This window comes from Deinococcus sedimenti (assembly GCF_014648135.1).
In the GTDB taxonomy this organism is placed as follows: Bacteria; Deinococcota; Deinococci; order Deinococcales; family Deinococcaceae; genus Deinococcus; species Deinococcus sedimenti.
In genome coordinates, this window is the sequence record NZ_BMQN01000001.1 from 672,482 (window position 1) to 727,811 (window position 55,330).

Genomic DNA, 55,330 nt, shown 5'->3' on the forward strand with positions numbered 1-55,330 from the left:
TTCGAGGGGCTGGACGTCACGAAACCCTTCGTGGACGTCAGCGTCACCAGCCGCCCCGTCACGCGCACCGACCTCCCGGCGCTGGCGGACGCGGCCCGCGTGTACGCCGCGTTCCACCCGCCGCGCCTGCGCTTCTGGAGTGCCGCGCCCCAGGTCGACTGGGCGGACCTCGACCCGGACCGGCGCGTGCTGGCCGCGCCCGTAGGGGACTTGCGCGGGCACCCTGTCCCGGACCACCTGACCCTGATCCCCACCCGCGACACCGGCCGGTACGCCGACGCGCAGGCCGCGTACGACGCCGTGGACGCCGCCCACCCCCACCACCCCCAGGAGGCCCGCCTGCTGAGCGCCGAGGACCTTCAGGAGTGCATCGATGCCGGGACCATGTTCGACGTCCACTGGCGCGGCGAGTGGGCCGGATACGCCGGAACCCTCGCGTACCCGCAGCTGGGCCTGGACGCGCAGGTCGTCCAGGAACTCCTGCTCGCCCCACACGCCCGGGGGCGCGGGCTGGGCGCGGCGCTGAGCACCCTGCTCGCCCGGCACCTCCCGGACGCTGAGCAGCTCCTCAGCGGCACCATCCACGGGCGCAACCGGGGCGCGCTGCACGCCGCCACGCGCGCCGGACGGCAGGACGTTGGCGGCTGGTGGTGGGCGCCGCTGCGCTGACCCCCTGACCTAGAGCCGCTGCGGGTCGTCCGTGGCGGCCTCGTCCTTGCGGGACAGCAGCGCCTCCTGCACGGCGCGGTCCACGGCCTGGGTGCGCACCGTGCGGGCGGCGCGGACCGTGAACAGCATGACCACCCCGGCAAACAGCATCGTGAAGTACAGGTACGCGCTGGGCACACCCACCCCGAAGGCCTCCGCGACCAGATTCGTGCCGACGAGCAGCAGGAACGCCGCCGCGAGGAGTTTCAGGGGCGGGTGGGTGTCCAGGTAGCGGCTGATCGGGCCGCTGGCGGCCACCATGATGACCATGGCGATCACGACGGCCGTGATCATGACCGGCACGTCGCCGCTGACACCGATGGCGGTGATCACGCTGTCCAGGCTGAACACGAGGTCGATCAGCGGAATCTGGAGGATCACGCCCAGCAGCGACACCTGACCCACGCTGGCCCCGTCCGTGCCGAGCGGGTCGGCCGCCATGCGCGAGAGTTCCCGCACGCTCTTGACCATCAGGAACAGCCCGCCGCCGATCAGGATCAGGTCGCGGACGCTGAAGTTCCTGTCCAGGACGCTGAACAGCGGTGCTTCCAGTCGCGTCAGCCACGCGATGCCCGACAGGAGCGCCACGCGCGTCACGACTGCCAGACCCAGGCCGACGGTGCGGGCCAGCGCCTGCTGCGCCTGTGGAAGGCGCGAGGCCAGCAGCGTGATGAACACGATGTTGTCGATCCCCAGCACCAGTTCCAGCAGCGTGAGACTCAGGATGCCGACCCAGCCCTGTGGGGTGCTCAGGACGTGCAGGAACTCGTTCACACCCGCCACCCTACGCATCCGGCGCCGCTTCCGCCGGTGACAATAAAGGGACGCTCAAGCGACCGCGTCAGCAGCGGCTTACAGAGGCACGGAACGGCCTCCTACACTGCACTTCTCATGCCACGCTCAGCCGACCGCCGGGGATGCCCGTGACCACCCCGGATCCCCGACCACCCACCAGCATCTTCGTCCTGAACCTCCTGCCCGTCGCGTTCGCCGTCATCCTGATCCTGCTGGGCCTGTCGTTCTTCAGCAAGGTCGCTCCCAGCCTGCTCGCCATCACCCTGGCGATCATCGTTGCCACCGCCCTGAACCCCGTTGCCCGGCGGCTGGAACGCCACATGCCCCGAGCCGCCGCCGGCGCCCTGACGGTCCTGCTGGTCGTCGCCGTGATCGCCGCGGCGCTGTTCCTGGCCGTGCCCCCCATCGCCGCGCAGCTGGGCAGCATCGGTGGCAGCAGCTTCAACCTCAGCCGCATCGAGCCACAGCTGAACGCCTGGCTGCGCGCCCACCCGCAGATGGACGCCATGCTGCCCGACGACATCTTCGACAGGGCCCAGACCCAGCTGAGCAAACTGGGCAGCCGCGCCGCCGAACAGCTCCCCAGCCTCCTGAGCCTGATTCTGGGCGGCGTGTTTACCGGACTGGTGACGCTGGTCATGGTCGTGTACGTCCTCGGCAATCCGGTGCCACTCGTGAACGGCGTGCTGGGCGCCGTGCCACCCAAACACCGTCTCGCAGCCACCTACGCGCTGGCGCAGATCCTCAAGCAGACCGGCGCGTGGGGCCGCGCCACGCTGCTCGTCATGCTCGTCACCGGCAGCTGCACCGCGCTGGGCTTCTACCTGCTGGGCGTGCAGAACTGGCTGGTGTTCGGCCTGCTGGCCGCGCTGGGCGAACTGGTCCCCACCATCGGCCCCATCGTCGCGACCATCCCACCCATCCTGTTCACCCTCGCGGACGACCCGCAGAAGGCTGTGTGGGTCGCCGTGTTCGTGCTGGTGTTCCAGCAGGTCAGCGGCTTCGCCCTCAGCCCCCTGCTCGTCGGCGGCGCCGGGAACCTGCACCCCCTGAGCGTCATCGTGGGCGTCATCCTGTTCGGCGGGGTGTTCGGCCTGGTCGGCGCGTTCCTGACCGTCCCGTTCCTGATCGTCATCAAGGCCATCTACCAGCACTTCTACCTGCGCGAAGCCCCGGACATCCCCGACGCGGTCGCCATGGCCCTGATCAGCGGCGTCGTCGAGGACCAGCTCGACCGGGAAGAGGAGGCCCGCGAGGCCGTGCGCAAGGCCCGCGCCGAGGTGCAGGAAGCCGAACTGGAACGCCAGCTGGAAGACGGCGAACTGGACCTGGAGGCCGCGCTGGCCACCGAGGTCACCCCCGAGGACACCGGCCCCGGCGAGTCACCTGACACGCCCACCACCCGGCGCGCCCCCTGATCTGCTAGAATCTGCGTTTGGGTGTCCCGCCCACGCGACGTGCGGCGGGCTTTTTCATGCCTACGAGAGCAGAAGGCCGCCGGCGCGCGCTCAGCGCAGAGGGCCAACCGCTCCGACAACAAGGGAGCTGAACTACATGGAATACCGCAACATCGCCATCATCGCCCACGTCGACCACGGCAAGACCACGCTCGTCGACGGACTGCTCAAGCAGACCCTGAAACTCGGCCACGGTGAGGAAATCGCCGAACGCGCCATGGACAGCAACGACCTCGAACGCGAACGTGGCATCACCATCCTCGCGAAGAACACCGCCGTCGAGTACAACGGCGTGAAGATCAACATCGTCGACACCCCCGGCCACGCCGACTTCGGCGGGGAAGTCGAACGCGTCCTCGGCATGGTCGACGGCGCCCTCGTGCTCGTGGACGCCGCCGAAGGCCCCATGCCCCAGACCCGCTTCGTGCTGCGCAAGGCCATCGAACTGGGCCTCAAGCCCATCGTGGTCATCAACAAGATCGACCGCAACGACGCCCGCCCCGAAGAGGTCGTGAACCTCACCTTCGACCTGATGGCCGAACTCGGCGCGAACGACGACCAGCTGGACTTCCCGATCCTGTACGCCATCGCCCGCGAAGGCAAGGCCTACAAGGACCTGAACGACCCCAAAGAGGACATGCACGAACTGTTCGACATGGTCCTCGAGCACATCCCCGCGCCCAAGGTCGACCTGGAAGCCCCCTTCCAGATGCTCGTCACGAACCTCGACTACAACGAGTACCTGGGCCGCATCGTGCTGGGCCGCGTCAACCGCGGCGTCGTCAAGAAGGGCGAATTCGTCCAGCTGATGCACAAAGACGGCACCATGACCAAGACGAGGGTCGTGCAGCCCTTCACGCACATGGGCCTGCGCCGCATCGAGATCGACCAGGTCGGCGCCGGTGACATCGTCGCCCTGGCAGGCATCGAGGACGCGCAGATCGGCGAGACCGTCGCCGACCTCGCCGACCCCGAGGCGCTGCCCATCATCACCGTGGACGAACCCACCGTGAGCATGATCTTCCAGCCGAACACCAGCCCGTTTGCCGGCAAGGAAGGCAAGTACGTCACCAGCCGCCACATCAACGACCGCCTCAAGCGCGAAGTGATGACCAACGTGTCCCTGAAGGTCGAGGAAATCCGCCCCGACGAGTTCAAGGTCAGCGGCCGCGGCGAACTGCACCTCTCGATCCTCCTGGAAACCATGCGCCGCGAAGGCTACGAAGTGCAGGTCGGCGCGCCCCAGGTCATCATCCGCGAGATCGACGGCGAGAAGCACGAACCCATCGAGCACCTCGTGATCGACGTGCCCGAGAACCACTCCAGCACCGTCATCGGCGTCCTCGGTGCCCGCAAGGGCCAGATGGTCAACATGGAACCCCAGGGCACCCGCACCCGCGTGGAATTCAAGATCCCCAGCCGCGCCCTGTTCGGCTTCCGCACCCAGTTCCTGAGCATGACGCAGGGCGAAGGCATCATGAGCCACATCTTCGACGGGTACGCCCCGTGGGCCGGTGAACTCAAGACCCGCCAGAACGGCTCCCTGGTCAGCATGGAAGACGGCGTCGCGTTCGCGTACTCCATCTGGAAACTCCAGGACCGCGGCAGCTTCTTCATCGACGCCGGTCAGGACGTCTACGTCGGCATGATCGTCGGCGAGAACGCCCGCGAGCAGGACATGAACGTGAACGTCTGCAAGAACAAGAAGCTCACGAACGTCCGCTCCAGCGGCGCCGACGAGGCCCTGACCCTGATCCCCCCCAAGCGCATGAGCCTGGAAGACGCCCTGGAGTACATCAGCGAGGACGAACTCGTCGAACTGACCCCCCAGAGCATCCGCCTGCGCAAGAAGATCCTCAACCCCAGCTTCCGCAAGTAAAGTCCGGAACGCACCGCGCCCCCTCCCTTCCCGGAGGGGGTGTTGCCTTTGGCCTTGTCCCGGCGCTCACCGCCCTCACGACCTGCACGCCATACACTCGACTCATCCCGTGTGCCCAGGAGGTGCTCCCCGTGAACTTCACCACCGTCCCCCGATTCCGCCCGTTCCCCCTGGCTGCCCTGACGCTCGCCGCCCTGACCCTCGCCACGCTGCTGAGCGCCTGCTCGCTGGGCCGCGACGACCGCTCGGCCGAGGCCACCCAGGCGGCGGCCGACGCGACGCTCCGCGACGCCATGACCGCCAGCGCCCGCGCCGTTCAGGGCACTGAACTAAAAGCCGACGCCCGCTGGTTCACCTGCCCGGGCGGGATCGGGTCGCGCTACAGCGGCGGCGGCATCATGAAAACCCCACAAGGTGACCGGGCGGACCAGCTGGCCGCCATCCGCAGCGCCGTCCTGGCCGCCGGATTCCAGGACGCCACGCAGGTTGATGGTCACGTCACTGCCCAGCGGGACGACGTGAGCGTGGATGTCCGATTCCGTCTGCCAGACCAGTCCTGGACGTTCAGTGTTCTGACCCGCTGCCACACCTACGGCGGGAAGGACCGGGCGCGCGTGCAGTCCGGTGACCGCCACATCATCCTGCCCTGACGCCGCCCGCCCTGACCGAGTGCGGCGCCCGCGATCACGGCCCGTGAGGCCGGTGGTCGCGGGCGTCACGGGTGAGTGTCAGTCGCCCAGCACCGTCAGGCCTAGCAGGGCAGGGTTGGCATTGCCGCCCGCGCTGACCAGGGTCACCGAGCGGATGACCTGATCAGGCTTGGGATTCACCCATTCGAGGACAGGCACGGCGACGCTCAGGCCCTCGCCGGTCACGCCGTTCCAGCCGGGGGCGGGGATCATGCTGGTGGGCGCGGTGTCCGTCCAGGCGCGGATGTGCCGCCCGTACTCCAGCGGCTGCGTGACCTTTGACCCGTCGGCGTATTCGATCTCGTACTGGCCGACCTTCTCGCGGTTGGTGGCGGCGGGCCAGCCGGTGGCGTGCAGGAACGCGATGGCGCGGGCCTTGCGGTTCAGGTCCACCGTGGCGCGGTCAGGGAGGGATTTGACGCTGGCGCGGCTGCCGCGCAGCATCACCGCGCCCCTGATGTCGAACAGGTACGCGCCCAGCCGCTGCACACCGGGCCGCAGGTTGCGCAGGTCGATGTCCTTGCCCTTGCCGATCCAGCCGCTGCCGTCGTCGTCCGCCAGGGCGCGCGTCACGACGGGGGAGAGGTCCACCGTCGCGCCCGCCTCGGCGCGGTATGGGGTGGGCTGGTACAGGTCGCGGTAGCGGAGTTCGGCGTCCTTCACGGCGGGCGCGGCCGGATTCCAGAACGCGTTGGCCGCCCGGATGAACGGCGTGCCCTGATCGGCGTTCCCGTCCCAGATGCTGGGGTTGCCGAAGTACCCGGTCCAGCGGGTCTGGATCATGCCCAGCGCGCCCGCGGTCGCGGCGGCCTGCGCGTGCCCTTCGGCGTTGCCCGGGTCGGACCAGCTGGCCCCGAAGGTCGGGAAGCCCAGCTTCTTGATGGTGCCCAGCATGCCGAAACTGTTCCCCGGCGCGTAGTTCCAGTACGCCACCTGCAGGTCCTTGGGTAATCGGGCGGGCAGCGTGCCGATCACCGCGTCCGCGAAGGCGGTGTCGTGCCAGATCATGCTGCCCACGCCCAGCCCCTTCAGGTACCCGTGCAGCTTCACGACGTCGTTCACGAACAGCGTCTCGAACCCCAGCGCCCTGCCGTTCTCGCGGGCGGGGAAGCGGTCGCGGTCACGCACCTCGTCGTGCCCCAGGTGAATGACCTTCGGCCCAAAGACCTCGACCGCCTCCTTCAGGACGGGCAGGATCACGCGGTCGTACGTGGCGGGGTTCAGCGTGTCGTACGCCCAGGGACTCTGACTGTCCGGGTCCTGTTTCAGGTCCGCGTTCTTCCCGCCGTAGAACATCCAGCCGGCGTGCGACAGCGTCTCGATCAGCGGGATGACCTCCAGGCCGTAACTGCGGGCCAGGTCCGCCACGCGCCGCGCCTCGGCCTTGCTGGCCCCGCCGGGGTGCGCGAAGCCCCCCGCCTTGGCCGTGTCCCACTGCACGTAGTTGCTCATGACGAGCACCGCGTTGAACTTCAGGGCGGCCAGCATGGGAATCAGGGCGTCGTTCACGCCCTTGCTGTACTGGTCGAGGTAGATCATCGCCACGCGCTGGCGCAGGGCAGGCGCGTCCGTGATGCGGGCGTAGCGAAGCCCGGAGGGCGTCAGGAGCTGCCGCAGGGTCTGCGCGCCCAGGTACGCGCCGCGCGCGTCCGCCCCGACCACGTAGGCGCCGGCGTCGTCCACCCACAGCGCGTAGGCTTCCTCGCCGCCCGGCGTCAGGCCCGCCGCCTTTGCGCGGGCGGCCAGATCGGCGTCGGCCAGCGTGCCGATCACGATGCCCTTCCCACCCGCCGGGGCGTCGGCCAGGGTCAGGCCCAGCCGCGCCTTCCACTCGGCCCGCAGGTCCCGCACAGCCCAGCCCAGCTCCGGCGCGGTGCCCACCACGCGCACGCCCAGCCCGCCCAGGGGCAGCGTGCCGTTCGGGAACGTTGCCGCCTTCGGCTGCGGTACGAGCGCCGCGAAGGGCATCTGCACGCGCGCCTCGGCGGCCGGGGTGAGGGTCACGGGCGTCGCCAACGCGCTCAGGCTCAGGCTGATCATCAGGGCCCCCAGGCCCATCACTCGCTGTTTCATGTGTCCTCCGAAAGGGCAAGGAGGCGGGCGCCACCAGTCCGCGCGCCGCCTCCTGCTCCCTGCACCTCGATTACAGGCTGGCGTTCCAGGCCTTCACGATGTCGTCCAGCGCCTGCTTGGCGCTTTTCTGCCCGGCCATCGCGGCCTCGACGTTGTCCTTGAACACCTTGTTCAGCTTGCTGGCATCTGGGTACACCAGCGTCAGGTCCTTGGCGCGCTTCAGTTCCGTGGACGCCACGAGGCGGCCCTGGCTGACGGCGTCCGAGCCGCCTTGCTTGAAGAACTTGTCCCCGCTGGCCTTCACGGTGCTGGGGAACGTCGTCTTCGTGACTTTGCTGAACTGCAGCTGGTTCACGTCGTTCGTCAGGAACAGCGCGAGCTTCTGCGCCAGCGCCTTGTCCTTCACGCCTTTGGGCACCATGAAGCCCATCAGGCCGGTGTGGATGACGTTCCCGGCGATGTTGATCGGGTACGGCGCCACGCGCGTCTGATCGAAGATCGCCTTGTTGTCGTTCTGCACGCGCAGGATGAACTGAGGACCCGTGATCAGCATGCCCAGCTTCCCGGCCGAGTACAGCTCGGTGGCGGCCGTGAAGCCGCGGCGCATGGTGTCCTCGGGAATGTAGCCCTTCTTGTACAGGTCCACGTACGTCTGCAGCAGCTTGACGTGCTCGGGGCTGTTGAACACGGCTTTGCTGCCGCTCTTGTCCAGGATGGGCAGGCCTGCCTCCTGGAACACGTACAGCATGCTGATCCCGTTGATGTTCGGCATGAAGCCGTACATGCCGGTCTTGTCCTTGATCTGCTTCGCGGCGGCGATCAGCGTCTGGATGGTGCGCGGCGGGTTGGCGGGGTCCAGACCCGCTTTGCGGAAGATCTCGGTGTTGTACGCCACAACCTTCGGCGCCCAGTACCACGGCACCCCCATGACCTTCCCGTCGTACGTGAAGGTGTTCAGCGGGCTGGCGAAGTACAGCTTCTTCTGCGCGGCGCTCAGGTCCAGCGCCTCCAGCGCGCCCTGCTGCACCAGCTTGACCGTCATGTCGCTGCTGAGGTTCACGGCGGCCGGCGGGCGACCGGCGGCGACGGATGCGAGCAGTTTCTGTTCCATGGCGGTGGCGGGGACGTCCACCCACTTGAGTTCCACGGTGGGGTTTTCCTTCTCGAACTGCGCGACGAGGCGGTTCATCTCGTCGTTGAACAGCGGCGCGAGGCTGATCGTCCAGAATTCCAGCTGGGTCTTCTGCGCGTGGGCGGCCCCGCCGAGCATCGCGGCGGTGATCAGGGTGGTGAGGGCGCGGTATTTCATGCTTGAACTCCTGGGGGCGGCGCGCCGGGCGGCGCTGGGTGGACTCCGGCGGGGGAACTTGAGAAGGATGTGCGGAGAATGTAGCGGTTTTCAGAACCCATCGTCTGAGAACCTGAGCGTTCCCCTCTCACCGGGCCGTCAGCTTGACCGGTCGCCCGCCACCCCGAGTGCCTGCGCGAACCAGCGCGTCACGTGATCCGGGCGGGTGATCGCGCTGCCCACCACCACCGCGTGCGCGCCGGTCGCCAGGGCATGCGCGGCCAGTTCGGGCGTGTTCAGGCGGCCCTCCGCGATGAACGGCAGCCCCGCCCCGGCCAGCTCACGCATCAACGTGAAGTCCGGCCCCGCCTGCTGCGGGCTGTGCGGCGTGTACCCGCTCATGGTGGTGCCCACGATGTCCGCACCTGCCGCGTACGCCGCCTGCGCTTCCGCCAGCGTGCTGATGTCCGCCATCGCCAGCGCCCCGCAGGCATGCGCCTCGGCGATCAGGTCCGCCACCGGGAAGGGGCGCGGCAGGTCTGTCCCGTCGAAGGCCACGACCTCCGCTCCGGCCCGGGCCACCGCGCGCACCTCCTGCGGCGTCGCGGTGATGTACACCGGCGAGCCCGGCTGCGCCTGCTTCGTCAACCCGATGATCGGCACGTCCGTCAGCGCCCGCACTGTCCGGATGTCCTCCGGGCTGCGCAGCCGCAGGCCCCCCGCGCCGCCCAGCAGCGCCGCGCGGCTCATCGCCGCGATGATACCCGTGTCCCGCAGGGGGCTGCCGTCGTCCGCCTGGACACTCACGATCAACGCGCCCCGCAGGCGCTGTAGCACGTCACTCACGCCGGACAGTGTAGGGCCATCAGCTGGAGAAGAGACCCCGTACCCATACCGAGTGGAGTCGGGCAGGCCCTCAACACCACCCATCGTTCGCCATGGACAGCAGAAGTCAGAGCTGTTAAGAGTCACCCTCAACTCCTCTGAATCGAACCCGGCCAGGACCTGAACAGGACAGCGGGTGGAATGGGAGTCAAGGGACGGGGGGTTGAGCCCTCCAGGAATCTGAAAACGCTGTGATTCCTGGTGTCTCGTGAGCCACCGGTCGATACCTCAACTCACGTCGAGAACCCGTCTTTCTCGACTTCAGTCTGCTCGGGTTGAACGGGCATGGGGCAGTCGGCAGAAGGGGATAGGTCCTCGTGACGTCTTCAGTCTCCGTTCTGCCTGACGCTCAGTTGCTGGGAGGTCAGCGGGGTGGGTATCAGCAGGGCCCCTCGGCTGGCACGATCATCATGACCGGGTTCTGAAGCGATGGATATGTCTGCTGCAGGCGTGTCAGATCCTGTTGAGCCGCCGTGAATCCCTGTGCGGCGGCCAGACGCAGCCACACGGCTGCCTGCCCCAGATCTCGCCAGACGCCCTGACCATTGGCATACGCGGCGGCCAGATTATGTTGAGCCTGCGCGAAGCCCTGCTGCGCTGCCCGGGCGTACCAGCAGAACGCCTGGACATCGTTCCGGGGAACGCCACGGCCGTTGGCATACAGCACGCCCAGGTTGTTCTGGGCGATCATGTCGCCCTGCTCGGCGGCCCGGCGGTACCAGCTGGCGGCCAGCGCGTCATCTTGCGGAACGCCCACCCCCCTGGTGTACAGCACGGCCATGTTCAGCTGAGCGGGGATCAGGCCCTGCTCAGCGGCCCGGCGGTACCACTCGGCTGCCTGCGCGTCACTCTGATCCACTCCCTGCGCATTGTCGTACAGCTGCCCCAGCTGCAGTTGCGCTTCCGGGTGGCCCTGCTCGGCGGCCTGCCGGAACCATCGAGCGGCCAGGGCGTCGTCTCTGGGAACGCCCTGACCATCGTGATACAGAACACCCAGGTTGAATTGCGCCAGGATGTGACCCTGCTCGGCCGCCTTCCGGAACCACACGGCGGCCTGAGCGTCGTCCTGCGCAGTACCCTGAGCAGTCAGGAACAACACCCCGAGGTTGAACTGCGCGCTGGCGTGACCCTGCTCGGCCGCCCGGCGGTACCAGACGGCAGCCAATGTCGCGTCAGGCGTCACCCCACGGCCTGTCATATACATCGTCGCCAGCCAGAATTGGCCAGCCGCGTCCCCAGCTTGAGCCGCGTCCGTGAATTCCCGGACAGCCTCAGCGTATGATCCCGTGCGGTACAGGCCGATGCCGTCCTCCACGGACGCTCCCGCGGTGGTGCTCAGAACTGCCCAGAGCGCCACTATCCATGTGTATCGCTTCTTCATCAGGTGTCCTCCGTTCAGGGCTGCGTTCTTCCATGCTGCAACGACAGTATCGGCAGCGTGAACTCGCTGATGATGTCCCCCGTCGGGTGGGCATGCATGTCGTGGACTGGACACATGACGTGTGGTCACGGGCTGCACTATAGAAAGGTTTACAAATCTTTCAACCCGAGCGAATGCGAGAAGGAGCAAAGCGGGTTCCGGTCGTGGAGTTGGCAGATCAGTGGTCTTCCGATCTGTCAACGAAACAGATGGAATCCGTGTAAGATGTTGAAATTGCCGTACGCTGGGCGTCGTGAGTCTGACTCTGACAAGCGGCGCGCTGGTGATGGTGGACATTCCCGGCCCCACCCTGGATGACGATACGGTCGCGCATCTGCGCCGCCACAGGATCCGCAGCGTGTGCCTGTTCCGCAAAAATGTGGTTTCCGAGGCGCAACTCTCGGTCCTGTGCGCCGACCTGCGCGCCGTGATGGGCGAGCACGCCCTGATCGCCCTGGACCACGAGGGCGGCGCGATCCTGCGCCCGACGTTCTGGCCGTTCGCGCCAGCTGCCATGAATCTGGGCGCGGCAGGCGACGAGGCGCTGACGGAGGACGTGAGTGCCGCCCTGGCGCGGCAGCTGCGCCGCGTGGGCATCAACTGGAACTTCGCCCCCGTGCTGGACGTGAACGTGAACCCCGCCAACCCCGTGATCGGCGAGCGGGCCTTCGGCGCCGACGTGGGGCTCGTGACGCGCATGGGTCGCGCCGCTCTCTCTGGGCACGACCGGGCAGGCGTCGCCGCGTGCGTCAAACACTTCCCCGGGCACGGGGACACCAGCCTGGACAGCCACCTCGCCCTGCCCCGTGTGGACAAAGCCAGGGAGGACCTGGAAGCCGGGGAGTTCGCACCGTTCCGCGACCTGCTGCCCGTCACGCCCGCCGTGATGACCGCGCACATCATCTACCCGGCGCTGGACCCCGCGCGGCCCGCCACGCTGTCCCGCGCGGTGCTGACCGGCCTGCTGCGCGAGGAGTGGGGTTTCGACGGCGTGATCGTCACGGACTCCATGGGCATGAAGGCCATCGACGACCACTACGGGCGCGGCGAGGCCGGGGTGATGGCCATCCAGGCGGGCGCGGACCTGGTTATGGCCCTCGGCCGCCGCGAGGCGCAGGAGGCGACCCTGAACGCCATCCAGTCCGCCCTTGACAACGGGACGCTGGACGCCACGCAGATGCAGGCCAGCGTGCGCCGCCTGGAAGCCCTGGCCGCCCGCTACCCCGCGCAGGCGGATGCCACCCTGGACCCGCGGGCTGACGCGGCGCTGCTGGAATGTGCCTGGGCGCGCGGCCTGAGTGCGTACCGCGACCCGGTCGCCCCGCCCCCCGGTTCAACGGTGCTGCTGGTCGCGCAGACGAAAGTCCCCCGCGAGAACGTCAGTGAGGCCAGCGTGGACGCCGCAACTCTCGCCGCCGAGCTGAGCGGCGTGTACGAGGTGCAGCTGCACGCCTTCGAGGACCCGGCGGACCTGGACTGGACCGCCCTGCGGGCCCTGGGGCTGCCGGTCATCCTGGCCACCACTTCACGCCACCGCCACGCCGCGCTGCGCGGGACCCAGCCCGATCTGCACCTGGCGCTGTACAACCCCTACGCCGCACTGGACGTGAACGCCCCGGCGGTCCTCACGTACGGATTTCAGCCGGAAGCCCGCCGCGCCGTGCGGCGCTGGCTGACCGGCGACCTGAGAGCGGCCGGTACGCTGCCGTTTCCGGAGTGACCCGGCGTAGCCCGTTCGGCGCACACGGCAACGATACGGACGGCAGGGTTCAGTTCCGTCGGGCGAGCCCATGAGCGCACCACCCACCTGAACTGAATTCTGATGCCAGGAGACCGCGTATCTGAATGGCACCAGGGTCGGTTCTGACGCCGTGGGCTGTGCGCACGGTGCGGGCGGAACCCTGAAACCGCTGCCGTTCTCAGGTGCGCGCTCTGCGGCGCAGCCGTGCGGGTCTGATCGGTTCAGAGGTCTGGCGGGTGTCCCTCGACCCCGCGGACTTCTGCGGTCAGAACGGTTCGAAGCTGATGGAGTCCACCAGCATGTGAACGGTACCGCGCGTGGCGGGGCCGCCCCACGCGGCGCTGTTCGTGGGCCACACGTTCAGCATGATATGAGCGGCGTCCTGCGGGACGTCCTGGGTGGTCTCCCAGACCTTCGAGCCGTTCAGGAAGTACGTGACGCGGTCCGGTCGCCACTCGTACGTCATGGTCTGGAAGGACTGGCCGAACGTGACGCTGGTGGGCAGCACGCCGGACGTCTTGCTGTTCACGGTCCGCCACACGGCGGTGTTCAGCGTCCTGGGCCGGTTCCCTTCGATTTCCAGGTCGATCTCGGTGGCGCTGTCGTTCACGTAACTGAACGCCCCGCTGATGTTCCCGCTGAGGACCTTGCCGCTGCGTGCGGGGTGGGCGCTGGTGCTGGCCGCCCGGAAGCGGTAGGTGTACCGACCGAAGCCGAAGGTCTGGTGGGTCTGCACTTCGGCGGCGCGGGCGCACAGGCCCGTGGCGCAGCTCTGCACCGTCAGGGTGAGCAGCAGGTGGCCGCCCTTCACGCTGACCAGTGCCGGGTCGAACCGGCCGGTCAGGCCGGGCCGCTGCCAGAATCCGCCCCAGCTGGATGGCTCCCAGCGGGCCGTGTCGAGCGTGTCGAACGTTTCGGTCCACGCGGCGCCCGCCGGACGCAGGGAGACGGAAGTGGTCGGCGGGGTCAGATCGTTGCAGGCCACGAGGGACAGGCCCAGCAGGGCGGAACGGACCGTGTGTGCGATAGGCATGCTGAATCTCCCTCTGGTGACCCGGCCAACCCCTTGGGTTCCGTGGCTTTGCGTCACCGCCTTGCGGCGGTTTTGCCCTGAGCATGGGGACACTGGACAGCCTGAAGTGTGTCCGTTGAACTCCGTCAAGTCTCTTACATGAACGTGGACGGCGGCACCCCTGGGCGGGGGCCACCCGGAAGCGGCCGGTGTGGTAGACGCGGACCGCGATGCCCATGGACTATGTGACCGTGGGTGTCGGGGCACTTGAGGGGCGTGCCGTCAGCCCCCCGGCTTGACGTCCACCGCTCGGTTCCTTGGACCCTCGCTGGGCGCGTTTCAGGGAGCCTGGGGATTGCCTCAGTCTCCCTGGAACGCGCTGACAGCAGAGTTCAGAGGTATCGAGGATACCCTCGATACCTCTGAATCGAGCACCTGAGAAAAACAGTGGTTGGAAGTGGAATCGAGGGGCGTGCTCGTGGCCCTTCAATGAAACTGATAACCGCTGTGAGAGGCTGAGGCGCTGCGCAGAGCGGCCCGTCGGAGGACGTGTCAACGCGAGCCCGACTGGGGAGAGTCTCCTGTTCGCTGTCCACCGGGTCGGGTCCCGCCGTTCAGGGACTGGTGGGGTCTGCGTGAAACTGGTCGCTACCGCGTTGTGGGGCAGCGGCGGAAGGCGTTCAGGGCCGGGTCACTGGTCGTGAGGCGCCAGTCGACGCGGCCATCCCTGATGTGAAACCAGAAGGCCCGGCGGATCTGCCCGAATGCGGGTAGCTGCGCGCACATGTCGCGGATCCACGCGGCCTTGTCGCCGCCCTGCTCCACGCTGGCCACCTCGCCCAGCTGGACCGGCTTGGTCCCCGCGACCCTCTTCAGCTCCTGATACGACGCCCCGAACGTGTCACGGAAACTCAGCCAGCGGTTCCAGGCGTTGGTGGTGCCCCAGTTGTACCCGTCCAGGCCGACCTCGTCCACCCAGGCTCCTCCCGGGTACAGGGCGCGGTACGAGCTGGGCATGCCCGGGTACTGGATGTTGGGCGTCCATACCCAGCGCACCGGAGCCCGTTCAGCCCGGAAGACGTTCACGACATGCCGCCACGCCCGGATGAAATCGGCGGACGTGTTGTTGGGACCCAGCTGGTACGCGCCCCAGTTTCCGTTCATTTCCGGCGCGAACGTGATGCGCACCGGCTGACCGGCCTGCCGGACATCCCGGGCGAACCGGCGCAGGTAGGCGTCGTGCCGGCCGGCGGCGATCTCCCGGTACGGAACGCCCCGCAGGGCGCCCGCGACCTGCCTGCGCGGCTGCCAGGAGAGTTCGAGTTCCTTGCCCTGCGCGAGCAGGGTCCGGGCGTACCTCAGGTTGAACGGCGTGGTCCAGTCCTGAAACCAGCGGACCGCGGCGAAGCGGCACCCGACCTTCCGCTCCACGGCGGCCAGGACGGCCGGGCTGTCCACTGTCAGGCCGAACACCCCGCAACTCGGCACCGCGGCCGCCTGCGTGGCTGGGACAGCGCCCGTGAACAGCAGCGCGGCCACAGTGACCGCGGCCCGCCGCCACCTGGCACGAGGCCCGCCTGCAGGCCGGACTGGGGTGGAAACGCTGATGGGTGCGGGCATGTCACGCGCATGATGGCAGTGTTCGGGCCTGGGACGGGCGGTGCCCCCCACGCTGGCCCCCACTGCCTGTAGGTGCGCTGAACCTTGTCCCAGCGTGACACCACCGGGCACTCACGGTGCGTCAGAACCGGACGCCTAGCCTGAACGCAGGGCGTGACCGGACCTCAGGGACGGGCATCCACGCCGAGATACAAGTGCCGGGAGGCGCAGATCCTCGTCTTCGAATCGGTCACCTGAACAGACGAGAGGAGCCAGTGGTGAGACCGCCCCGAGGGAGGCATCACCATGGGCTTTACGACTGTCCTGCCGTCCACCCCGCTGGGTTGGACCCTGTTCATCATTGTGCTTCTGCTGCTGATCAAGGCGGCGCTGACGGTCACGCTCGCCACCGCTCACATCTGGGTCCGGCGCCGCCGCGCCCGCGACTGGCACGGGCGGGACACGCCGGGCGTCAGCGTCATGATCGCGGCGTTCAATGAGGAGGTCGGCATTGCCCAGACCATCCGGTCCGTGCTCGCTCAGGACGGCCCGCCCCTGCAGGTCATTGTCGTGGACGACGGCTCCACCGACCGCACCGCGGCCATCGCCGATGAATTCGCGCGGCGGGACGCCCGCGTGCAGGTGCTGCGCCAGGCGAACGGTGGGAAGGCCAGTGCCCTGAACCGCGCCGCCGCTCACCTGGAGTACCCGGTCGCGGTGAGCGTGGACGCGGACTCCTCGCTGGCGCCGGGCGCGCTGTCGGCCCTGTCGCGCCATTTCCTGAACCCGGCGGTGGGTGCCGTCGCCGGGGACGTGCGGGTGGCCGGCCCGGTCACGTCGCTCACGCAGATGCAGCACCTGGAATACAGCGTCGGGCAGCAGATGGACAAGCGGGCGCAGGACATGCTCGGGGCGGTCAGCGTGGTGCCCGGCGCGGCCGGCGCGTTCCGCACGGACCTGATTCGCCGCCTGCACTACAGCGGCGACACCATCACCGAGGACATGGACCTCACCGTCGCCATCGCCGCGGCGGGCTACCAGGTGCGTTTCGAGCCGGCCGCACTGAGCTTCACCGAGCCGCCCGTCACCCTGCCCGCCATGTGGCGCCAGCGGCTGCGCTGGATGTACGGCACGTTCCAGGTCATGGGTAAGTACCGCCACCTGATCCTGACAGCGCGCGGCGGACGCCTGGGGTGGCTGACCCTCCCGTACGTGCTGCTCTACGGACTGGTGCTGGGCGGAGCCGGACCGCTGTTCGATCTGGCGGCGCTGACCCTGCTGGTCCAGCAGATGAGCGGGGGCTCTGCCCCGCCTGGGGCCCTGGTCCCGCTGCTCGTGAGCATCGGGATCGATGTGCTGGTGGCGGGCGTGGCCCTCGCGCTGGGCCGACAGTCGCTGCGGCCCCTGCTGATCACGCCGACCCAGCGGCTGTTCATGCGGCCGTTCGTGGCCCTGGTGGTTATCGTGACGTGCCTGTCGTTCCTGCGGGGCCGCACCGTCCGCTGGAACAAGATGCCCCGCGTGGGCGTGCACCTGCCCGGCCAGCCGTCCCCGGTGGCCCCGCAGGCGGGCGACTGATGCGTTCGCTCTGCCTGATCCTCCTGCTCGGCAGCGCCGCCGGTGTCCTGGCCGTCTCGGCGCCCACCCCGGCAGCGCCGCTCGGTCAGGTGCTGGCCCGCCAGCAGCTGATCAGCCCGGCGGTGACCACCCGCGGTCAGGCGGCCGGTGAGGTGACCGTGTCGGTGTCGCTGGTGCGGCAGACCGAGGGGCTCCAGGCCCGGGCCACGTTCGGCAGCACCCTGAACGCGGAGGCCGTGGTGAACGGCTCATTGAGCCTTTCGACGCCGGGCGGAGAGGAGCTGGCCCGCAGCAACCCGCGGCAACTGGCCTCCCTGAGTCCGGGTGGCCAGGCGGTGCTGGTGACCCCCTGGAGTGCAGGTGACCTGCCCGTGTGCGTGGACGCCCAGCTGACCGTCTGGAGCGGCCCGGACGCCCCTGGACCGCTCAGGGCCGCCCGGGTGGCCGGGCCGCTTCGTCCGGTGTCGTTCATCGCGCGCGTCTGCACGCCCTGACGGCGGACTGCTCGCGTCCGGACCGCCCGGGTCAGCGTTCCCAGGGCCACGCGCCGGGCGCGGCAGCCAGGCCCAGCGCGCGCGGGCCGACGTGGACACTCAGGACGGGATTCACGCCGGTGCGGTCACTCCACACGATCGGGTGGCGGCCCGCCAGCTGCTCGAGGGCCGCGTCGGCGTCCTCCGGGTGGTTGCCGTACAGCAGCCCCACGCGCAGCGGCGTGCCCTCGCGGAACCGCCGCGTGACCTGCTCGGTCAGCGCCTGGATGGCGCCCCGGTACGAACGGGCGCGGCCGACATTCACGTACGTGCCGGCCGCCTTGTCCACCGTGATCACGGGTTTGAGGTTCAGCAGGCCGCCCAGCGTGGCCTGGACGCGACCGATCCGCCCGCCGCGGCGCAGGTACTCCAGGGTCTCGATGGTGAAGTACAGTTCGGTCTCCTCGTGCACGGCGCGCATCCACTCGCGCGCCTGCTCGGTGCTCCGGCCCTGCCGGGCAGCCGTGACAGCCGCGTGGATCTGGAAGGCCTGCGCGGCGCTCAGGGTGCCGCTGTCGTGCAGGATCACGCGCGGGCCGCCGGGGCCGGTCAGCTGGCGGGCCTGATCGGCGGAGTTGTGGCTGCCGCTCAGGCCCGCGCTGGTCGTGACCGCGAGCACCTCGGGCGTCCCGGCCGCCTGCATGGCGCTCAGCCAGTCCTGCGGGGTGGGCTGCGCGCTGGTGGGGTGCGTCGGGTTCGAGGCCAGCTGCCGGTACAGGTCCTCGCGGCTGATCTCGGTCATGCGGTACGACGTGCTCCCGAAGTTCACGGCAAACGGCGCGACCGGCACGGCGTTGTGCAGGGTGGCGTAGGCGTCCAGGCCGCCGTCAGTCACCACGCCGAAGGAGGGAGCGGTCACTTCAGCACCGTGTCATTCATGGACTCGATCAGCTTCAGGGCGGCGGTGTGGTCCTCGGCGTCTCCCACGACGCGCTGTGCGCCGCGCAGCAGGTCCGCGACCTGGGCCAGGACCGGCGCGCTGCCCTGCACCGACTGCGTGAGGTCCACCGCGATCCCGGCGTCCTTGGCCAGCAGGCCCAGCGCGAACGTGGCGGGGAACTCGCGGGTCAGGACGCGCTGCGGGATGAGGTTCTCGCTGGCGTTGCTGCGGCCGCTGCTGGCGTTGATTACGTCCAGCGCCGCGCCGAGATTCACCCCGGCGCGACCCAGGATCGCCAGTCCCTCACCGGTGGCCCAGAGGGTCACGCCCAGCAGCGCGTTGTTCACCGCCTTCACGGAGAAGCCCGCGCCGGTTCCGCCCACGTGCACGACCTTCCCGGCGAACGCCAGGTGCGGCCGGACCCGGTCCAGGGCGTCGGGGTCGCCGCCGACCATCACGGTCAGGCGCCCGGCCTGTGCGCCGGCCGTCCCTCCGCTGACCGGCGCGTCGAGAAAGGTCACGCCCGCGCGGTTCAGGTCGTCGGCCTGCCGGGCGGCGGCGTCCGGGTGGCCGCTGGTGCAGTCCACCCAGACGGCACCGGGTCGCAGGCGGTCGCGCAGCGCGGTCATGATCTCGTCCACCTCGGCGCTGGTGGGAAGGCAGGTGAAGATCACGTCGGCGGCGGCGATCTCGGTCAGGGGGACGGACTGCGTGCCGTGCGTCTGGGCGTGAGCGTCGGCTTTCGCGGCGGTGCGGTTCCACACGAGGACGCGGTGCCCGTGGTCACGGGCGTGGCGGGCCAGGTGTGCGGCCATGGGGTCGCCCATGGCGCCCAGGCCCACGAAGGCAAGAGTGGTCATCATGATTCAGCGTAGGGGCCGCGGCCACGCCAGTCCCTCAAGCTGGACTCGGTGCAAAAAGATCGCTCAGGGGTGGGCGTTCACGGTCGCCTCGCTCAGTTCCCACAGCAGGAACGCCGCGCCGTCGTCCCGCGCCTGCGGTGCCGGGGTGGCCTCACGGCAGTTGCTGAAGTACCGCCCGCTGACCTGCACCGGTTCCGCGGCGAGGTGCAGGGTCGTCTGCGCGCCCTGCTCGGGCGTGATGGCGAAGCGGTCCACGATGCGGTACGCGCGGCTGACCCAGCCGCCATTGTTGTGCGCGAAGCCCGTGGCGACCATGCCCGGGTGCAGGCTGTTGCTCTGGATGCCCGGCTCGCGCCGCGCGAGTTCCCGCGCGAACAGGATATTCGCGAGTTTGCTCTGCGAGTATGCCGCCCACCCGCCGTACCCCCGGCGGAACTCCGGGTCGTCCAGACGCAGGCGCCCCATGGCGTGCGCGGCCGAGGCGACCGTCACCACCCTCGGCGCCTGCCCTTCCCGCAGCAGGGGCAGCAGCTCGCGGGTCAGCAGGAACGGCGAGAGGTGGTTCAGCGCCCAGGTCTGCTCGATGCCCTCGCGGGTCTCCTGCCGGGACGTGAAGAACGCGCCGGCGTTGTTGATCAGGACGTCCAGACCTTCACCGCGGGCCGCGAACTCCTGCGCGGCGCGGCGCACCTGCGTAAGTTCGCTCAGGTCGGCCAGCAGGGTCGCCTGCGCGCCGATGTCGCGCGCCACCTGCGCCGTCTTGTCCGGGTTGCGGCCCACGATGGTCACGTGCGCCCCCCGGTTCACGAGGTCGCGGGCGGTGATCAGTCCGATTCCGCCGGTCGCGCCGGTGATCAGGACGCGGCGGCCGTGCATGCTGGTCGTCATGCCGCCCAGCATAGACGCTGCCCGCTGCGGCGGACGGCGGGCGCGCTGACAGACACCCGGCGGGCGTACGGCCGGAAAGAGAGGCCTCGCTCTGTGGGAGTCCGGCCTCTCGCGCTGCGGACTTCACTCGGCCCGCGTATTCATTTGTGCGCTGGTCACCCCAGTGTACGGCCCTGGCCTCACAGGAGTGTCACACCTGCCTGAAGGCGATCTTCACACGGGGGCTTCATGAAGGTCAGGCGCGGTGCCCTGCAGCCCGGCCTGCACGAACCGGTCGAGCGTCCGGGCCAGTTCGCGGGTCTGGTCGGCGCTGAGCCCGGCGGTGATGGCGTGCGTGGCGGTGGCCTGCAGCAGCAGCGTGAGGCAGGTCAGCAGGTACGGGACGCGGGCCCGGCCTGCGGGGGGCGACACGTGCAGATGGAGCCGCCCTTCCAGGTCGCGGAAGACCGCCAGTCGGCGTTCGGTGAAGGCGGGCCCGCTGCCGCTCTGGAGCAGGGTCAGCAGGGGGCGTTCCTGAATCAGCTGTTCGAGAATGGTGGCGAAGGGATGGGGCTGGCTGTGCAGGTCGCGCAGCAGGGGCGCGAGGCGGCCCTCGAATTCGGTGAGGCGCTGGTCGAGCAGCTCGCCGAGAATGTCGGCGGTGGACGTGAAGTAGGCGTACACGGTCGGGCGGGAGATGCCGAGGTGGGCGGCGATGTCCCCCATGCTGACGGCCTCGAAGCCCTGACGGGTGAACAGGTCCTCGCTGCCGTCGAGGATCTGCTGGCGGCGGTCGGCCGAGGGCAGGCGGCGCCGCAGGGTGGGGGAGGCGGGGGCACTCATGGGCACAGTATAGCGCAATACTGACAAAGTGTCACTTGACAGAATGTCGAGAGCGGCGCACACTGAGCCGAGTTGACGAACTGTCAGAACTGAACTGCTCCGAGGTGCCCATGACCCGACCCCGCCCCACCCGTCCCACCCTGCGCGACAGCTACCGCGCCCTGACCCCCGCCGAACGAGGCCTGTGGCGCCACCCCATCATGTGGGCCGCCGCGCTGGCCTTCCTGTTCATCCCCATCACCTACGTCGCCGTGTACCTCATGAGCGTCTGGGACCCCGCCGGGAACCTGAACCAGCTGCCCGCCGCCCTCGTGAACCTCGACCGCGGCACCGTCTCCCGCGGAGAGAAGGTCAACGTCGGCCAGGACCTCGTCAAGGAACTCCGCGAGGACCCACCCGTGGACTTCCGCACCTACCCCAGCGTGCAGGCCGCCCAGCAGGCCGTGCGCAACGGCGAGGTCTACTTCGCCCTGACCATCCCCGCCGACTTCAGCCAGAAGGCCGTCGCGGGCAGCAGCGCCCAGCACGGCCTGCTGCAGCTGTACCGCGCGCCCGGCCTGAACTACTACGCCAGCACCGTCGCCGACCGCGTGGCGGGCACCATCGCCACCGAACTGAACGCCACACTTGGCGAGAACCGCTGGGACGTGGTGCAGACCAGCCTCCAGGACGTCCAGGATGGATTCGCGGATATCCGTGACGCCATCCGCAAACTCGCCGACGGTGCCCAGACCCTCACCGACGGCACCCGCACACTGAACGACGGTGCGGGCGACCTCCAGACCGGCGCGGGCAAACTCGCCGGCGGCGCGGACAAGCTGGCCGACGGCGCTGAAACACTCAGCGGCGGCGTCACCCGCCTGACCGGCGGCGTCACCCAGCTCAGCAGCGGCCTGCGCCAGCTGGAACAGGCCGCCCCCGGCAAGCAGCAACTGCAACCCCTGCGCGACGGCGCCGCGAAACTCACCGCCGGAGCCACCAGCCTGAACGGCGGCCTGACCAAGCTCGCCGCCGGGGGCGAGCAGCTCGCCGCGGGCGCCGCGAAACTGACCGCCGGGGCCACCCAGGTCGCGGGCGGCAACGCCCAGCTCGCCACGCAACTGCCGCAACTGGCCGGTGGCCTGGGCGACCTGAACAAGGGAGCCCAGCAGCTCAGCGGCGGGGCCGCGCAGCTGCGCAGCGGCGTCGCCAGCGGCCTGAAACCCGCCGTGGACGGCGCCGCGCAACTCCAGGCCGGAGCCCAGAAGCTCGGCGCGGGCCTCGGGCAGGCCAAAGGCGGAGCGCAGAAAGCCGCCGACGGCGCCGGGCAACTCGCCGCCGGACTGCCGAAACTGAGCAGCAGCCTCGGGCAGCTGCAGACCGGCGCGCAGACCCTTGCGGGCGGCGCCGGGCAGCTGAGCACCGCCCTGAAAGGCACACCCGCCGCCACCGGCGCGGCCAACCTCCAGAGCGGCGCCACGCAACTCGCGGGCGGCCTGGGGCAGGCGCAGACGGCCGCGCAGACCGCCAGCAGCGGCGCTCAGCAGCTCGCCACGCAACTGCCGGGCCTCGTCAGCGGCCTGGGCGACCTCCAGACCGGCGCGAACCAGCTTCAGGCGGGGGCCGACAAGTTGCAGGCGGGCCTGACCAGTGGCAGCAGGAGCCTGCAGGACGGGGCCGCGCAGGTGCAGAGCGGCGCGCAGAAACTCGCGCAGGGTGCCGCCAGCGCCCAGGCCGGGGCGCAGAAGGCCGTGACCGGCGCGCAGCAGCTCGCGCAGGGCAGCAAACAGGTCCAGAGCGGCGCGCAGAGCCTCCAGACCGGAGCCACGAGCCTTGCGGACAACACCCGCAAGGCCGCCCAGGGCGCCCAGAGCCTCGCGAGCGGCGCGAAAGACTTCCAGGCCGGGGTGAACACCCTCGCGGACGGCAACGAGAAGATCAAGGGGGCGCTGGGGCAGATCACCGCGAAACTCCCCGCGCAGAAGGACCTGAACAGTCTGAAAAGTGGCGGGAAGACCCTCGCCAGCAGCGCCCGGCAGCTCGCCGACGGCGCCAGCAGCCTCGAAAGCGGCACCCGCTCCCTGAAAAACGGCGCCGGGGACCTGCTGGACGGCGCGCAGAAACTCACTGACGGCCTGAACGAACTGCACGACAAGGTCCCCGCCAGCATCGAGCAGCTGGGCGGCGACCCTACCGGCCTCGCCGAGAGCGTGCAGGTCCGCACCACCAATTTCGCGGATGTCCCCAACAACGGCAACGCCTTCGCGCCGTACTTCATCGCACTGGCCCTGTGGGTGGGCGCCACCATGACCACCTTCATCTTCCCGTACCTGCTGCTCCCCGAGAGTGGCCGCCAGACCCGGCAGGCCGCCCGCGTGGCCCGCAAGCTCACGCAGCCGCTGCTGATCGTGCTGGGACAGGCGATCATCGTCGTGATCGGCGTGCGCCTGATGGGCGTGCAGTTCGCCACCCCCGGACAGGTCATCCTGACCACCCTGGCGGGCAGTGTGACCTTCCTGCTGGTCATCCTGGCGCTGAACCTCCTGATCGGCCCCGCCGGGCGCATCCTGGCCCTCGTGCTGCTGATCGTGCAGCTCGCCGCGAGCGGCGGCAGCTACCCTGTGGAACTCAGCAACCCGTTCTTCCAGACGCTGCACAACATCATTCCCGTCACGGACGTCATCAACGCCCTGCGCCACGCCATGTTCGGCGCGTTCGAGGGGCAGTACTGGACCTTCATGGGCCGCATGGGCGTCGTCGCCCTGATCAGCCTGACCGTCGCGCTGCTCAGCCGCCGCCGCTGGGTGTACACCGAGGACCAGAACTTCCGCTCCCCGATCATCACCGACGTCGGCTGACCACCGACACGAACCGGCCCCCACCTTCCGCAGAGGGTGGGGGCCGGTTCGTGTCGAACCTCAGGCTGCGGCGGCGCGCCGGGTGTCCGGCACGTTCCGGATCAGGATCACCCCCAGGATGAAACACACGGCGGCAATGCCGAACACCAGCGTGTACCCCAGGTTCCCGCCCTGCGCGTTCCCCCAGTCCAGCAGGGCTCCCTGCGGCGCGCTGCTCATCTGCGGCGCGACGAACGCCACGTGCCAGATGCCCATGTCCCGCGCGTAACTGCTCTGGCTGGGCATCGCGTCACTGCCCAGCGCCCAGTCCACGCTCGTGAACGCCCCGAACCCCAGCCCGAACGCGCCCGCCAGCGCCAGCGCCGCCCCGAATGACGGCGCGACCAGCAGCAGCAGCGCCGCCGCCGCCATGACACTGCCCGCCACGTAGATCACGGGCTTACGGCCAATGCGGTCACTGATCCGCCCGCCCAGACTGGCGGACGCGATGCTGCCCACGATGATGCACAGCAGCATGATGCTGGTGCTCGTGCCCGCATCCGACTGCCGCAGCACGTCCTTGTTGTAGTACTGCAGGAAGGGCTGCACGCTGTACTGCCCCAGCGAGAACAGCACCCGCGTCACGAACACCCACAGGAACGGCTGGTGCGCGAACAGCTGCCGCCACGAGAGCGTCGGCCCCCCTGCGGGGCGCGTCACGACCGAGTCCGGTTCCGGCACGCCGCGCAGCGTCACCAGGGCCGGGCCGATCAGCAGCAGCGCGATCAGCACGAACGACACCAGCACCGGCAGTTTCAGCAGGCCCACCACCACCGCCGACACGGCCCCCAGCAGCTGCCCCAGCGCCTGCAGCATCGCCATGACCCCGCTGTACCGCCCGCGCTCGGACGGCGCGACCAGTTCCGGAATCAGCGCCGAGTACGGCGCCGTGGCGAAGTTGTTCCCGAACTGCACCAGCAGGAACCCCACCAGGTACACCCAGAAGCCCGTCATGCCGCCCAGCGCGGACGCCGCCAGTGCCATGACCCCCAGCCCCACGAGATTCACGATCAGGCCGATCCGCAGGTAGGGGAGGCGCTTCCCGGTGCGGTCACTGTGCGCGCCCACCAGCGGCGGCAGGACCAATGCCATCACCGCGCCGATCCCTGCCAGCAGGCCGAGGAACGTGCCCTTGCGGTCCTCACCGACGAAGGTCACGACGTTCTCGGGCATGAGGATCAGCAGGAGCAGCAGCCAGTGAAACGCAGAACCGAACCAGAAGGCGGACAGCACCCAGGGACTCACCCGGGGGCGCGAAGGAATGGCATCGGTCATCGTGCGGCGAGTATACGTGCGCCACTCAACACTCACGGCTCAGATGTCGTCAGGCGACAGCGCGTCCCAGTACGCGCGCAGGTCCGGCGCGAGCGGCACCTCCGCGACCACCTGCGCGCCCGCCCACGGGAACGCCACGCGCGCCGCGTGCAGCGCCTGCCGCGCCAGCCCCAGCCGCTCCGTCAGTTCCGGCGTCTGCCCCTCCTCCATGAAGCGCAGGAACACGCCGGGGTCCCGCCCGTAGATCTTGTCCCCGACCATCGGCAGGCCCAGGTGCGAGAGGTGCGCGCGGATCTGATGCAGCCGCCCCGAACGCGGGTACGCCTCGATCAATGCGTGCCCGGCGCGGCGGGCCACCACCCGGAAGTCCGTCACGGCGGGCCGCCCGTCCGGCACGACCCCCTGCCGGATCGCGATGCGGTTCGCGCCGCCCAGACCCAGGTCGCCCAGCGGGGCGTCCAGCGTGCGCCGCTCCCAGTCCGGCGAGCCGTGCACGAGCGCCAGATACGTCTTGCCGACCAGATGCGTCTTGAACAGCGTGAAGAACCGCTGCGCCGCCTCCCGGTCCCGCGAGAGAACCTGCGCGCCGCTCGTCTCGCGGTCCAGGCGGTGAGGGGGCGCCAGGTCCGCCTCGCCCGTCTCGCGCTGCATGAACGTCAGCAGATCCGGGACGTCCACCCGCGCCCGCACCGGATGCGTCAGCCACAGCGCCGGCTTGTGCACCACGTAGAAATCCGGGTGCTCCAGGATCACGCGCGGCTTCTCGGTGGGCGGCAGCAGAGGCGCGCGCCCCGTCACAGTTCCCACACGCTGGCATAGTCGCGGCCCATCAGGCGCGCCGAGAGGTCCACGCCCCGGTCCACCGTGCGGTCCAATCGCTCGCGCAGCCAGTCGCCCGGCACGCCCGGCGCGGCCCAGTGCGCGGACGTCGCGTACACGAAGTGCGGGTTCACCACGCAGCGGAAATCCACCATCAGCCCGAACGCGAACGCCCCGTGACTCAGGTACCCGTGATCCAGCCCGCCCGACACCAGGAACGTCACGGGCCGGTCGAACCACGCGCCGTGCAGGCCGCGCGCCGCGTCACTGCTCCCGGTCAGTTCCACCAGTGCCTTCACGCCGGACCCCAGCCCCCAGTTGTACACGGGCACGCCCAGGAACACCCCGTCCGCCTCGCGGATCGCGCGGTGATACACCTCAGCGTGCGGGTGCGCGTAACAGCCGTGCGGCCCCTGATCGTTGTCGAAGGGCGGCAGGGGCGCCGCGCGCAGGTCGAGGTGCGTGACCTCGTGCCCCTGCGCCCGCAACTGCGCGGCGGCAAGGTCGCACAGCCACGCACTGCGGCTTTCCGGGTCGAGGCTGGTCGAGAGGACGGCGAACTTCACCCGGACAGGGTAGCGTCCCGCCGGACGCGAGTCCCTCTGCGCGTCACTCGGTGGTCGTGTGGACCGAGCCGCCCTCGCCGACCACCACGCGCGCCGACTGGTCGTCCAGCGCCCCCAGGGCCACCTCGGCACCGCCCACCAGCACGGTCGCCTGCCCCTCGACCGGCACCCGCCACGACTGATGCGGCCACAGGCGCGCCCGTTCCACGCACCCGCTCGGGCCGCACACCCGCAGGCCCGACAGGACCTGCCCGGACTGGTTGGCGACCTCCACGCCGCCCGCCACGCCGAACAGCAGCCACGCCCACGCCACCAGCGTCCCCAGGCCCAGCAGGCCGCCCGCCACCGACCACGCGGGAACAGGGGCAGCGGGCCGGGGGCGGGCGGTGGGCGCAGGCGCGTTCATGCCCCCAGTGTGCCGCGCTTCTGTCCGGCGCGCATCAGCCGTTTGGTGCAGGCGTCACGATCCGCCGGACACCGCTTCGGTCACCTTCAATGGCACCACGCCGGTGAACAGGCGCGGCCAGGCCAGGTGCGGCTCGCCCAATTCCAGGCTCAGGCCGCGCCCCGCGAAGTGCGCGTCCCACACCGCCTGCACGCGCGGCGGCAGCAGCTCACGCAGGGCCGCCTCGGCGTCCGCGCGCTGCTCGCCCAGATCGAAGGGACTGGGGCTGCCCAGCCGCTCGCGGACCAGCGGCCGGACCTCACCCTGGTACAGCACGTCGTCCGCGATGCGGGCCAGCAGCGCCTCCGCTTGCGCCGCCCGGTCCGTCACGAGCGGCGCGAGCTTCCCGAACGCCACCGCCGACCCCAGCGTGTTCCCCGCCGTGTTCCACGCGCTGAACCCCGCCAGCTCCGCCAGCGGCAGCCCCTGCATGAGCGTCCACAGCCGCGCCTCGGCGCCGTTCGGGTACGCGATGTCCGCCACGCTGACGGCCCGCCCGGCCCGCAGGTCCGCCCGCAGCGCATCCACGAACGCCGGGAGGTGCCGGTGCGGCGTGTCCACCGTCGCGAAGTCCGGCTGACGGTGCGCCTGCCGCGTGCCCGGCGTGTTCACCGCCAGCACGAACGCCGCCTCCTGCACGGAGTCCGCCAGTCGGCACCCCGCCGCGCGCAGGTGCGCCCGCACGAGTTCCCCCGCCGGGCGATCCTCGTACAGCATCTCGGTGCCCGCCCCGCCCAGCCCACTGAAGCGCACCCACACCGGCACTTCCTCCGGGCGCAGCGCGCGGGCCAGCAGCGCGCACGGCACCTCGTCCGCGCCGGGATACACGTCCAGGCGGTCCCACACGCCCAGCGCGTCCGCGCGGGCCTCCAGCAGACGCCGGTCGAACGCCGCCAGCCCGTACGGTGTGGTGTCGTCCAGCGTGAGACACAGATGACTCAGCACCCCGCCCGCCAGTAGGTCCAGCGCGGCCAGATGCAGCGCCCGGTTCCGCTCGCGGGTGCCCACCCAGTCCGCCAGGATGTCCGCCGGGACCGCCGCGCGGGCCGCGTCCAGCGCCGCGCGTTCAGCCGCGCCGTGCCGCGCGTGCCGGTCGAACGTCGTCGAGTACGCCCGCAGCTCGCGGCCCCACTGGCCGTAGTACGCCTTCTCCTCGTGCGGGTCGTTGTCGTGCGCCACCCGCACGATCACCCCGAACGCGTAGATCCGCAGCGCCGGATGCGCGGCCTTCAGCTCCGCCAGGATCGCCAGCCGCTCCAGCGCACCCGACAGCGGGTCCGACACCCGCCGCGCCGGGATCATCCCGCCCAGGCACAGCGTCTCCAGGCACACGACCAGCACGTCCGCGTCCGCCACCCCGGCCCGCAGCCACGCCCCGAGCGCCCCGGTGTCGCCCGGCGTGAAGAAGTCCGGCAGCGCCGCCGACGGAGGCACCCGAACCTCCGCACCCGTCATGCGGGCCAGCTGCACCGGCAGGTCCATGGTGGGCGGGCGGGTATCCGGCGGAACGAGCAGCACACGCGTCATCCGCCCGAGGCTAGCAGGCCCCGGTGGGGCAGAGGTGCAAGGCGTGGGGGCGGCTGACCATCTCGCCGCCCCTCCGTCTTTCGGCCCGTTCAGGCCGTGCTTGCCGCTCCTGCCGGGCGGAGTCTGCGCCACAGCCAGTGCCCGCCGGCGATCAGCCACGCCAGGATGAACACCAGCACATACTCGATGACGGGAATGCGGATCACCTCGTTCAGTTTGTCCCAGCCGCGTCCGCTGTACACCAGCGTCACCAGCGCCACGAACGCGGCGATGGCGGTCCAGCGCGCCCAGCGGGGCCAGCCCAGGCCGTACATCTGCGTGGCGATGAAGATCGCGCCGAACCCGAACGCGAACATCGGCCACAGGCCCTTGCCCTGCCCGTACGCCACGAGCGCGCCGTGCACGAGCACCGCGACCTCCAGACTGGTCGTCCACGCACGGTTCAGGTGCGCCCGCGTGAAGAACAGGCTGCCCTGCACGAGCAGCAGGAACATGTAGATGAACCCGATCAGGTGCCCCGGCGTGGACACCGTCGGGTGGAACCAGAAGGTGTAGATGGTCGCCCACGCGAACACGTACCCGTGGTACCGCTTCACCACGCCGATGGCACTGTCGGGCACGCCCGCGCTGCGGCCGAACAGCAGGCCCCGGCGGCGGCTCTCCATCAGGATCACCATGACGAGCAGCAGGATCACCGAGCCCTGCGAGCTGAACACGCTGACGTCCTGCGCCAGTCCGTCGTAGAAGACGTGCGTCTGGATCAGGTGCAGCAGGATGAACGCGGCGTTCACGCCCAGCGCCCACACGTTGAACCAGTGCAGTCCGTTCGTGTAGCCGGGCCGCTGCACCTGCGCGCGGTAGATCAGCCACCAGATGATCACCTGGTGCAGCAGGTACGGCAGCCACGCGCTCAGGCGCGTCCAGACGGTCGCCTCGGGCAGCTTCCAGTAGTACCAGGCGGCCCCCTGGTCCGGCAGCAGCCGCACGTCATTCAGCCGGGGGCCGAGCAGCCAGATCAGGGCGGTGAACAGAAAACTGAACGCGATGCCGCCCAGCAGCGCGCGGTTGGCCGACGGGCCGGAAGGATCAGAAACGGGTTTCTCCACCCCATGAGCGTACCGTGAAGTCCACGTAATCATCCACACAATCAGGAGGATGGATCAGTCGTCCGCCAGCAGGAACGCCAGCGTGTCGTCCCGCATCCGTACACTGGTGTAATGCCCGACGCCCGTATACACCGCCTCGCGCAGGGCCTCCGGGCACCCCGCCGAGGCGTAGGCCGCGCGGTAGGCCGCCACGGTGGGCGCGTGATGCTCCTCCAGTGGAAACACCGGGTCCGCCCCGCCACTCCCCAGGAACAGCGGCGTGGGCACGGCGTCCGCCGCGTGCGCCAGCGGGCGATGCCGGTCCAGGAACGCCTGGAGGTCCGGGCGGCGCACCTCCGGCTCGTGCCACACGCCAGACGTGATCAGCGCCGCCGCCCGCGCGACCCGCGCCTCCGTCCGCGCGAGGATCTGCGCCACGTACCCGCCCATGCTGGACCCCACCACCCACACCGGCACCCGGCCGTAAGCTGCCTGCGCGGCGTCCAGCAGCGCCGGAGCCTCCGCGACCGTGCGGCGCACGCTCTCCCACACGAACTCGCGGGCGTTCAGGCCCGGCGGGGTCTCGCCCTGCCGCTCGCCGTGCAGCGCCGCGTCCGGCAGGACCACCGCCGCGCCCCACGCGGCCAGCGCGGCGTACACGCCCAGCTTGCCCTCCTTGGTCGCCCACGCGCCGTGGTGCACGACGCAGACCGCCCGCACCTCCCGGCCCGGCGCGGGGCGTTCCACCAGACACGGCACGCCCGCCAGCAGGTGCCGTTCCACCGCGTACGGCTGCCCGCCCACCAGCGGCGCGGCGTGCGGATCACCGGGATGGAACGCGCGGGTCACGCCGGGAGATCCAGGCGGGTCGGCGCGCCCCCCGGCGTCCAGAGCCACACGTCCGGGTTGCGCAGCGCCGCCCACGCGTCGAAGTCCAGACCCAGCAGCAGCGCCAGGAGGTTGCCGTGGGTGACGACTACCGTCACCCCATCCGGGTCGCGGTGCGTGTCCAGCGCCGCCTGTGCGCGCCCACGGGCCGCCGCGCCGGATTCGCCGCCCGGCAGGGCCAGCGTGTCGTCCGCGAAGCTGTCCCGCAGCCGCTCGCGCCAGTCCGCGCGGGGCACGCCGGTCAGGACCCGCTCGGTCAGGCGGTCGTCGGGCGTGACCGGCAGGCCCAGTGCCGCCGCCAGCGGGGCCGCCGTGTCCACGGCACGAAGCCACGGGCTGCTGATGACCCGCGTCACGCCCAGCCCGGCCAGCGCGGGCACCAGGGATGCCGCACCCGCGTGACCCTCCGGGGTCAGTGCCGCGTCCGGTGCCTGCCCCGCCGCGCGGGCGTGCCGCACCAGCAGCAGCGTCCCCGGCGGCAGGGGAGAGGCCGACCGGGCTGGGGCGGTCACGCGAATTCCAGCAGCATGCGGTGCGCCAGCCCCCGCCCCGACGCCCGCTGCCACGCCGCGCGCGTATCCCCGGCCATGATCGCCGCCATGAACCGCTCGTCCCGCGCCAGGGTCGTCAGCACCCAGTAGTCCCCCCAGACCTCCACGCCCCAGGCGTCCACCATCGCGCGGGACGCCGTCTCCCAGATCGGTTCGCTCAGGTGCTCCAGCGGCGCGATGAAATGCAGTTCGCCGTCCGTGCCGGGCGTCCGCGCGACCTCGCGGCGGTACTCGGCCCGCTCGCGGGCGGTCATGCGCTCCCACACGCCCGCCTCGCAGAAATGCGCCGGGAACGCACTGAACGTGTCCCGGCAGCGCGTCGGGCGCGCCTCGTAGCGGCTGCACCCCCCGGTCTCCTTATCCAGGATCGGGCAGAATCCCACCTCGGTCCGGTGACGCTGCACGTACTCGTCGTCACTGCGGGCCGTCCGGGCATTCGCGATGGCCGCGCGGGCGTGCGCCTCCACCGCCGCCGCCAGCGTCTCATCCAGTTCGGCAGCCATCACCAGCGCCTCGGCCAGACTGACGCGGATCGGCATGTTGCAGCACGCCACGCACCCCGACGCGCAGTACACCCGCCCACCCTGACGCGCGTAGCGGTCCATCCACTCGCCCGCCCGGCGACCATACCGCCCGTACGCGCGCTGCACGGCCTCCGTCACGCCCGCGTTCACTGCCTGAACCTCGTCCCTCATGCCGCGCAGCCTAGAGCATCCACCCCACCCGGATCGTGCTCCGCCCGGAGCGCGCCGCGTGCGTATACTGACCGCAACGTGTTCAGGCGTCCCCGCACCCCCCAGACCCCGACCGGCACTCCAGACCCGCGCAAGACCGGGACCAGCCAGGAGCCGCTCGACCCGACACGCGTGCTGGCGGACCTAGTCTCGCGCCCCACTCAGGAAGGCGTGCTGGAAGGAGCGCTGTCCTACGCCGCGACCCTGATGGGCGGCAGCGTGCAGGGTTACGCGGTCGTCCGGCGCGGTCAGGACCGCGTCGCCGCCGTGTTCGGCGGGTACCCCAAGAGCCTGCTGGGCCTCGCCCTGACCGGCCCCTGGGCGCAGATGCGCTCCCGGGTCGTCCCGGACGGCAGCCGCGAACTGTTCGACACCAACGGCCCCGACATCAGCGCTCAGCTGGAGGAGGCTGGACTGCGGGACGTGAAGATCAGCCTCGTCGTGCCACTCAGCGTCCGGGGACGTCACCTCGGCGCCCTGATCCTCGACCGCACCACCCCGGACGGCATCGCGCCCGCCGCTCAGGAGGCCGTGACCAAATGGGCTGCCGCGGTGGCCCCGATCCTCAGCATCCTCGAAGGCCGCGAGGAATGGAAACAGGCCGCCCGGCAGCTCACCGGTGCGCTGGTCGAGGCGGTCGAGAGTCAGGACTTCGACTCTCTGGGCCACGCGCAGTCCGTCACGGACGTCAGCCTGAAACTGGGCCGCGCGGTCGGCCTGACCGAACGTGAACTGGAGGAACTGTGGTTCGCGTCCATGCTGCACGACATCGGCAAGATCCACGGCGAGCAGGGGCACGCGCAGGTCGGCGCCAACTTCCTGCACGGCGTGCCCCACCTGACCGAGGCGCAGAAGGCCGTCCGCCACCACCACGAACGCTACGACGGTCAGGGTGAACCCGACAAGCTGAGTGGTGAGGACATCCCCCTGTACGCCCGCATCCTGGCCGTCGCGAACGCCTACGTGCGCCTGGGCGGCCTGGACCGCCTGAAACCCCAGGCGGGCAAGGGACTCGACGCTCGTCTCGTGGGTCTGCTGGAGAAACTTCCGCAGTGAGCGGCCCGCAGATGACCGCATGACGCTCCGCACCACCCACCCCGGCGAACCCCCCACCCCGCGCTTCCCGAACCTGGAGGCGCGGTTCGGTCCCCTGACTCCCGTGGACGCCGGCATGCAGAGTCGCGTGTACGCCACGCAGGACGGACAGACGGTCATCAAGGTGTACCGCAACCATCAGGGCGAGCACGGCGTGGAAGCCGAGAACATGCGCCGCGCCGGGATGGGTGACCGCGTGATCGACGCGCTGGAAGTCGACGGGATCGAGGCGCTGATCATGCGCCGCTTCGACGGTCACCCCCTGCGCGCCCCGGACCTGCCCCGCGCGCTGCCGCAGCTGCAGGCCAGCCTGAACGCCCTGCACGGCATCACCCAGGGCCGCGTGAACCTGCGCCGCGTGCAGGACCGCCTGCGCCGCTTCCGCAGCGCCCTGGCCGCCTACCCCCTGGACGACCTGTTCGACGCCGTCGAGATCCCACTGGACCGCGGCCTGCTCGACCAGCCCGCCGCGTTCTGCCACCTGGACCTCTGGCACGACAACATCCTGATCAGCGAGGCCGACGGCGAGGTGCTGATCATCGACTGGACGAAGGCCGACTGGGACGACCCGCTGCGGGACCTCGCGCTGCTCAAGACCGGCACCCTCGACCTGCTGCCCCCCGACGAGAGCCTGCAGGCCGCGCTGAGCTTCCTGCCGGACCACGCGCCCGCCACCCTGACCCGTTACCGCGCGTACCTCGCCATGACCACCCTGCATGACCTGTACTGGTTCCTGATGAACGAACCCTACGAGTTCGAGGGCCAGCGCGACCAGAAGGTCCCGCGTGCCCGGCACGCCCTGGCCCGCCTGCCCGGATAGCCCGCTCCTCTGCCCCGGGCCGGGTCGGACGACCCCGGAGGCGCGGGGTATGGTGAAGGCATGGTTACTGTCGTCACCCACCCCCTCGTGCAACACAAGCTCTCGGTCATGCGTGACGTGCGCACCGGCGTGAAGGAATTCCGCGAACTGGCCAGCGAGGTCAGCCTGCTCCTCGCCTACGAGGCCATGCGCGACCTGGAAACCACCCAGGAGGAAGTCACGACGCCCATCACCACCGCCGAGTTCCCCATGCTCAGCGGCAAGAAGCTGGCGCTGGTCGCCATCCTGCGCGCCGGGCTGATCATGACCGACTCGATCGTGCAACTCGTGCCCGCCGCGAAGGTCGGCCACATCGGCCTGTACCGCGACCCCGAGACCCTCGAACCCGTCGCGTACTACAACAAGCTCCCCACCGACATCGCCGAACGCCGCGTGTTCCTCACCGACCCCATGCTCGCCACCGGGGGCAGCGCCAGCGCCGCCATCGCCAGCCTGAAAGCCGCCGGGGCCACTAGCATCAAACTCATGTGCATCCTCGCCGCGCCCGAGGGCGTCGCCGTGATCGAACGCGACCACCCGGACGTGGAGATCGTCGTCGCCGCCCTGGACTCTCACCTCAACGACCACGGGTACATCGTCCCTGGTCTGGGCGACGCGGGCGACCGCATCTACGGCACCAAGTAACGCGCCCGAACGCCCGTTTTTAGACAACCCGCCCGCCCCACCTGAACCGGCGCTTACGCTGGGGCCATGACCGCGTTCAGCCTTCTTCTTACCCGTCCTCCGGTGGAGTGAACGGCAAGGAGAACCGCGCCTGAACCCCCCGGAGGACTCAACCCTCCGGGGTTTTTCATTGCCCACCCACCCGCTACCAGGAGCCGCCCATGACCACCGAAACGAACCGCATCCGCATCTTCGACACCACCCTGCGCGACGGCGAGCAGAGCCCCGGCGTGGCCCTGAACCACACCCAGAAACTGGAGATCGCCCACCAGCTCGCCCGCATGGGCGTGGACGTCATTGAGGCCGGGTTCCCCATCGCCAGCCCCGGCGACCTGGAAGGCGTCAGCCGCATCGCCCGCGAGGTCCGCGGCCCGATCATCACCGGCCTGGCCCGCGCCGCCCGCCCCGACATCGAAGCCGCCGCGAAAGCCGTCGAGGCCGCCGAGAAACCCCGCATCCACACCTTCATCGCCACCAGCCCCATCCACATGGCGAAGAAACTCCAGCTGGAACCCGACGCGGTCGTCGAACGCGCCATCCAGGCCGTCACGTACGCCCGCTCGTTCGTGGACGACGTGGAATTCAGCGCCGAGGACGCCACCCGCAGCGACACCGCCTTCCTGATCCGCATCTTCAAGGCGGCCGTGGAGGCCGGGGCGACCACCATCAACATCCCCGACACCGTCGGCTACACCACCCCCGAGGAGATCCGCGCGCTGTTCGCCGAGATCCGCGCCGCGCTGCCCGCCCACGTCATCCTCAGCGCCCACTGCCACGACGACCTGGGCATGGCCGTCGCGAACTCCATCGCCGCCGCGCAGGGCGGCGCCCGGCAGATCGAATGCACCATCAACGGCATCGGCGAACGCGCCGGGAACGCCAGCCTGGAAGAACTCGTCATGGCGTTCCACACCCGCCGCGACCACTACGGCTTCGAGACCGGCATCCGCACCCGCGAACTGTACCGCGCCAGCCGCATGGTCAGCCGCCTGAGCGGCATGCCCGTCCAGCCGAACAAGGCCATCGTCGGCGACAACGCCTTCGCGCACGAGAGCGGCATCCACCAGGACGGCGTCATCAAGGCCCGCGAGACGTACGAGATCATGAACGCCGAACTCGTCGGCCGCGAAGCCGCCGTGCTCGTCATGGGCAAACACAGCGGCCGCGCCGCGTTCCGCAAGGCCCTGAACGACCTGGGGTACACCGACCTGACCGACGACAAGGTCCAACACCTCTTCGGGCGCTTCAAGGACCTCGCCGACCGCAAGGGCCAGATCTACGCCGACGACCTGCGCGCCCTCGTCGAGGCCCGCACCGACGTCCCCCAGACCTTCACGCTGGAAGGCTTCCAGATCACCAGCGGCATGAACATGACCCCCGTCGCCTTCGTGCGCCTCCAGACCCCTGACGGTGCCGTCGAGGCCACCGCGCACGGCGACGGCCCCGTCGAGGCCGCGTTCCAGGCCATCAACCGCATCACCGGCCTGAACCCCGAACTGGAAACCTACCGCATCCAGGCCGTCACCAAGGGCGGCGACGCGCTGGGCGAGGTCAACATCGGCGCCCGCCACGGCGAAACCACCCTGCACGGCAGCGGCGTCGCCACCGACGTCGTCGAGGCCAGCGCCCGCGCCTGGGTCCGCATCCACAACATGGTCGTCGCCGGCATGGGCACCGAACGCCGCCAGGGCGAATTCGCCCCCGGACGCATTTAAGGCCATAGTCGAAAGATGACGGTTCCGCCGCTGCGCGGCTGATGGACGGGGAGGCTGGGCGGACCGGCCTCCCCGTCATCTGGAAGGAGAATGCATGATCCTGGAAATCGCCCTGCTACAGATCCGCCCCGGCCAGACGGCCGAGTTCGAGGCGGCATTCGCCAAGGCACAGAACATCATCGCGGGGATGCACGGGTACGTCCGGCATGAGCTTCAACGCTGCCTGGAGGACGACCACCGTTACGCCCTGCTCGTCTGGTGGGCTACGCTGGAGGACCACACCGTGGGCTTCCGCGGCAGCGCCGAATACCAGAGGTGGCGCGCCCTGCTGCACCACTTCTACGACCCATTCCCGACCGTGGAACACTTCACGCAGGTGGAGCTGGGCTGAGCGTCACACCGTCACGAGGCCCAGGGCGATGCCGCGCGCGACCGCCCCGGCGCGGCTCTGGACGCCCAGCTTGGAGTACAGCGCCTGCACGTGGAATTTCACGGTGCTCTCGCTGACGCCCAGGTCCCGCGCGGCGCGTTTGTTGCTGAGGCCCTCGGCGAGCAGCGCCAGCACGTCGCGTTCGCGGGGCGTGAGGGTCACCTCGCCGGACGGGAGGAGCGGTTCGTCGTCGGGCGGGGCCAGCCACGCGGGCGGCAGCGTCACCAGTCCCGCCACTGTGCTGTGCACCGCCGCGATCAGTTCGGCGGGCGTCGCGTCGGCAGGCAGGGACGCCCAGCCGTGCGGGCAGAGGTCAGGCAGGACCTCCACCCACGCGCGGGACCCCAGCGACACGACCGCCGCGCCGTCCAGGGGTGAGGGGTCGTCCAGCCACGCGTCGTCCACGATCAGTACATCCGGTTCGTGGCCGTCCTGCGCGGTCAGGAACCCCGCGCCGCCCAGGATCGCCGCCACGCCCGCCGCGAGGACCGCCGAATCCAGCGTGACGAGTATGGTGGGCAGGACAGGTGCGGCGGTCATGCCTGATCGTACCGGGACGGGCGCGCGGGTCGTCACGGTCAGCGTTCACCCACCGTGACGCTCACGTCCTGCTCCTCGCCGCCGCGCAGGACGCGCAGGGTCACCGTCTCGCCCGCGCGGGAACGGACCCTTGACAGCAGTTCCGCCGGGTGCGTGAAGCCCTCGCCGTCCAGCGCCAGCAGCACGTCCCCCACCCGGAAGCCCGCCACCTGACCGGGACTGCTTGCCTCGACCTGCACGACCGTCAGGCCCACCCGCCCGCCCGCAAAGCGCTCGCGGAAGCGGCGGAGTTCCTCGTCCATCCCGCCCCTGTCCTGGCCTCCACGTTCAGGGCGACCCTCCCGCGCCCACGGACCGCGCGGACGACCGTGCCCACCATGATCCGGCCCACGTCCGGGACCCCGTCGGCCGCCCCAGGGACCACCCTCACCCCGGACCATGCCGGGGCCGAAGCGACCAGCGCCGAATGGGCCTGCCGGGAAGTCCCCCTCGTCCTCCAGGCTGTCCGGGGTCGCGGCGGCCGGGAAGTGCACGGGTTGCGTCGCCAGCCCCAGGTACCCGCGCGGCACGCGGCCCTCGCGGGACAGCAGGTCCGCCACCCGCGCCGCCCGCGCGGTCGGGACGGCCAGCAACTGCCCGCGCCGCACGCCCGCGTTCAGCACGCCCACGAGGTCACCCTGCGCGTTCACGAGCGCGCCGCCGCTCACGCCGGGAAACGGCTGGGCGCCCGCGTGGAGCCAGCCGTCCCGTGCCCGGCCCGGATTCAGGCCCAGGCTGGCCTGCATGCCCCCCGGCGGGCGGCCCACCGCGAGCAGCAGCTCACCCACGCGGCCCGCCTCACCGGTCGTCAGTGCGGGGACGTTCAGGCCGTCCACGCGCAGCAGCGCCAGATCGCTCCCCGGATCGCGGCCCACGACCACGCCCGTCAGGGTCCGCCCGTCCGGCGTGACCACCGGCACCTCGTCCGCATGCAGCAGGTGCGCGGGCGTCAGCACCAGCCCGTCGCCCACCACCGTGCCGCTCACCGGGCGCGCTGCGCGCACCGTCACCACACTCCGCGCGGCCAGCTCGACCGCGTCCGCCATTGCCGTTGAAAGATCAGAAAGATTCGTCATGCCGTCATGCTGCGCCCCGCGCCGCGAAAACACGCCCCCCACCCGCCCAGGCCCGCGCCCCCACCGAACGGCCAGGGTCGCCGTATCCTGCCCGCATGTCCCTCACGCTGACCGTCCTGCCCGGCGAGTACGCCGTCGCCCAGCTCCCCGCCGGAAGCGCCGTGCCGGACTGGGCGACGCGCGGCGACCTCTGGTGCGTCATGAACGCCCCGGACGAACTGAGCGTCGTCTGCCCCGCCGACGGGGTGCCGGACGGCGTGCGCGTCCAGCGCGGGTGGCAGGCGCTGATGCTCACCGGGCCGTTCGAGTTCACCCTGACTGGCATCCTCGCCAGCGTCCTGAACCCCCTGCGGGACGCCGGCGTGGGCATCTTCGCGCTGTCCACCTACAACACCGACTACGTCCTCGTCGCCGCCACCGACCTCGAGCGCAGCGTGGCGGCCCTGCGGGAGGCCGGGCACACCGTTCAGGAGTGAGGCTGGTCTGTGCCGATCGCCCGTTCGTAGCGGATGACCGGTACCACCTCACCCATGTAGGCTTCCGGGTCGGCGTGCCCGGCCTCCACGAAGTCCAGGCGGCGCATCAGCGCGTGCGACCGGGCGTTCGGGGCGTGCACCAGCGCCGTCAGCCGTGTCAGGCCCAGTCCCGCCGCGTGCGCGATCAGCGCCTCACCCGCCCGGCGCGCTGTGCCCTGCCCCCACAGCCCCCGTTCCCCGACGACAATCCCGAACTCCGCCCACCTGCCGTCCAGGCCCGCCAGATCCACGAACCCCACCAGCCGCCCGTCCAGCTCAGCACCCAGCCGCAGGAACGCCGGGTCGCCCCCCGCGATGATCGCCTGCCAGTGCCGCCTCACCACGCGAGGCGCGAGGCCCGGCGTCCAGTCCGCCGCGCGGCAGAACACCGGATCCGCCGCCCAGCGCACCGCCACCTCCTCATCCCCGGCGCGCAGGGAGCGCAGCGTGACGGTCATGCGGCAGCCCTGTGGGCGCGGCGCCACTCGCGCAGCAGCGGGGGCAGCAGAGCGGCGTGCAGGAGTGCCGTGAACAGACCCGGAAAGTACCAGCACGGCAGCCCCACTGCGCCGCAGAACGCCGGGTGCGTGGCGGTGAACAGCGCGTACAGCGGGTGCCCCACGGCGTTGACCAGCATCCCGGTCACAAACAGCCACAGCGTGTACGTCGCCCAGGCCCCGCCGCGTGGCGCGAGCGGCAGGGCCAGCAGCCACAGGGCGTCCATCACGAGGTTGCCCGCCACGAACGGCGCGTCTGCCCACGCGGCGAAGCGGGCCGGGTCACCCGCCCAGACCGCGCCCCACAGCGCGGGAAAGAGGCGCTGGAAGCCCGTCAGGTACTCCTCTGAGAAATGCAGGCACTGTGCGGCGAGCAGCAGCGTGAACCACAGGCCCAGGCGCGGCGTCCAGCCCGTCCGCGCGCCTCCCCACCTCAACCACACCAGAAACGCTGCCGTGAACGGCCCCACGAGAATCAGGATGGGTGGCCCCAGCTGCCGCAGCATCACGACGCTGATCGTGCCGTAGACGAGCAGAGGGACTTTCCACGACGCCTCAAGACGCCGCAGACCAGCAGGCCGGGTCAGCAGGGCCGCTCACCGCCCGTCACCCACGCCTGCACCGCCCGGGCGTGCGTCTGGGACTGGAGGGTGCCTTCCAGGTCAGACAGCGGGGCGGCCCGCAGGCGCAGCAGTCCCTCCACGAGCACCCACGCCACCTCGGCCGGTGGGGCGGGCAGTCCCGGCCAGCGGGCTACCCGGCGGGTCAGGACACGCAGCGCCGCCTCGGCCGGGCCGCGCAGACCGGGTTCCAGATCCGCGCAGCCCCGCACCCGGTCAGGCAGCGCGCCTGTCCGGTGCAGGTACAGCGCGAACGCCGCACGCGGGAGGGGCCGCGCCCACGCCTCCCAGACGGCCGCCACGAACGCCGGCAGGTCGTCGGCGCCGTGCAGGCGGTCGCACGCGCCGATCACCACGCCAGGGCCGCACTCGGCGAGCACGGCGTCCAGCAGGCCCGCCCGGCTGCCGAACCGGGCGTACAGGGCCGCCGGACTCAGGCCCGCCACCGCCGCCACCGCGCGCACGCTGCCGCGCGAGGCCCCACCCAGCGCGAACACCAGCCCCCCGGCCCGCAGCAGGGCCGAGTGGGCATCCAGACCCGCCGAGCGGGGCGGGCGACCGGGAGCGCGGAACGAGGTCATGCGGCTCAGCGTACGCGGTGTTCAATTACCAGACGTCAGGCTCGCGACGATCTGCGCCGTGCCGGTCGCCTTCGCCTGCCGGTAGCCGGTTCCGGCCCACAGGCTCAGGACGTCCGCCTGCCCGGCCTGCGCGCCTGCCGTGCGCAGGGGGCGGGTCAGGGCGTTCTGGTGCGGGAAGGGGAGGGGGTGGTGGACGGCGTCGGTGAAGGTGGTGCGTAAGCCCCGCGCCGCGCGCCCCGAGTACGCGCGGGTCAGGACGGTGTCGCGCGTGCCCTCCCGTAGCGCGTGCCGGTACGGTGCGGCGGTGCCTGCCTCGTCGGCCAGGAGGAACGCCGTGCCGCACTGCGCCAACGTTGCCCCGGCCTCCAGTGCCGCGCGGACGTGCCCGGCGGTCATCAGGCCGCCCGCCGCGAGGACCGGGAGGGGCGTGGCCCTCGCGACCTCCCGCACGAGGGTCAGGGTGTCCGCGAGGGCGTCGTCCTGCCAGCCGCCCCGGTGTCCGCCCGCCGCGCCGCCCTGCACGGTGATCGCGTCCACGCCGCTCTCGTGCAGGGCCCGGGCCTCGCTGAGGCTGGTGGCGGTGCCGACGGTCAGGATGCCCCGTGAGCGCAGCGCCGCCAGGGCGTCCGGTGGAATGGGGCCGAACGCGACGCTGAACACCTCGGGGCGTTCCTCCAGCACGACGTCCAGCTGCGCGCTGAAGTCCTCCTGCACGCGCTCCGGCAGGGTGGGCGGGGAAAGGTGCAGGGCGTCGTGGAAGGGCGCGAGTTCCGCTGTCGCCAGGGCCACCGCGTAGGGCGTGACTTCGGGCACGGGCTGCGGCGCGAACAGGTTCACGACTATAGGCCCGTCGGCCAGCGTGCGCACCTCGCGGATCGCGTCTCGCAGCGCCTGCGGGGTCAGGTACGCGCCGCCCAGGCTGCCCAGCCCACCCGCTCGGGTCACGGCGGCGGCCAGCGCGGGGGTGCCGACGCCGCCCGCCATGGGGGCCAGCGCCACGGGGGTGCGCAGCTGCGCGAGCAATTCCGGCCAGGATCGCGGTCGGGTCATGCCGCCCAGCGTACGCTGCGGACGTGACATTCCCGCACCCGTTCCGCGCGTTCACGGCGTTCCGGCGCGCCGCGTACCAGTCGCAGGCTGCGCCTAGACGGCAGTTCATGCCACGCGAGTGGATTCAGGCGCTGCTGGACGGCGCGCAGGCTAGGCTGCCGCTGGTGGACGCCCCCAGCCTCGACTGGCCGCACGCCGAGGCGGTGCATGATCCCGCGTTCCTGGCCCGCTGGCGCGAGGGGCAGGTCACCCGCGCCGAGGAACGCGCGCTGGGCTTCCCGTGGAGTCCGGCGGTCGTCGAGCGGGGCCTGGGCAGCAGCGGCGCGACCCTGGCCGCCACCCGCGACGCCCTGACGCTGGGCCTGGGCGTGAACCTCGGTGGCGGCACCCACCACGCGTACGCCGATCACGCCGAGGGCTTCTCGTTCCTGAACGACGTGGCGATCAGCGCCCGCTGGCTGCTGGACTCCGGGCAGGCGCGGCGCATCCTGATCCTGGACCTGGACGTGCACCAGGGGAACGGCACCGCCGCGATCTTCGCTCAGGAACCGCGCGTGCTGACCGTCAGCCTGCACGCCGAACGCAACTACCCCTTCCGCAAGGAGACCAGCGACCTGGACGTGCCGCTGCCCGACGGAACGGGCGACGCCGCGTACCTGCACGCGCTGGACTCGGAGGTCACGCCGCTCGTGACGGCGTTCCAGCCGGACTTCGCGTTCTACCTCGCGGGTGCGGACGTCCTCGCTGGGGATCAGCTGGGGCGGCTGGCGCTGACGTTGGACGGCGTGCAGGCCCGCGACCGCCGCGTGTTCCGCTGGGCGGCCCGCACCCGCACGCTCCTCGTGACCGTCATGGCCGGCGGGTACCACCGCGACCCCGCGCAGCTGATCGCCGCGCGGCTGGGCACGCTGGACGCCGCGCTGGACGCCTTCGCCCCGGCCCGCGCGCCCGTCACCTGAACCAGGGCCAGCCCGATTCCTTGAAGGTCACGTCGTTCCACTTCGGGTGGTATCCCTCGGTCTCCTGCAGGGTCAGGAGTTTCGACAGGGCGCACTTCTGGTATGCCAGCAGGGCCTCGCGCTTCTCGGGCGTCTTGAAGTCCCGCGTGACCAGCACGCGCTGCACCGCGAAGGTCGGCACGTTCGAACCCAGGGCCGGGTACCGCAGCGTGGCGGCCCGGTAGAAGCCGTTCACCTTCGCGGCACTCAGGTCCACCGGGATCAGCGTGAACTGCGCCGGATTCAGGGTCTTCACCCAGTCGGCCGGCTGCCCGACCACGGCCAGCACGGCGGCGATCCTGCCGGCCGCCAGGGCGTTCATGGCGTCCTCGCGCCCCCGGAACTCCTGGATGACGGGGGCGACTCCGCCGCGCGCGGCCAGCACCTTCGCCGTGATCACGCTGCCACCCCACGCGCCCAGCCGCTTCCCGCCCAGTTCCGTGAATGTGCGGACGCCGCTCACGGTCTCCTTGCCCAGCAGGTTCTTCTTCACCACGGCGGGCCGCGCGATCAGGTGAATCTCGTCGAAGTTCAGCGGCAGCAGCTGCCGGAGGTTCTGCACTCGGGCGTCCTGATCGATCTGCTCGCGGGCCTTCAGGACGTCCAGCTGCACGAACGCCAGCGACACCTGATTGTTCAGCAGAAGATCCAGGTTCTCGACGCTGCCGCTCGTCTGCCGCTGGCGCAGGAACGACGCGTTCGTGCACACGCGCCCCAGGTCGCGGAACATGTCGGCGGCGGTGCTGCCCTGCGGACTGGTCGCCACGATCAGCGTCGAGGGGGCGGCCAGGGCGGAGGTGCCCAGCAGGGCGGTCAGGACGGAGGCGCGGTTCAGGACGGTCATGGGGTCTCCTCGTGAGTGGGGGGGAAGGGCCGGTGTTGCTGCCTTCAGTGCAGCAGGACCGGGTCAGCCGATCGTCAGCCCGGTCGCGTGCGGTGGGGCTCGCCTGTCAGGGGGGTGTCGCCTCTGGCCGCGCGGGACGCCGCACGGGTGACGCCGCGCCTCCCGGGCCGCTATCATGGAGGCATGACCGGTCTCCTCACGCCCCCCTAGCGCGAGTCGAGACCCGCGTTGATTCCCACCTTCACGCATGTCCGGGCCGCGACCATTTCAGGCCCGCAGGAGTTCCCATGACCAGCCCCGAGATCAACCCCGCCGCGCTCGCCAGCGAGATCGCCCGGCGCCGCACCTTCGCCATCATCAGCCACCCGGACGCCGGGAAGACGACCATCACCGAAAAACTCCTGCTGTACGGAGGCGCCATCCAGGAAGCCGGCAGCGTCACCGCCAAGGAGGGCCGCAGCCACACCAAGAGCGACTGGATGAGCATCGAGCAGCAGCGCGGCATCTCCATCAGCTCCAGCGCGCTGACCTTCGAGTACGGCGGGCGGCACATCAACCTGCTGGACACGCCCGGCCACCAGGATTTCAGTGAGGACACCTACCGCACCCTGACCGCCGCCGACAGCGCCCTGATGGTGCTGGACGCCGCGCGTGGCGTACAGGCGCAGACCGAGAAGCTGTTCGCGGTGTGCCGGAACCGGGGCATTCCGATCCTGACGTTCGTGAACAAGATGGACCGCCCCGCGCAGGACCCCTTCGAGCTGCTGGAGCAGCTGGAGGGCATCCTGAAGATCACGGCGGTGCCGCTGACGTGGCCCATCGGGGACGGCCCGGACTTCAAGGGCGTGTACGACCTGCAGACCCAGCAGGTGCTGGCTTTCGAGCGCACGTCGGGCGGGAAGCACCGCGCGCCCATGCAGACCAGCGGCCTGGACGACCCGAAACTGGACGCCCTCGTCGGCGCGGACCTCGCCGCGAAACTGCGCGAGGACGTGGAACTCATCCAGGGGGCCATGCCGGAATTCGACCCGGCGGCCTTCCTGAGCGGCGAGCTGACCCCGGTGTTCTTCGGGTCGGCCATGAACAATTTCGGCGTGGAGCACTTCCTGAGCAACTTCGTGGACCTCGCGCCGCCCCCGGGGCCGGTTGAGACGAACCTGGGCGACCGCAGCCCCGAGGCGGGTTTCGCAGGCTTCATCTTCAAGCTGCAGGCGAACATGAGCAAGCAGCACCGTGACCGCACCGCCTTCATGCGCGTCATGAGCGGGCACTTCGAGCGCGGGATGGACGTCACGCACACCCGCACGGGCCGCAAGCTGAGGCTGTCGCAGGCGCACACGCTGTTCGCGCAGGACCGCGAGAAGGTCGAGGAAGCGTACCCCGGCGACATCGTGGGCCTCGTGAACCCCGGCGTGTTCCAGATCGGGGACGTGATCAGCGTGGACGCCAAGGTGATCCTGCCCGGCTTCCCACGCTTCACGCCCGAGACGTTCGCGACCATCGGCCTGCGCGACGTCGGCAAGCGCAAGGCGTTCATGAAGGGCCTCACCCAGCTGGCGGAAGAGGGCGTCGTGCAGGTGTTCTACCCGACCGACGGCGCGCGCGACCCGTACCTGGGCGCGGTCGGGCCGCTGCAATTCGAGGTCTTCCAGGCCCGGTTGCAGGAGGAGTACGGCGTGGAGGTCGAGATGCACGTCACCAGCTACCAGCTGGTGCGCTGGCTGGCCGGTGACCCCACGAACGTCGCCCGCTTCGCCCGGCACGTTGAGGACGACCAGGGCCGCCCGGTCATGCTGTTCCGCAGCCGCTACGACCTGGAATACACCGCCGAGCAGCACCCGGAAATCGAGTTCCTGCCGCTGCCCAAGGACCTCACGCGCGTCTGAATCACGCCGATTGACGGGGGAGAGGTGGCGTGGCCTCTCCCTTCTTCATGTTCCCTTGAGACAATCCGGTCAGGTGGCCCGTGCCATGCTGCGTGCGTGCACCTCGCCCGCCTGCTGGTCCTCGCCTGCGCCCTGAGCCTCCCCGCGCGGGCCGCCGCACCTGCTCCCACGCCGCCCGGGTACGTCCTGAGCGGCATGCCGCTGATCCGACAGTCGTACAACGCGTGCGGTCCGGCCAGCATCACGCAGGTGCTGGGGTACTTCGGGCTACGGGTGGACATGACCGAGGTGAGCCGCCTGACCCGCCCCACCGAGCGGTCGTACATGACCGCGCAGGCCATCGTGGATTTCGCGCCGCGCGTGGGGATGCAGGCGCGGCTGTTCACCGGGGGCAGCGTGAATACCGCCCGCGCCGCCATCCGCAGTGGCCTGCCCGTGATCGCCCTGCAGAGCCACATCACGGCGCAGGGGCAGGTCATCCCGCACTGGCGGGTCCTGATGGGCTACAACGACCAGACCCGGCAGGTGTTCATCATGGACCCCCTGCTGGGCTACGTGGCGATGGGCTACGACGACATGAACCGCGTGTGGGCCGACCAGCGCGGGCAGTTCGCGGTGCTGTACCCGCCGAACATGGCCGCGAAGGTCAGAAGCGTCATCGGCTGATCCTCACCGACCGTCGTGCACGGGACTGAACAGCGCCGCGCGGAACGGTTGCGCGGCCGGAAGGCCGTCCAGGGCGGCTTCCAGCTCCTGCACCTGCGCCGCAGTCAGGGCAGGCGTGTGGGCGTACACGTCCAGCCCGGCGGGCGTGAACGGCGTCCGCTCGAACACGGTGATCGCCCAGCCGTCCCCGGCCGCCAGCACCCTCCAGCGGCTGACCGTGAAGCGGGTCAGGAGGCTCACGCCGCGCCATGCCCAGCCCCCATCGGGCAGTGGGGTGTCCACGCCGATGATCAGCCCTGCTCGTCCCCCCCGAGTGAAGCGCACGGTGTCCACCACCCGCCCGTCCGGCAGCGGCGCGTACGTCACGCTGGGGTTGTCGCGCGTGCGCCACAGCGGCAGGCTGGTCCGGACCACGAGCCATGTGCCGCTCACGACCGGGTCCGTCACGCGGGCCACTCCAGGCGCAGCAGGGCGTCCACGGTGGCCTCCAACGTCAGGGCGCTGCTGTCCACGACGGCCCACCCGGCCTCCTGGAACATCTCGGGGGGCATCTGCGGGTACAGCCCGTCGATCAGCGGCGCGAGGACCGACGTGTCGTACGTCTTGTTCGTGCGGGTGCGGTTGCGTTCGTGCGCGACCTCCAGCGTCGTGAACAGCCGCACCGGGCGCACGTCCAGTCCGTCCCAGTGGCGCGCCATGAACGCCAGATCGGCGGGCCACAGCACGTCTTCGATCACCACCGCGAAGCCCTCCTGCGCGTACAGGCGGGCCGTCTGCGCCGCCGCCGTGCGGGCCAGCGCGAACTGCCGCACGGCCTCCGGCGGGTGATCCAGCGCCGGGTGCGCGATGCCCGACACGACCATCTCGCGCAGGTCGTCGATAGGCAGGTGCAGGCCGAACGGAAAGCGGGCCAGCAGCGAGCGGGACACGCTGGACTTGCCCGCGCCGGGGCTGCCGCTCAGCACCCAGATCACACCCTGTTCGCCTGAAGCCGTCATGTCACGCAGCCTACCGTGTGACCAGTGCGAGCCGCGTTAGCCTGCCGCCATGACCTTTTCCATCGTGGGCCGCGACGCCCGCACGGGCGACCTGGGCGTGGCGGTCGCCAGCAAGTTCCTCGCGGTGGGCGCGCTGGTGCCCTTCGTGCGCGGCGGCGTGGGGGCCGTCGCCACGCAGAGTTACGTGAACCCCACCTTCGGCCCCGAGGGCCTGCGCCTGCTGGGCAGCGGGCTGGACGCCGACGCCGTGGGTGCGCACTTCCAGGCGACCGACTCCGGCATCGCGCAGCGGCAGTTCGGACTGGTCGGCGCGGACGGGCGCAGCGCGACCTTCACGGGCGCAGACTGCCACGACTGGGCCGGCGGGTACGCCGCCGCCGACGTCGCCATCCAGGGGAATATCCTGGCCGGGCCGGGCGTCGTGGAGGCCATGCGCGCCGCCTGGGAGGCCGGATCGGACCTCCCGCTGCCCCGGCGCCTGCTAGCGGCCCTGAACGCCGGGGACGCGGCGGGCGGGGACCGGCGCGGGCGGCAGTCGGCGGCCCTGCTGTGCGCCGGTCCCGGGCGCGGCTACGGCGGTTTGACGGACGACTGGGTGAACCTCCGCGCGGACGATCACGCCGACCCCTGCCGGGAACTGGCGCGGTTGCTGGACGTGCACGACCTGCTGTTCACCCGCCCCGAAAGCACCCGGCCCCTTTCGGACGAGGAACTCGCGTGGCTGCGCGCCCTGCTGATCACGCAGGGGTACGCCACCGCGCTGCCCGGCGGCCCCTGGGACGCGGACACCGAGGCCGCCGCGTGGGCGCTGTTCGGCACCGAGAACCTCGAAGATCGCTGGGTGGGTGGCGGGCAGGTCGACCCGGTCGCGCTGGCGTACCTGCGCGCCCAGTACCCCACCCCCGTACGCTAGCGGCGCGGTACACTGCGCCCCATGCGGCTTTCCGCCACCGACGTGTACGCCTTCCAGGCCCTGGGCTTCCTGGGGTCGCAGGCCCTGGACCGCTGGGTGTCCAGCGAGGAGATCAGCGAGGCGACCGGCGTGCACCGCCCGTACCTCGTGCGCATCCTGGCCGCCCTGACCGCCAAGGGCGTCGTGAAGAGCAAGAAGGGCATCGGCGGCGGGTACGCCCTGGCCCGCAAACCCCAGCTCATCAGTCTGTGCGAGGTGGTCCGCGCCATCGACGGACCGGTCGCGCCGCTGTCGTGCATCAGCCTGAACTGGCACGAACCCTGCGTGGAAGAGGCGCGCTGCCACGCCCGCAACACCATCTACACCCGCATGCGCGACGCGATGCTGGGCGTCCTGCAGGAATTCAGCGTGCAGGACCTCGTGCTCGACGCGCAGCAGGGCGTCAGTTACGGCAACTGCCTGGGGCACCTGCTGAAACCGAACGCCTGACCCGCACATGAGACGGATTCCGTCTGTTTCGTTCACAACCCGGAAGGACACCGTGTTGCGAACTTCACGCCCGGAACCCGTTTTTCTCATGCTCGCTCTGCCCCGCAGCTCTCCGGGTCCGCTCGGGTTGAAAGGTGTTGCAACCCTTCAACCGGAGTTCGGATGAGACGCCCGGCATGGCCTTCCCATCCGGGAAACGCGCGCCGGGCGGTACACTTCCCGGCAGTGAACAGCCCCGCGAAGGACCGCATGATCAGGACCGTGAGAACCATCCTGCTGGGCAGCATGCTGCTCGGTGGCGCCCAAGCCGCCCCCCGGGTGGGTCAGCACGACGGCTTCACGCGACTGGTGTTCAACCTGCCGACCGTGACGACCGCCAGCAGCAAGGTCACCGGCCAGAGCGTGACGGTCACGCTGGGCGCGGCCCTGAGTGCCGAGCAGGGCCCCCTGAGCGCCCCTGGCGTCACGGCGTACGCGGTGGCGGGCCGCACGGTGACCGTCACCCTGGCCAAGGGGCACGGGAGTGCGAAGGTCAGCGTCCTGCCCGCCGCGTCCGGTCAGTCGGCCCGGTTGGTCATTGATGTGCCCAGCAGTGTCGCTGCGGCCGCGGTCCCGGTCCGGCCTCCGGCTGCGGCGACCCCATCCCCTGTGGTGCGTCCGGCGTCCACGTCCGTCGTGCGGCCCCGCATCGTGCTGGACCCCGGGCATGGCGGCGTCGACCCGGGCGCGGTCAGCCGCTGGGTGAAGGAGGAGGACGTCACGCTGGATGTGGCGCTGCGCACCCGCGCGGAACTCCTGACGCACGGCGTGGACGTCGTCCTGACCCGCAGCCGCGACGAGCACCTCAGCGCGGACAAGAAACGGGACCTCGCGGCGCGTTCCGGCATGGCGAACAACGGCGTCGTGAGTGCCTTCGTGAGCATCCACGTGAACTCCGCCAGTCCGTCCGCGCAGGGCATCGAGACGTACTACTTCGGGCAGCCGCTCGCGGGCGGAAACCGTAGCCTCGCCGTGCTGGAAAACGGGGGCGGCAGCGTCGGCCTGGAACTGACGCGGCAGGCGTCCGGCACCGCGCAGAAGGAACTGGGCGACATCCTCGCGCAGGCGAAGATCGCGTTCAGCCGCCAGCTGGCGCAGAAGGTCCAGGCCCGACTGATCGCCGCGACGGGCGCCGTGAACCGCGGCGTGCAGACCGACGCGTTCTACGTCATCAAGAACCCCACCACGCCCGCCATCCTGGTCGAACTGGGCTTCGGGTCCAGTCCCGTCGAGGGCCCGAAGCTCGCCAGCGCCGCGTACCGCGAGGTGCTGGCGCAGGCGCTGGCCCGCGCGATCCTGGACTTCCTGAATACCAAATGACCTGATTACGAAGCGACCTGCGCTCGACGCGAGCCGGACTTGAACGCGCGCCCCCTTCTGCACTGGGGGCGCGCTCGTGTCCAGGGTCCGGGTCAGTCGGGCTGATTGACCGGGCGGGCGTGGTCCAGCCAGCCCCAGTCGCGCAGGTACGCGCGGAAGTCGCTCAGCAGGTCGGCGGCCTCCGTGCGCTCCTGCTCGGGCAGGGTGCGCAGCCACGCCTCGCCGGTCAGGCGGGTGTAGGCCAGCAGCGGCGCCGGTTCGCCCAGGTGTGCTTCCAGGCTGTCCAGCAGGTCCTCGGCGCGTGCGCGGGTCCAGGGGCGCTGGCGGGCCAGTTCGTTCAGGTAGTCGGCGGCGGCGTGTTCCAGCAGCGCGGGACGACCGACGATCCAGGGGGCCTTCACGGGGGGCAGGCCAGCTGCGGTCACGCGCGCCATCCGGGGAAGCCCTCGATGGCGACCAGCGTGGGGCGCGGGACGTTGCTGCCGGCCTTCGCGGCGAAGTTCGAGCGGAGCTTGTCGAGGCTCTCGCTGTCCTCGCCGGGGTGCTGGATCGCCAGGAACAGCGTCTTGCCGTCGGGCGACCAGACGGGGCCGGTCATCTCGGCGTCCACCGGGCCGATCGCGAAGCGGTACGCCTTCCCGGCGTTGGGTCCCTCGGTGGGGAAGAAGAACATGGCGTTGTTCCCGTGGAAACCCTTGATGGGGTTGGTGCTCAGGTCGCTGTTGTCCGTGACCATCCACAGGTTCCCGTACGGGTCGAACACGAGGTTGTCGGGGCTGGCGAAGCCGCTCTGCGGGCCGCCCACGGCGAACACCTCCCACAGGAACGTCTGCGCGGTCCAGTCGTCCCCCGCTTCGCGGAACTTGATGATCTGCCCGAAGTAGTTGCCGTGCTTGCTGTTGTTCGTCAGGGCGACGTACACCTCGCCGGTGCGGGGGTGGATCTCGATGTCCTCCGGGCGGTCGACCGGGGTGCCGCCCACCGCCAGAGCGCTGGCGCGGGCGTCGGCGAGCACGTCCGCCTGACTGGCGAACAGGGCCTTGCCGTCGGCGCCCTTGGCTTCCTGCAGTTTCTTGTTGCGGTCGTAGTCCAGCAGCACCCAGCTGCCGTTGCCGAAGTTCGCCACATACAGGTCGCCGTCTTCCAGCAGCTTCAGGTTCGAGGCGCGGTCTTTCGGGTCGTACTTGCCGCGCGACACGAACTTGTACACGCAGGAGTCCTGCATGTCGTCGCCCATGTAGCCCACGACGCGGCCGTCGGCGGCGACGGTCACGGCGACGTTCTCGTGCCGGAAGCGGCCCATCGCGGTGCGCTTCTTCGGGGTGGACCTGGGGTCGAAGGGGTCGATCTCGGTCACCCAGCCCTGGTGCATGGCCTCGTACCCGCTGCCGGCCCAGGCCTTGGTGTAGCCGTCCACGTTCTCCTCGCAGGTCAGGAGGGTGCCCCAGGGGGTCTGTCCGCCCGAGCAGTTGCCGACGGTGCCCTTGACCATCGTGGCGCCCTTCACGGCGGCCGATCCGCGCGCCGGGCCGGTCAGTTCGATGTCCGTCAGCGCGTCGATGCGGCGGTTCCGGGGGTCAGGCACGATGGCCCACTTGCCGCCTTCCCTGCGCACGTGCACCACGCTGACGCCCATGGCTTCCATCTCGGCCCTGATCTGGCCGGGCGTGCGGTTCTTCGTATCGCCGCCGACGAACAGGGCGTTCACGTACTCGTGGTTGATGGTCAGCAGCGCGTCCGTGCTGCTCTGGCCACCCTCGAGCATGTCGATGGGGAAGAAACCGATGTAATCGTGGTTGAAGCCGATCTCGCGCCCGGCGTCGGTGAAGGTTTCACCCCAGGGGGCCAGCACCTGGTAGCGGAATCCGGCGGGCAGGGTCAGGGCGTCGGCGTTCCCGGTGGGAATCGCGCGGAACGGGGCGACCGTCTGGGGTTTCACGGTCTTTGGGTCCACGGTGCTGGGGCCGCCGTTGTTCACGGCGTCGGCCTCGCTGATGGTCAGGGGCAGGGTGATCGCGGCGGCGGTGGCGGCGGCGCTGCCCAGTGCGCTGCGGCGGGTGAGTCTGGTGTCCAGCAGTCGGTGCCAGAAGCTGGCGGTGCCCGTGTCCTGTGTCATGCGCCGAAGGATGCCGCCCCTGTGTGACGTGAGGGTCAATTCGGTGTCAGGTGCCTGTCAGGCGGCCGCGGGTATGGTTGCCGCGGCAGTCCCCCCGGAAGGGGGGTGCAGGCCAGTTTGACGCATTTGTCGTGCGCCATCGGTTCTGCCACGCTTAATATGAAACTGTTTCAACCTCTGCCCTTCGGGGCGGCAGGTCGGAAAGGAGCATGACTTTGGAAACCCTGCGCGTGTCCGGCACTTCCCGCCCCAATGCCATCGCCGGTGCTATCGCCGCCCTCCTGCGTTCGCAGGGTCAGGTGGAAATTCAGGCGATCGGTCCGGCGGCCGTCAATCAGGCGGTCAAGGCCCTCGCCATCGCCCGCGGGTATCTGGTGGGGGACCGCCTGGATCTGTACACCCAGCCGGAATTCGTGAAGCTCGACGTGCACGAGGAGGAACGCACCGCCGTGCGCTTCTTCGTGCAGGGCATACCGGCTCCGGTGACCACTCAGAGCTGACAAGACCCCCAAAGCGGCGCGGACCGGTTCAGGCTGGTCCGCGCCGCTCATCTGATGTCTGGCGCGGTGCTTGCCTCAAGACCAGATCGACGGGATTTCATAAAACCTGAGTCTGTTGCACTAAGATATGAGCAGGAGGCAGTCTGACATGGAATTCCTCGGCCCCTACACCCCCCTGATCCTGATCATCCTGGTCGCGTCCCTCGTCATCCAGGGCTCACTGACCCGCACCTACCGCCGCTGGAGCGGCGTGCGCAACCCCCGCAACCTCACCGGCGAGCAGGTCGCCCGCATGATGCTCGACGCCAACGGACTCGGGCACGTCCCCGTGAACGCCGTCCGCGGCAACCTCAGCGACCACTACGACCCGCTGCGCAAGACCATCAACCTCAGCGAGGGCGTGTACAGCGTCCCCAGCGTCGCTGCCATGGCCATCGCCGCGCACGAGGTCGGGCACGCCATCCAGGACCGCGTCCGCATGCCCGCGCTGGTCGCCCGCGGCCGCATGGCCGTCCCGCTGAGCCTCGGCATGAACCTCGCGCCGCTGCTCGTCATGGCCGGGATCTTCCTGCAACTGACCGGCCTGCTGTGGCTGGGCGTCGTCCTGTTCGGCGCGGCCCTGCTGTTCCACCTGGTCACGCTGCCCGTCGAATTCGACGCCAGCCGCCGCGCCCTGGCCTACCTGAATCAGACGGGACTGAGCGGCAGCCCCGAGGCCACCAGCGGCGCCCGCAGCGTCCTGACCGCTGCCGCTCTGACCTACGTCGCGGGCTTCGCCATGGCCCTCGCGCAGTTCCTGAACATCTTCAGCATCGCCCGCAACAGCGCCTGAACGCACGAGTAAACCGCCCCAGCCAAGGCCGGGGCGGTTTTTTCAGGCTGGATTCAGACGTTGAAGCCGAACATGCGCATCTGGCGCTTGCCGTCCTCGGTCATCTTGTCCGGACCCCATGGTGGCGTCCACACGAACTCCACGTTCACCTCGCTGACGCCGTCCAGGCGGCCCACGGCGAGCTCCGCGTCGCTGCGGATCAGGTCCTGCACCGGGCAGCCCACGCTGGTCAGGGTCATGGTGATCTCCACCACGCCGGACTCCTGCACCTCGACGCCGTAGATCAGACCTAAGTCCACCACGTTCACCGGGATTTCCGGGTCCTTCACGACCTTCAGGGCCTCCAGCACCTGCGCCTCGCTGGGCAGGCCCGCCGGGGTGGGCACGTTCTCGGGCGCGGTCATCAGTTCCCGCCCTGCACGCTGGGCAGCCCGTCCTGCACCCACGCCATCGTGCCGCCCGCGAGGTTCACGACCGAATCGTACCCCTGCGCCTTCAGGAACTCGCCCGCGCGGGCGCTGCGCGCGCCACTGCGGCAGATCATGACCAGTTCACGGTCCTTCGGGAGTTCCGCATAGCGGGCCTCGAACTCGCTCAGGGGGATCAGCTGCGCGCCCTCGGCGTGCACCTCGTCGAATTCGTTCTGCTCGCGGACGTCCACGAGCAGCGCGCCCTGCTGCACGCGGCGCTGCCCTTCCTGTGGGGTGACTTCTTCCATGCGGCCCAGCATACCCGAGCGCACGGGTCGGAATGTGCCGCGTGCGCGTATCCTGCGCGCATGACCCTGCCCGAAGGTGCCACCGTCATCGACCTGCGCCCGGAGGACCTGCGCGCCGCCGAACCGCTGGCCGGGCTGACCGCGCTGCCCGTGCGCGCCGTGAGCCTCCAGACCATCGAGGACGGCGCGCACGGCCTGACCCCGGACCTGGGCCCGCTGATCGTGATCTGCGAGCGCGGCGTGCGCTCCGGTCTGGCTGCCCGCTACCTGTTGGCGGACGGGCTGGACGCGCGGGCGTACCCCGGAGGCGTGCCCGCGCTGAAAGCCGCGGTGAACGGCACCTGATCCGGATTCCGTCTGGTTCGTCCGCAGATGAGGACATGACCGATCTGCCCACTCCACGCCCGGAATCCTCGCCCCTCCCACGCGCATCCGCTCGGATTGACCGGCGTGCTCAACCCAGTTCATCGCAGTCCAGCTGACCCGGCGGGGACGCCTTTCACGCTGGGGGGCTCTAGACTGACCGTCATGAGTGCCCTGCCCCCCGGTTTCATCTCGACCCGTGACGTGCTCGACGAGCGCCTGAGCGGCGCGGACGTCCGCCGCCTGGAACTGAAGTACGGCAACGAGGAACTCCTCTACGGTCTGGACGTGCTGGGCCTCGCCGGGCCGTTCTCCCGCGTGACCCCCTGGGAACTGGAGGACGAGCGTGGCGTGCGCCGCATCAACGCCAGCGGGTACGCCGCGACGCCCTTCGGCGAGATGCCCCCCGTCATCACCGACTTCATGCACGAATTCCTCCGCAAAAACCGCGCGATGGGGCTGCCTCAGCAGTCCACCGGACCGTGGCGCGCGGCGCTGCAGGCGAACCTCGTGGCGCTGCTCGCGCGGGAACTGCCCAGCCACGCGGACAGTCAGGTGTTCTTCTGCTCCAGCGGCACCGAGGCCATCGAGGGCGCCCTGAAGTTCGCCAAGGCGTGGCGCCCGAAGGCGAAGTACCAGATCTCGTTCGCCAGCGGCTACCACGGCAAGACGCTCGGCAGCCTCAGCCTCACGCCGAACCCCGAGTACCAGGACATCTTCCGCCCGCTGATTCCCGGCGCGCTGACCAGCCCGTACGGGGACCTGGACGCCCTGACCCGCCTGATCCGCCGGGTCGGCGCGGACAACGTGACGTGCGTGGTCGTGGAACCCATCCAGGGCGAGGGCGGCGTGAACATCCCGCCTGCCGGATTCCTGCGCGGCGTCGGGGAACTATGCCGAAGGCACGGCATTCCCGTCATCGCGGACGAGATCCAGACCGGCCTGGGCCGCACCGGGCACTGGTTCGAATCCGCCGCGCAGGGTCTGGATGCTGACATCGTCACCCTGGCCAAACCGCTGGGCGGGGGCATGACCGCCGTTGGCGCCACCATCGTCCGCGCGCCCATCTTC

Annotated in this window: 57 protein-coding genes and 1 riboswitch (2 of these 58 cut by a window edge); of the genes, 24 read left to right on the top strand and 33 right to left on the bottom strand. The window is 70.3% G+C overall.

Going from position 1 to position 55,330, the window contains the following annotated elements; translation table 11 throughout:
- Nucleotides 1-669, top strand: the 3' portion of a protein-coding gene (locus IEY69_RS03335) for a hypothetical protein (RefSeq protein ID WP_229783590.1). Its footprint begins 285 nt before the window's first position; only the last 669 of its 954 coding nucleotides appear in the window; its start codon lies beyond the left edge, outside the window; it ends in the stop codon at nt 667-669.
- Nucleotides 670-678: 9 nt separating this feature from the next.
- On the opposite strand, the gene IEY69_RS03340 is transcribed toward IEY69_RS03335, so the two are convergent.
- On the bottom strand, nt 679-1,482 hold the full coding sequence (locus IEY69_RS03340; RefSeq protein ID WP_229783592.1) for a TerC family protein: 804 nt from the start codon (nt 1,480-1,482) through the stop codon (nt 679-681).
- A 143-nt stretch (nt 1,483-1,625) separates the two neighbouring features.
- Between IEY69_RS03340 and IEY69_RS03345 the strand changes: the two genes are divergently transcribed.
- From IEY69_RS03345 to IEY69_RS03355, 3 genes are all read left to right on the top strand, one after another.
- A complete protein-coding gene (locus tag IEY69_RS03345) occupies nt 1,626-2,921 on the top strand; it encodes an AI-2E family transporter (protein WP_189071704.1) in 1,296 nt (431 codons plus the stop codon).
- A gap of 136 nt (nt 2,922-3,057) precedes the next feature.
- Complete coding sequence (typA, locus tag IEY69_RS03350) at nt 3,058-4,839, top strand: translational GTPase TypA (protein WP_189071705.1); 1,782 nt, start codon at nt 3,058-3,060, stop codon at nt 4,837-4,839.
- A gap of 131 nt (nt 4,840-4,970) precedes the next feature.
- Nucleotides 4,971-5,489, top strand: a complete 519-nt coding sequence (locus IEY69_RS03355) for a hypothetical protein (protein ID WP_189067410.1) — start codon at nt 4,971-4,973, stop codon at nt 5,487-5,489.
- A gap of 78 nt (nt 5,490-5,567) precedes the next feature.
- Here IEY69_RS03355 and IEY69_RS03360 read toward each other — a convergent pair whose 3' ends face one another.
- The 4 genes from IEY69_RS03360 to IEY69_RS03375 all read right to left on the bottom strand — a co-directional run bounded on the left by IEY69_RS03360 (nt 5,568) and on the right by IEY69_RS03375 (nt 11,284).
- Nucleotides 5,568-7,601, bottom strand: a complete 2,034-nt coding sequence (locus IEY69_RS03360; protein ID WP_189071706.1) for a beta-N-acetylhexosaminidase — start codon at nt 7,599-7,601, stop codon at nt 5,568-5,570.
- Nucleotides 7,602-7,671: 70 nt separating this feature from the next.
- Entirely contained in the window at nt 7,672-8,910 is a 1,239-nt protein-coding gene (locus IEY69_RS03365) for an ABC transporter substrate-binding protein (protein ID WP_189071707.1), read from the bottom strand.
- Between the two features lie 138 nt (nt 8,911-9,048).
- Complete coding sequence (locus IEY69_RS03370) at nt 9,049-9,735, bottom strand: N-acetylmannosamine-6-phosphate 2-epimerase (RefSeq protein WP_229783594.1); 687 nt, start codon at nt 9,733-9,735, stop codon at nt 9,049-9,051.
- Nucleotides 9,736-10,153: 418 nt separating this feature from the next.
- Nucleotides 10,154-11,284, bottom strand: a complete 1,131-nt coding sequence (locus tag IEY69_RS03375) for an SEL1-like repeat protein (protein ID WP_189071709.1) — start codon at nt 11,282-11,284, stop codon at nt 10,154-10,156.
- A gap of 163 nt (nt 11,285-11,447) precedes the next feature.
- Here IEY69_RS03375 and nagZ point away from each other — a divergent pair, with 163 nt between their 5' ends.
- The gene (gene nagZ / locus IEY69_RS03380) at nt 11,448-12,914 is read left to right on the top strand and encodes a beta-N-acetylhexosaminidase (RefSeq protein WP_308425432.1); all 1,467 of its coding nucleotides are present in this window, start codon (nt 11,448-11,450) and stop codon (nt 12,912-12,914) included.
- A gap of 286 nt (nt 12,915-13,200) precedes the next feature.
- Here the strand turns inward: nagZ and IEY69_RS03385 are convergent, their stop codons facing one another.
- Entirely contained in the window at nt 13,201-13,968 is a 768-nt protein-coding gene (locus IEY69_RS03385) for a glycoside hydrolase family 16 protein (protein WP_189071710.1), read from the bottom strand.
- A 12-nt stretch (nt 13,969-13,980) separates the two neighbouring features.
- Nucleotides 13,981-14,055, bottom strand: a riboswitch (cyclic di-GMP riboswitch).
- A 540-nt stretch (nt 14,056-14,595) separates the two neighbouring features.
- Nucleotides 14,596-15,486, bottom strand: a complete 891-nt coding sequence (locus tag IEY69_RS03390) for a glycoside hydrolase family 26 protein (protein WP_229783595.1) — start codon at nt 15,484-15,486, stop codon at nt 14,596-14,598.
- 366 nt (nt 15,487-15,852) lie between these two features.
- Here IEY69_RS03390 and IEY69_RS03395 point away from each other — a divergent pair, with 366 nt between their 5' ends.
- Both IEY69_RS03395 and IEY69_RS03400 read left to right on the top strand, forming a co-directional pair.
- On the top strand, nt 15,853-17,124 hold the full coding sequence (locus tag IEY69_RS03395) for a glycosyltransferase family 2 protein (RefSeq protein ID WP_229783596.1): 1,272 nt from the start codon (nt 15,853-15,855) through the stop codon (nt 17,122-17,124).
- A complete protein-coding gene (locus IEY69_RS03400; RefSeq protein ID WP_189071712.1) occupies nt 17,124-17,618 on the top strand; it encodes a hypothetical protein in 495 nt (164 codons plus the stop codon). Before IEY69_RS03395 ends, IEY69_RS03400 begins: the two co-directional genes overlap by 1 nt.
- A 31-nt stretch (nt 17,619-17,649) precedes the next feature.
- Here IEY69_RS03400 and IEY69_RS03405 read toward each other — a convergent pair whose 3' ends face one another.
- The 4 genes from IEY69_RS03405 to IEY69_RS03420 form a co-directional block, all read right to left on the bottom strand.
- Nucleotides 17,650-18,516, bottom strand: a complete 867-nt coding sequence (locus tag IEY69_RS03405) for a DegV family protein (RefSeq protein WP_189071713.1) — start codon at nt 18,514-18,516, stop codon at nt 17,650-17,652.
- A complete protein-coding gene (locus IEY69_RS03410; protein WP_189071714.1) occupies nt 18,513-19,400 on the bottom strand; it encodes an NAD(P)-dependent oxidoreductase in 888 nt (295 codons plus the stop codon). Before IEY69_RS03410 ends, IEY69_RS03405 begins: the two co-directional genes overlap by 4 nt.
- 63 nt (nt 19,401-19,463) lie before the next feature.
- The gene (locus IEY69_RS03415; protein WP_189071715.1) at nt 19,464-20,288 is read right to left on the bottom strand and encodes an SDR family oxidoreductase; all 825 of its coding nucleotides are present in this window, start codon (nt 20,286-20,288) and stop codon (nt 19,464-19,466) included.
- Between the two features lie 213 nt (nt 20,289-20,501).
- Nucleotides 20,502-21,110 (bottom strand): TetR/AcrR family transcriptional regulator, encoded by a 609-nt coding sequence (locus IEY69_RS03420; protein ID WP_189071716.1) that lies wholly within the window; start codon nt 21,108-21,110, stop codon nt 20,502-20,504.
- Between the two features lie 110 nt (nt 21,111-21,220).
- On the opposite strand from IEY69_RS03420, the gene IEY69_RS03425 reads away from it, so the two are divergent.
- Nucleotides 21,221-23,947 carry a YhgE/Pip domain-containing protein gene (locus tag IEY69_RS03425; RefSeq protein ID WP_189071717.1) on the top strand — a complete coding sequence of 909 codons (2,727 nt, stop codon included), beginning with the start codon at nt 21,221-21,223 and terminating at the stop codon, nt 23,945-23,947.
- Nucleotides 23,948-24,007: 60 nt separating this feature from the next.
- On the opposite strand, the gene IEY69_RS03430 is transcribed toward IEY69_RS03425, so the two are convergent.
- From IEY69_RS03430 to IEY69_RS03470, 9 genes are all read right to left on the bottom strand, one after another.
- A complete protein-coding gene (locus IEY69_RS03430) occupies nt 24,008-25,261 on the bottom strand; it encodes an MFS transporter (RefSeq protein ID WP_189071718.1) in 1,254 nt (417 codons plus the stop codon).
- A 39-nt stretch (nt 25,262-25,300) separates the two neighbouring features.
- A complete protein-coding gene (locus tag IEY69_RS03435; protein ID WP_189071719.1) occupies nt 25,301-26,059 on the bottom strand; it encodes an RluA family pseudouridine synthase in 759 nt (252 codons plus the stop codon).
- On the bottom strand, nt 26,056-26,646 hold the full coding sequence (locus IEY69_RS03440; protein WP_189071720.1) for an NADPH-dependent FMN reductase: 591 nt from the start codon (nt 26,644-26,646) through the stop codon (nt 26,056-26,058). The genes IEY69_RS03435 and IEY69_RS03440 overlap by 4 nt, the downstream gene beginning before the upstream one ends.
- A 43-nt stretch (nt 26,647-26,689) precedes the next feature.
- Nucleotides 26,690-27,052: a hypothetical protein gene (locus IEY69_RS03445; RefSeq protein ID WP_189071721.1), complete on the bottom strand. Its 363-nt coding sequence runs from the start codon at nt 27,050-27,052 to the stop codon at nt 26,690-26,692.
- Between the two features lie 54 nt (nt 27,053-27,106).
- Nucleotides 27,107-28,618, bottom strand: a complete 1,512-nt coding sequence (locus IEY69_RS03450) for a DUF4127 family protein (RefSeq protein WP_189071722.1) — start codon at nt 28,616-28,618, stop codon at nt 27,107-27,109.
- An 89-nt stretch (nt 28,619-28,707) separates the two neighbouring features.
- Nucleotides 28,708-29,724, bottom strand: a complete 1,017-nt coding sequence (locus IEY69_RS03455) for a hypothetical protein (RefSeq protein WP_189071723.1) — start codon at nt 29,722-29,724, stop codon at nt 28,708-28,710.
- A gap of 54 nt (nt 29,725-29,778) precedes the next feature.
- Nucleotides 29,779-30,552, bottom strand: a complete 774-nt coding sequence (locus IEY69_RS03460) for a serine aminopeptidase domain-containing protein (protein ID WP_189071724.1) — start codon at nt 30,550-30,552, stop codon at nt 29,779-29,781.
- Nucleotides 30,549-31,103: a histidine phosphatase family protein gene (locus IEY69_RS03465; RefSeq protein WP_229783597.1), complete on the bottom strand. Its 555-nt coding sequence runs from the start codon at nt 31,101-31,103 to the stop codon at nt 30,549-30,551. Before IEY69_RS03465 ends, IEY69_RS03460 begins: the two co-directional genes overlap by 4 nt.
- Nucleotides 31,100-31,837 (bottom strand): YkgJ family cysteine cluster protein, encoded by a 738-nt coding sequence (locus IEY69_RS03470; RefSeq protein ID WP_189071725.1) that lies wholly within the window; start codon nt 31,835-31,837, stop codon nt 31,100-31,102. Before IEY69_RS03470 ends, IEY69_RS03465 begins: the two co-directional genes overlap by 4 nt.
- Before the next feature lie 78 nt (nt 31,838-31,915).
- Between IEY69_RS03470 and IEY69_RS03475 the strand changes: the two genes are divergently transcribed.
- The 5 genes from IEY69_RS03475 to IEY69_RS03495 all read left to right on the top strand — a co-directional run bounded on the left by IEY69_RS03475 (nt 31,916) and on the right by IEY69_RS03495 (nt 36,620).
- Nucleotides 31,916-32,932 (top strand): HD-GYP domain-containing protein, encoded by a 1,017-nt coding sequence (locus tag IEY69_RS03475; protein WP_189071726.1) that lies wholly within the window; start codon nt 31,916-31,918, stop codon nt 32,930-32,932.
- Between the two features lie 19 nt (nt 32,933-32,951).
- Nucleotides 32,952-33,791, top strand: coding sequence for a phosphotransferase family protein (locus IEY69_RS03480; protein WP_189071727.1), 840 nt, complete (start codon nt 32,952-32,954; stop codon nt 33,789-33,791).
- 60 nt (nt 33,792-33,851) lie between these two features.
- Complete coding sequence (gene upp / locus IEY69_RS03485; RefSeq protein ID WP_189071728.1) at nt 33,852-34,475, top strand: uracil phosphoribosyltransferase; 624 nt, start codon at nt 33,852-33,854, stop codon at nt 34,473-34,475.
- A 200-nt stretch (nt 34,476-34,675) separates the two neighbouring features.
- Nucleotides 34,676-36,229: a 2-isopropylmalate synthase gene (locus IEY69_RS03490; RefSeq protein ID WP_189071729.1), complete on the top strand. Its 1,554-nt coding sequence runs from the start codon at nt 34,676-34,678 to the stop codon at nt 36,227-36,229.
- Between the two features lie 94 nt (nt 36,230-36,323).
- Entirely contained in the window at nt 36,324-36,620 is a 297-nt protein-coding gene (locus IEY69_RS03495; RefSeq protein WP_189071730.1) for an antibiotic biosynthesis monooxygenase family protein, read from the top strand.
- Nucleotides 36,621-36,623: 3 nt separating this feature from the next.
- Here IEY69_RS03495 and IEY69_RS03500 read toward each other — a convergent pair whose 3' ends face one another.
- The gene (locus IEY69_RS03500) at nt 36,624-37,199 is read right to left on the bottom strand and encodes a response regulator transcription factor (protein ID WP_189071731.1); all 576 of its coding nucleotides are present in this window, start codon (nt 37,197-37,199) and stop codon (nt 36,624-36,626) included.
- A gap of 38 nt (nt 37,200-37,237) precedes the next feature.
- Entirely contained in the window at nt 37,238-38,314 is a 1,077-nt protein-coding gene (locus tag IEY69_RS03505) for a S1C family serine protease (RefSeq protein ID WP_229783598.1), read from the bottom strand.
- Between the two features lie 95 nt (nt 38,315-38,409).
- Here IEY69_RS03505 and IEY69_RS03510 point away from each other — a divergent pair, with 95 nt between their 5' ends.
- A complete protein-coding gene (locus IEY69_RS03510; protein WP_189071732.1) occupies nt 38,410-38,790 on the top strand; it encodes an ACT domain-containing protein in 381 nt (126 codons plus the stop codon).
- On the opposite strand, the gene IEY69_RS03515 is transcribed toward IEY69_RS03510, so the two are convergent.
- The 4 genes from IEY69_RS03515 to IEY69_RS03530 form a co-directional block, all read right to left on the bottom strand.
- A complete protein-coding gene (locus IEY69_RS03515; RefSeq protein ID WP_189071733.1) occupies nt 38,781-39,287 on the bottom strand; it encodes a GNAT family N-acetyltransferase in 507 nt (168 codons plus the stop codon). The two genes, IEY69_RS03510 and IEY69_RS03515, sit on opposite strands and share 10 nt — an antisense overlap.
- Nucleotides 39,284-39,835, bottom strand: a complete 552-nt coding sequence (locus IEY69_RS03520) for a hypothetical protein (protein WP_189071734.1) — start codon at nt 39,833-39,835, stop codon at nt 39,284-39,286. Before IEY69_RS03520 ends, IEY69_RS03515 begins: the two co-directional genes overlap by 4 nt.
- A 74-nt stretch (nt 39,836-39,909) precedes the next feature.
- Nucleotides 39,910-40,527, bottom strand: a complete 618-nt coding sequence (locus tag IEY69_RS21665; RefSeq protein ID WP_229783599.1) for a TetR/AcrR family transcriptional regulator — start codon at nt 40,525-40,527, stop codon at nt 39,910-39,912.
- Between the two features lie 21 nt (nt 40,528-40,548).
- Nucleotides 40,549-41,577 (bottom strand): NAD(P)H-dependent flavin oxidoreductase, encoded by a 1,029-nt coding sequence (locus IEY69_RS03530; protein ID WP_189071735.1) that lies wholly within the window; start codon nt 41,575-41,577, stop codon nt 40,549-40,551.
- A gap of 23 nt (nt 41,578-41,600) precedes the next feature.
- Here IEY69_RS03530 and IEY69_RS03535 point away from each other — a divergent pair, with 23 nt between their 5' ends.
- Complete coding sequence (locus IEY69_RS03535) at nt 41,601-42,536, top strand: histone deacetylase family protein (protein WP_229783600.1); 936 nt, start codon at nt 41,601-41,603, stop codon at nt 42,534-42,536.
- Here IEY69_RS03535 and IEY69_RS03540 read toward each other — a convergent pair.
- The gene (locus IEY69_RS03540) at nt 42,529-43,419 is read right to left on the bottom strand and encodes a TAXI family TRAP transporter solute-binding subunit (RefSeq protein ID WP_189071736.1); all 891 of its coding nucleotides are present in this window, start codon (nt 43,417-43,419) and stop codon (nt 42,529-42,531) included. The genes IEY69_RS03535 and IEY69_RS03540 overlap by 8 nt on opposite strands.
- A gap of 287 nt (nt 43,420-43,706) precedes the next feature.
- Here IEY69_RS03540 and IEY69_RS03545 point away from each other — a divergent pair, with 287 nt between their 5' ends.
- A complete protein-coding gene (locus tag IEY69_RS03545; RefSeq protein WP_189071737.1) occupies nt 43,707-45,305 on the top strand; it encodes a peptide chain release factor 3 in 1,599 nt (532 codons plus the stop codon).
- Between the two features lie 96 nt (nt 45,306-45,401).
- Nucleotides 45,402-45,971 (top strand): C39 family peptidase, encoded by a 570-nt coding sequence (locus IEY69_RS03550; protein ID WP_229783601.1) that lies wholly within the window; start codon nt 45,402-45,404, stop codon nt 45,969-45,971.
- Nucleotides 45,972-45,974: 3 nt separating this feature from the next.
- Here the strand turns inward: IEY69_RS03550 and IEY69_RS03555 are convergent, their stop codons facing one another.
- Both IEY69_RS03555 and IEY69_RS03560 read right to left on the bottom strand, forming a co-directional pair.
- Nucleotides 45,975-46,418, bottom strand: coding sequence for a hypothetical protein (locus IEY69_RS03555; RefSeq protein ID WP_189071738.1), 444 nt, complete (start codon nt 46,416-46,418; stop codon nt 45,975-45,977).
- Nucleotides 46,415-46,969 (bottom strand): AAA family ATPase, encoded by a 555-nt coding sequence (locus IEY69_RS03560; protein ID WP_189071739.1) that lies wholly within the window; start codon nt 46,967-46,969, stop codon nt 46,415-46,417. Before IEY69_RS03560 ends, IEY69_RS03555 begins: the two co-directional genes overlap by 4 nt.
- A gap of 49 nt (nt 46,970-47,018) precedes the next feature.
- Between IEY69_RS03560 and IEY69_RS03565 the strand changes: the two genes are divergently transcribed.
- The 3 genes from IEY69_RS03565 to IEY69_RS03575 all read left to right on the top strand — a co-directional run bounded on the left by IEY69_RS03565 (nt 47,019) and on the right by IEY69_RS03575 (nt 49,730).
- Nucleotides 47,019-47,882 (top strand): DUF1028 domain-containing protein, encoded by an 864-nt coding sequence (locus tag IEY69_RS03565; protein ID WP_189071740.1) that lies wholly within the window; start codon nt 47,019-47,021, stop codon nt 47,880-47,882.
- 21 nt (nt 47,883-47,903) lie between these two features.
- Nucleotides 47,904-48,371 carry an Rrf2 family transcriptional regulator gene (locus IEY69_RS03570; protein WP_119674610.1) on the top strand — a complete coding sequence of 156 codons (468 nt, stop codon included), beginning with the start codon at nt 47,904-47,906 and terminating at the stop codon, nt 48,369-48,371.
- 225 nt (nt 48,372-48,596) lie between these two features.
- The gene (locus IEY69_RS03575) at nt 48,597-49,730 is read left to right on the top strand and encodes an N-acetylmuramoyl-L-alanine amidase family protein (RefSeq protein WP_229783603.1); all 1,134 of its coding nucleotides are present in this window, start codon (nt 48,597-48,599) and stop codon (nt 49,728-49,730) included.
- Nucleotides 49,731-49,822: 92 nt separating this feature from the next.
- Here the strand turns inward: IEY69_RS03575 and IEY69_RS03580 are convergent, their stop codons facing one another.
- Both IEY69_RS03580 and IEY69_RS03585 read right to left on the bottom strand, forming a co-directional pair.
- Nucleotides 49,823-50,155 (bottom strand): type 2 periplasmic-binding domain-containing protein, encoded by a 333-nt coding sequence (locus tag IEY69_RS03580; RefSeq protein WP_229783605.1) that lies wholly within the window; start codon nt 50,153-50,155, stop codon nt 49,823-49,825.
- Nucleotides 50,152-51,846 (bottom strand): PhoX family protein, encoded by a 1,695-nt coding sequence (locus IEY69_RS03585; RefSeq protein ID WP_189071742.1) that lies wholly within the window; start codon nt 51,844-51,846, stop codon nt 50,152-50,154. The genes IEY69_RS03580 and IEY69_RS03585 overlap by 4 nt, the downstream gene beginning before the upstream one ends.
- Before the next feature lie 215 nt (nt 51,847-52,061).
- On the opposite strand from IEY69_RS03585, the gene IEY69_RS03590 reads away from it, so the two are divergent.
- Nucleotides 52,062-52,346, top strand: a complete 285-nt coding sequence (locus IEY69_RS03590; RefSeq protein ID WP_189072352.1) for a stage V sporulation protein S — start codon at nt 52,062-52,064, stop codon at nt 52,344-52,346.
- Between the two features lie 148 nt (nt 52,347-52,494).
- Nucleotides 52,495-53,178, top strand: coding sequence for a zinc metallopeptidase (locus IEY69_RS03595; protein ID WP_189071743.1), 684 nt, complete (start codon nt 52,495-52,497; stop codon nt 53,176-53,178).
- A 53-nt stretch (nt 53,179-53,231) separates the two neighbouring features.
- Here the strand turns inward: IEY69_RS03595 and IEY69_RS03600 are convergent, their stop codons facing one another.
- Nucleotides 53,232-53,582 carry a metal-sulfur cluster assembly factor gene (locus IEY69_RS03600; RefSeq protein WP_189071744.1) on the bottom strand — a complete coding sequence of 117 codons (351 nt, stop codon included), beginning with the start codon at nt 53,580-53,582 and terminating at the stop codon, nt 53,232-53,234.
- Nucleotides 53,582-53,896: a rhodanese-like domain-containing protein gene (locus IEY69_RS03605; protein WP_229783607.1), complete on the bottom strand. Its 315-nt coding sequence runs from the start codon at nt 53,894-53,896 to the stop codon at nt 53,582-53,584. Before IEY69_RS03605 ends, IEY69_RS03600 begins: the two co-directional genes overlap by 1 nt.
- 60 nt (nt 53,897-53,956) lie before the next feature.
- On the opposite strand from IEY69_RS03605, the gene IEY69_RS03610 reads away from it, so the two are divergent.
- Nucleotides 53,957-54,241: a rhodanese-like domain-containing protein gene (locus tag IEY69_RS03610; RefSeq protein ID WP_189071745.1), complete on the top strand. Its 285-nt coding sequence runs from the start codon at nt 53,957-53,959 to the stop codon at nt 54,239-54,241.
- Between the two features lie 183 nt (nt 54,242-54,424).
- Nucleotides 54,425-55,330 carry the 5' portion of a class-III pyridoxal-phosphate-dependent aminotransferase gene (locus tag IEY69_RS03615; protein WP_189071746.1) on the top strand. Its footprint extends 555 nt past the window's final position, so the window shows 906 of its 1,461 coding nt (coding positions 1-906); its start codon is at nt 54,425-54,427; the stop codon falls past the right edge of the window.

Bases quoted from the DNA above. Each gene is read 5' to 3' on its own strand.
- upp (WP_189071728.1), top strand. From the start codon at position 33,852: ATGGTTACTGTCGTCACCCACCCCCTCGTGCAACACAAGCTCTCGGTC.
- typA (WP_189071705.1), top strand. From the start codon at position 3,058: ATGGAATACCGCAACATCGCCATCATCGCCCACGTCGACCACGGCAAG.
- IEY69_RS03360 (WP_189071706.1), bottom strand. From the start codon at position 7,601: ATGAAACAGCGAGTGATGGGCCTGGGGGCCCTGATGATCAGCCTGAGC.
- IEY69_RS03595 (WP_189071743.1), top strand. From the start codon at position 52,495: ATGGAATTCCTCGGCCCCTACACCCCCCTGATCCTGATCATCCTGGTC.
- IEY69_RS03430 (WP_189071718.1), bottom strand. From the start codon at position 25,261: ATGACCGATGCCATTCCTTCGCGCCCCCGGGTGAGTCCCTGGGTGCTG.
- IEY69_RS03600 (WP_189071744.1), bottom strand. From the start codon at position 53,582: ATGACCGCGCCCGAGAACGTGCCCACCCCGGCGGGCCTGCCCAGCGAG.
- IEY69_RS03395 (WP_229783596.1), top strand. From the start codon at position 15,853: ATGGGCTTTACGACTGTCCTGCCGTCCACCCCGCTGGGTTGGACCCTG.
- IEY69_RS21665 (WP_229783599.1), bottom strand. From the start codon at position 40,527: ATGACCTCGTTCCGCGCTCCCGGTCGCCCGCCCCGCTCGGCGGGTCTG.
- IEY69_RS03425 (WP_189071717.1), top strand. From the start codon at position 21,221: ATGACCCGACCCCGCCCCACCCGTCCCACCCTGCGCGACAGCTACCGC.
- IEY69_RS03545 (WP_189071737.1), top strand. From the start codon at position 43,707: ATGACCAGCCCCGAGATCAACCCCGCCGCGCTCGCCAGCGAGATCGCC.
- IEY69_RS03345 (WP_189071704.1), top strand. From the start codon at position 1,626: ATGCCCGTGACCACCCCGGATCCCCGACCACCCACCAGCATCTTCGTC.
- IEY69_RS03445 (WP_189071721.1), bottom strand. From the start codon at position 27,052: ATGAACGCGCCTGCGCCCACCGCCCGCCCCCGGCCCGCTGCCCCTGTT.
- IEY69_RS03540 (WP_189071736.1), bottom strand. From the start codon at position 43,419: ATGACCGTCCTGAACCGCGCCTCCGTCCTGACCGCCCTGCTGGGCACC.
- IEY69_RS03605 (WP_229783607.1), bottom strand. From the start codon at position 53,896: ATGGAAGAAGTCACCCCACAGGAAGGGCAGCGCCGCGTGCAGCAGGGC.
- IEY69_RS03610 (WP_189071745.1), top strand. From the start codon at position 53,957: ATGACCCTGCCCGAAGGTGCCACCGTCATCGACCTGCGCCCGGAGGAC.
- IEY69_RS03480 (WP_189071727.1), top strand. From the start codon at position 32,952: ATGACGCTCCGCACCACCCACCCCGGCGAACCCCCCACCCCGCGCTTC.
- IEY69_RS03420 (WP_189071716.1), bottom strand. From the start codon at position 21,110: ATGAGTGCCCCCGCCTCCCCCACCCTGCGGCGCCGCCTGCCCTCGGCC.
- IEY69_RS03450 (WP_189071722.1), bottom strand. From the start codon at position 28,618: ATGACGCGTGTGCTGCTCGTTCCGCCGGATACCCGCCCGCCCACCATG.
- IEY69_RS03565 (WP_189071740.1), top strand. From the start codon at position 47,019: ATGACCTTTTCCATCGTGGGCCGCGACGCCCGCACGGGCGACCTGGGC.
- IEY69_RS03365 (WP_189071707.1), bottom strand. From the start codon at position 8,910: ATGAAATACCGCGCCCTCACCACCCTGATCACCGCCGCGATGCTCGGC.
- IEY69_RS03470 (WP_189071725.1), bottom strand. From the start codon at position 31,837: ATGAGGGACGAGGTTCAGGCAGTGAACGCGGGCGTGACGGAGGCCGTG.
- IEY69_RS03570 (WP_119674610.1), top strand. From the start codon at position 47,904: ATGCGGCTTTCCGCCACCGACGTGTACGCCTTCCAGGCCCTGGGCTTC.
- IEY69_RS03505 (WP_229783598.1), bottom strand. From the start codon at position 38,314: ATGACGAATCTTTCTGATCTTTCAACGGCAATGGCGGACGCGGTCGAG.
- IEY69_RS03410 (WP_189071714.1), bottom strand. From the start codon at position 19,400: ATGATGACCACTCTTGCCTTCGTGGGCCTGGGCGCCATGGGCGACCCC.
- IEY69_RS03560 (WP_189071739.1), bottom strand. From the start codon at position 46,969: ATGACGGCTTCAGGCGAACAGGGTGTGATCTGGGTGCTGAGCGGCAGC.
- IEY69_RS03400 (WP_189071712.1), top strand. From the start codon at position 17,124: ATGCGTTCGCTCTGCCTGATCCTCCTGCTCGGCAGCGCCGCCGGTGTC.
- IEY69_RS03585 (WP_189071742.1), bottom strand. From the start codon at position 51,846: ATGACACAGGACACGGGCACCGCCAGCTTCTGGCACCGACTGCTGGAC.
- IEY69_RS03500 (WP_189071731.1), bottom strand. From the start codon at position 37,199: ATGACCGCCGCACCTGTCCTGCCCACCATACTCGTCACGCTGGATTCG.
- IEY69_RS03530 (WP_189071735.1), bottom strand. From the start codon at position 41,577: ATGACCCGACCGCGATCCTGGCCGGAATTGCTCGCGCAGCTGCGCACC.
- IEY69_RS03510 (WP_189071732.1), top strand. From the start codon at position 38,410: ATGTCCCTCACGCTGACCGTCCTGCCCGGCGAGTACGCCGTCGCCCAG.
- IEY69_RS03495 (WP_189071730.1), top strand. From the start codon at position 36,324: ATGATCCTGGAAATCGCCCTGCTACAGATCCGCCCCGGCCAGACGGCC.
- IEY69_RS03385 (WP_189071710.1), bottom strand. From the start codon at position 13,968: ATGCCTATCGCACACACGGTCCGTTCCGCCCTGCTGGGCCTGTCCCTC.
- IEY69_RS03515 (WP_189071733.1), bottom strand. From the start codon at position 39,287: ATGACCGTCACGCTGCGCTCCCTGCGCGCCGGGGATGAGGAGGTGGCG.
- IEY69_RS03490 (WP_189071729.1), top strand. From the start codon at position 34,676: ATGACCACCGAAACGAACCGCATCCGCATCTTCGACACCACCCTGCGC.
- IEY69_RS03415 (WP_189071715.1), bottom strand. From the start codon at position 20,288: ATGACGACCAGCATGCACGGCCGCCGCGTCCTGATCACCGGCGCGACC.